The organism is Streptomyces sp. NPDC002671 (genome assembly GCF_053592475.1).
The window spans coordinates 1-56,252 of record NZ_JBSFVU010000039.1 but is presented as its reverse complement, the minus strand read 5'-3'; the positions used below and the strand labels follow the sequence as shown (position 1 = coordinate 56,252).

The 56,252-nt window shown below is 70.4% G+C and carries 45 protein-coding genes and 2 pseudogenes; 22 read left to right on the top strand and 25 right to left on the bottom strand.

Going from position 1 to position 56,252, the window contains the following annotated elements; translation table 11 throughout:
* Positions 1-325 precede the first annotated feature (325 nt).
* The 3 genes from ACWD35_RS37910 (at position 326) to ACWD35_RS37900 (ending at position 4,207) form a co-directional block, all read left to right on the top strand.
* The gene (locus tag ACWD35_RS37910; protein WP_451355925.1) at positions 326-742 is read left to right on the top strand and encodes a hypothetical protein; all 417 of its coding nucleotides are present in this window, start codon (positions 326-328) and stop codon (positions 740-742) included.
* A gap of 151 nt (positions 743-893) precedes the next feature.
* A complete protein-coding gene (locus tag ACWD35_RS37905; RefSeq protein WP_451355924.1) occupies positions 894-2,465 on the top strand; it encodes a vanadium-dependent haloperoxidase in 1,572 nt (523 codons plus the stop codon).
* Between the two features lie 173 nt (positions 2,466-2,638).
* On the top strand, positions 2,639-4,207 hold the full coding sequence (locus tag ACWD35_RS37900; RefSeq protein WP_451355923.1) for a DUF6851 domain-containing protein: 1,569 nt from the start codon (positions 2,639-2,641) through the stop codon (positions 4,205-4,207).
* 80 nt (positions 4,208-4,287) lie between these two features.
* Here ACWD35_RS37900 and ACWD35_RS37895 read toward each other — a convergent pair whose 3' ends face one another.
* The 18 genes and pseudogenes from ACWD35_RS37895 to ACWD35_RS37810 all read right to left on the bottom strand — a co-directional run bounded on the left by ACWD35_RS37895 (position 4,288) and on the right by ACWD35_RS37810 (position 31,875).
* Positions 4,288-4,959, bottom strand: coding sequence for a TetR/AcrR family transcriptional regulator (locus ACWD35_RS37895; protein ID WP_451355922.1), 672 nt, complete (start codon positions 4,957-4,959; stop codon positions 4,288-4,290).
* Positions 4,956-6,509: an MFS transporter gene (locus ACWD35_RS37890; RefSeq protein WP_451355921.1), complete on the bottom strand. Its 1,554-nt coding sequence runs from the start codon at positions 6,507-6,509 to the stop codon at positions 4,956-4,958. The genes ACWD35_RS37895 and ACWD35_RS37890 overlap by 4 nt, the downstream gene beginning before the upstream one ends.
* Positions 6,510-6,623: 114 nt before the next feature.
* Entirely contained in the window at positions 6,624-7,580 is a 957-nt protein-coding gene (locus tag ACWD35_RS37885; RefSeq protein WP_451355920.1) for a sigma-70 family RNA polymerase sigma factor, read from the bottom strand.
* A gap of 18 nt (positions 7,581-7,598) precedes the next feature.
* The gene (locus ACWD35_RS37880; protein ID WP_451355919.1) at positions 7,599-8,795 is read right to left on the bottom strand and encodes an NAD(P)/FAD-dependent oxidoreductase; all 1,197 of its coding nucleotides are present in this window, start codon (positions 8,793-8,795) and stop codon (positions 7,599-7,601) included.
* 81 nt (positions 8,796-8,876) lie between these two features.
* A complete protein-coding gene (locus ACWD35_RS37875; RefSeq protein ID WP_451355918.1) occupies positions 8,877-9,863 on the bottom strand; it encodes an acyltransferase domain-containing protein in 987 nt (328 codons plus the stop codon).
* Between the two features lie 33 nt (positions 9,864-9,896).
* The gene (locus tag ACWD35_RS37870) at positions 9,897-10,823 is read right to left on the bottom strand and encodes an AfsA-related hotdog domain-containing protein (protein WP_451355917.1); all 927 of its coding nucleotides are present in this window, start codon (positions 10,821-10,823) and stop codon (positions 9,897-9,899) included.
* Between the two features lie 41 nt (positions 10,824-10,864).
* Positions 10,865-12,805: pseudogene (locus ACWD35_RS37865) on the bottom strand (beta-ketoacyl synthase N-terminal-like domain-containing protein); the annotation flags it as partial.
* Positions 12,806-12,888: 83 nt separating this feature from the next.
* The gene (locus ACWD35_RS37860; protein WP_451355916.1) at positions 12,889-13,104 is read right to left on the bottom strand and encodes a hypothetical protein; all 216 of its coding nucleotides are present in this window, start codon (positions 13,102-13,104) and stop codon (positions 12,889-12,891) included.
* The gene (locus ACWD35_RS37855) at positions 13,101-25,151 is read right to left on the bottom strand and encodes an SDR family NAD(P)-dependent oxidoreductase (RefSeq protein WP_451355915.1); all 12,051 of its coding nucleotides are present in this window, start codon (positions 25,149-25,151) and stop codon (positions 13,101-13,103) included. The genes ACWD35_RS37860 and ACWD35_RS37855 overlap by 4 nt, the downstream gene beginning before the upstream one ends.
* Positions 25,152-25,197: 46 nt before the next feature.
* Positions 25,198-25,641, bottom strand: a complete 444-nt coding sequence (locus tag ACWD35_RS37850) for an ester cyclase (RefSeq protein ID WP_451355914.1) — start codon at positions 25,639-25,641, stop codon at positions 25,198-25,200.
* Complete coding sequence (locus ACWD35_RS37845; protein ID WP_451355913.1) at positions 25,634-26,512, bottom strand: MBL fold metallo-hydrolase; 879 nt, start codon at positions 26,510-26,512, stop codon at positions 25,634-25,636. The genes ACWD35_RS37850 and ACWD35_RS37845 overlap by 8 nt, the downstream gene beginning before the upstream one ends.
* The gene (locus ACWD35_RS37840; RefSeq protein WP_451355912.1) at positions 26,509-26,898 is read right to left on the bottom strand and encodes a nuclear transport factor 2 family protein; all 390 of its coding nucleotides are present in this window, start codon (positions 26,896-26,898) and stop codon (positions 26,509-26,511) included. Before ACWD35_RS37840 ends, ACWD35_RS37845 begins: the two co-directional genes overlap by 4 nt.
* A 2-nt stretch (positions 26,899-26,900) precedes the next feature.
* The gene (locus ACWD35_RS37835) at positions 26,901-27,233 is read right to left on the bottom strand and encodes an antibiotic biosynthesis monooxygenase family protein (RefSeq protein WP_451355911.1); all 333 of its coding nucleotides are present in this window, start codon (positions 27,231-27,233) and stop codon (positions 26,901-26,903) included.
* Entirely contained in the window at positions 27,230-27,994 is a 765-nt protein-coding gene (locus ACWD35_RS37830; protein ID WP_451355910.1) for a cupin domain-containing protein, read from the bottom strand. Before ACWD35_RS37830 ends, ACWD35_RS37835 begins: the two co-directional genes overlap by 4 nt.
* Positions 27,995-28,059: 65 nt before the next feature.
* Positions 28,060-28,686 (bottom strand): LuxR C-terminal-related transcriptional regulator, encoded by a 627-nt coding sequence (locus ACWD35_RS37825; protein WP_451355909.1) that lies wholly within the window; start codon positions 28,684-28,686, stop codon positions 28,060-28,062.
* Between the two features lie 482 nt (positions 28,687-29,168).
* Complete coding sequence (locus tag ACWD35_RS37820; RefSeq protein WP_451355908.1) at positions 29,169-30,392, bottom strand: beta-ketoacyl synthase N-terminal-like domain-containing protein; 1,224 nt, start codon at positions 30,390-30,392, stop codon at positions 29,169-29,171.
* Positions 30,392-31,657 carry a beta-ketoacyl-[acyl-carrier-protein] synthase family protein gene (locus ACWD35_RS37815; protein ID WP_451355907.1) on the bottom strand — a complete coding sequence of 422 codons (1,266 nt, stop codon included), beginning with the start codon at positions 31,655-31,657 and terminating at the stop codon, positions 30,392-30,394. The genes ACWD35_RS37820 and ACWD35_RS37815 overlap by 1 nt, the downstream gene beginning before the upstream one ends.
* The gene (locus tag ACWD35_RS37810) at positions 31,654-31,875 is read right to left on the bottom strand and encodes an acyl carrier protein (protein WP_451355906.1); all 222 of its coding nucleotides are present in this window, start codon (positions 31,873-31,875) and stop codon (positions 31,654-31,656) included. The genes ACWD35_RS37815 and ACWD35_RS37810 overlap by 4 nt, the downstream gene beginning before the upstream one ends.
* A gap of 246 nt (positions 31,876-32,121) precedes the next feature.
* Between ACWD35_RS37810 and ACWD35_RS37805 the strand changes: the two genes are divergently transcribed.
* The 8 genes and pseudogenes from ACWD35_RS37805 to ACWD35_RS37770 form a co-directional block, all read left to right on the top strand.
* Positions 32,122-32,967, top strand: coding sequence for an SAM-dependent methyltransferase (locus ACWD35_RS37805; protein WP_451355905.1), 846 nt, complete (start codon positions 32,122-32,124; stop codon positions 32,965-32,967).
* A 14-nt stretch (positions 32,968-32,981) separates the two neighbouring features.
* A complete protein-coding gene (locus ACWD35_RS37800) occupies positions 32,982-33,683 on the top strand; it encodes a class I SAM-dependent methyltransferase (RefSeq protein WP_451355904.1) in 702 nt (233 codons plus the stop codon).
* Positions 33,680-34,297: a sensor histidine kinase gene (locus ACWD35_RS37795; protein ID WP_451355903.1), complete on the top strand. Its 618-nt coding sequence runs from the start codon at positions 33,680-33,682 to the stop codon at positions 34,295-34,297. The genes ACWD35_RS37800 and ACWD35_RS37795 overlap by 4 nt, the downstream gene beginning before the upstream one ends.
* Complete coding sequence (locus ACWD35_RS37790; RefSeq protein ID WP_451355902.1) at positions 34,294-34,947, top strand: response regulator; 654 nt, start codon at positions 34,294-34,296, stop codon at positions 34,945-34,947. Before ACWD35_RS37795 ends, ACWD35_RS37790 begins: the two co-directional genes overlap by 4 nt.
* Positions 34,947-35,789 carry a class I SAM-dependent methyltransferase gene (locus tag ACWD35_RS37785; RefSeq protein ID WP_451355901.1) on the top strand — a complete coding sequence of 281 codons (843 nt, stop codon included), beginning with the start codon at positions 34,947-34,949 and terminating at the stop codon, positions 35,787-35,789. Before ACWD35_RS37790 ends, ACWD35_RS37785 begins: the two co-directional genes overlap by 1 nt.
* 6 nt (positions 35,790-35,795) lie before the next feature.
* Positions 35,796-36,863, top strand: coding sequence for an FAD-dependent oxidoreductase (locus tag ACWD35_RS37780; RefSeq protein ID WP_451355900.1), 1,068 nt, complete (start codon positions 35,796-35,798; stop codon positions 36,861-36,863).
* Between the two features lie 32 nt (positions 36,864-36,895).
* Positions 36,896-37,963 (top strand): tyrosine-protein phosphatase, encoded by a 1,068-nt coding sequence (locus ACWD35_RS37775; RefSeq protein ID WP_451355899.1) that lies wholly within the window; start codon positions 36,896-36,898, stop codon positions 37,961-37,963.
* Positions 37,964-38,376: 413 nt separating this feature from the next.
* Positions 38,377-38,484, top strand: a pseudogene (locus ACWD35_RS37770) (LLM class flavin-dependent oxidoreductase); the annotation flags it as partial.
* 107 nt (positions 38,485-38,591) lie between these two features.
* Here ACWD35_RS37770 and ACWD35_RS37765 read toward each other — a convergent pair.
* Positions 38,592-39,188: a TetR/AcrR family transcriptional regulator gene (locus ACWD35_RS37765; protein WP_451355898.1), complete on the bottom strand. Its 597-nt coding sequence runs from the start codon at positions 39,186-39,188 to the stop codon at positions 38,592-38,594.
* A gap of 107 nt (positions 39,189-39,295) precedes the next feature.
* Here ACWD35_RS37765 and ACWD35_RS37760 point away from each other — a divergent pair, with 107 nt between their 5' ends.
* The 3 genes from ACWD35_RS37760 to ACWD35_RS37750 all read left to right on the top strand — a co-directional run bounded on the left by ACWD35_RS37760 (position 39,296) and on the right by ACWD35_RS37750 (position 41,807).
* Entirely contained in the window at positions 39,296-40,288 is a 993-nt protein-coding gene (locus tag ACWD35_RS37760; protein ID WP_451355897.1) for an NADP-dependent oxidoreductase, read from the top strand.
* 79 nt (positions 40,289-40,367) lie between these two features.
* Positions 40,368-41,111, top strand: a complete 744-nt coding sequence (locus ACWD35_RS37755; RefSeq protein WP_451355896.1) for an LLM class flavin-dependent oxidoreductase — start codon at positions 40,368-40,370, stop codon at positions 41,109-41,111.
* A gap of 276 nt (positions 41,112-41,387) precedes the next feature.
* The gene (locus ACWD35_RS37750) at positions 41,388-41,807 is read left to right on the top strand and encodes a hypothetical protein (RefSeq protein ID WP_451355895.1); all 420 of its coding nucleotides are present in this window, start codon (positions 41,388-41,390) and stop codon (positions 41,805-41,807) included.
* Between the two features lie 108 nt (positions 41,808-41,915).
* Here the strand turns inward: ACWD35_RS37750 and ACWD35_RS37745 are convergent, their stop codons facing one another.
* The 5 genes from ACWD35_RS37745 to ACWD35_RS37725 form a co-directional block, all read right to left on the bottom strand.
* Positions 41,916-42,311, bottom strand: coding sequence for a DUF6009 family protein (locus ACWD35_RS37745; protein WP_451355894.1), 396 nt, complete (start codon positions 42,309-42,311; stop codon positions 41,916-41,918).
* Positions 42,312-42,556: 245 nt separating this feature from the next.
* Positions 42,557-42,847, bottom strand: coding sequence for a replication initiation protein, RepL2 (locus ACWD35_RS37740; RefSeq protein WP_451355927.1), 291 nt, complete (start codon positions 42,845-42,847; stop codon positions 42,557-42,559).
* A 14-nt stretch (positions 42,848-42,861) separates the two neighbouring features.
* Complete coding sequence (locus ACWD35_RS37735) at positions 42,862-43,314, bottom strand: MarR family transcriptional regulator (RefSeq protein ID WP_451355893.1); 453 nt, start codon at positions 43,312-43,314, stop codon at positions 42,862-42,864.
* Between the two features lie 644 nt (positions 43,315-43,958).
* The gene (locus tag ACWD35_RS37730; protein ID WP_451355892.1) at positions 43,959-45,020 is read right to left on the bottom strand and encodes a ParB/RepB/Spo0J family partition protein; all 1,062 of its coding nucleotides are present in this window, start codon (positions 45,018-45,020) and stop codon (positions 43,959-43,961) included.
* Positions 45,017-46,279: a ParA family protein gene (locus tag ACWD35_RS37725; protein WP_451355891.1), complete on the bottom strand. Its 1,263-nt coding sequence runs from the start codon at positions 46,277-46,279 to the stop codon at positions 45,017-45,019. Before ACWD35_RS37725 ends, ACWD35_RS37730 begins: the two co-directional genes overlap by 4 nt.
* A gap of 875 nt (positions 46,280-47,154) precedes the next feature.
* Between ACWD35_RS37725 and ACWD35_RS37720 the strand changes: the two genes are divergently transcribed.
* Genes ACWD35_RS37720 through ACWD35_RS37710 form a run of 3 tightly spaced genes read left to right on the top strand, consistent with a single transcriptional unit; the run spans position 47,155 to position 50,107 of the window.
* On the top strand, positions 47,155-48,153 hold the full coding sequence (locus tag ACWD35_RS37720) for a bifunctional DNA primase/polymerase (protein ID WP_451355890.1): 999 nt from the start codon (positions 47,155-47,157) through the stop codon (positions 48,151-48,153).
* Positions 48,150-49,715, top strand: coding sequence for a DNA primase family protein (locus ACWD35_RS37715; RefSeq protein WP_451355889.1), 1,566 nt, complete (start codon positions 48,150-48,152; stop codon positions 49,713-49,715). The genes ACWD35_RS37720 and ACWD35_RS37715 overlap by 4 nt, the downstream gene beginning before the upstream one ends.
* Complete coding sequence (locus ACWD35_RS37710) at positions 49,712-50,107, top strand: DUF6009 family protein (RefSeq protein WP_451355888.1); 396 nt, start codon at positions 49,712-49,714, stop codon at positions 50,105-50,107. The genes ACWD35_RS37715 and ACWD35_RS37710 overlap by 4 nt, the downstream gene beginning before the upstream one ends.
* Positions 50,108-50,190: 83 nt before the next feature.
* Here the strand turns inward: ACWD35_RS37710 and ACWD35_RS37705 are convergent, their stop codons facing one another.
* A complete protein-coding gene (locus ACWD35_RS37705; protein ID WP_451355887.1) occupies positions 50,191-52,140 on the bottom strand; it encodes an acyl-CoA dehydrogenase family protein in 1,950 nt (649 codons plus the stop codon).
* A 401-nt stretch (positions 52,141-52,541) separates the two neighbouring features.
* On the opposite strand from ACWD35_RS37705, the gene ACWD35_RS37700 reads away from it, so the two are divergent.
* The 5 genes from ACWD35_RS37700 to ACWD35_RS37680 form a co-directional block, all read left to right on the top strand.
* Positions 52,542-53,252, top strand: coding sequence for a ScbR family autoregulator-binding transcription factor (locus tag ACWD35_RS37700; RefSeq protein WP_451355886.1), 711 nt, complete (start codon positions 52,542-52,544; stop codon positions 53,250-53,252).
* Between the two features lie 153 nt (positions 53,253-53,405).
* The gene (locus ACWD35_RS37695; protein WP_451355885.1) at positions 53,406-54,644 is read left to right on the top strand and encodes a cytochrome P450 family protein; all 1,239 of its coding nucleotides are present in this window, start codon (positions 53,406-53,408) and stop codon (positions 54,642-54,644) included.
* 199 nt (positions 54,645-54,843) lie between these two features.
* Positions 54,844-55,479: a ScbR family autoregulator-binding transcription factor gene (locus tag ACWD35_RS37690; protein ID WP_451355884.1), complete on the top strand. Its 636-nt coding sequence runs from the start codon at positions 54,844-54,846 to the stop codon at positions 55,477-55,479.
* A 79-nt stretch (positions 55,480-55,558) separates the two neighbouring features.
* Positions 55,559-55,801 carry an acyl-CoA carboxylase subunit epsilon gene (locus ACWD35_RS37685; protein ID WP_451355883.1) on the top strand — a complete coding sequence of 81 codons (243 nt, stop codon included), beginning with the start codon at positions 55,559-55,561 and terminating at the stop codon, positions 55,799-55,801.
* A gap of 128 nt (positions 55,802-55,929) precedes the next feature.
* Positions 55,930-56,252 (top strand): carboxyl transferase domain-containing protein (locus ACWD35_RS37680; protein ID WP_451355926.1); only part of this gene is annotated, 323 nt, incomplete at its 3' end.

The following is a 56,252-nucleotide window of genomic DNA, read 5'->3' as shown; positions in this document are numbered from 1 at the left end:
GTCGTACGCGGACAGGATCGGCCGGACCTTGTCAGGCACCGGGGATATCTCCAGCAGTCCGGCTGCTTCCTCAATGGCCGAGTAAAGACCTTCCACGCCTGTGCTGGTCATGCGTCCTCCAGTATCCATCCGAGCTGAGCGTCTTGTGAATCGGCGGCCGACCGGATATTTGTTTAACGGCGTCCGAATTATCGAGGAACAGGGCCTACGGGCATGGCAGTTCCCATTTTCGCACCCTGTGAAGTGTCGGCGGCGAGCGCGGACGTGTCAAGGAGTTCCCTATTCTTAATGCACTTCGAGTGATCTTCTAGCGGTGCCTAGTAGGGTGACCGCCTCGGTGCAGGATTCCACGTGGAAAGAACTGTCGACGCCGACTGCTTGGAGATATTCGATGTCCGGTGGCATGGGGGCGGAAGAGATCTGTTCGGCCATCGAGGAATCCGCTCGAGTGGTCGAGGCACCCTTCTCACGTGACAAGGTGTGGCCGATCCTGTCCGCATTCGAGGGTGGATTCTCGGATGCCGGCGGGGTCATCTTCAGTCTCCAGGCCGGCGCGCAGGTCGCGGGCATCCCCGCGGACGAGTGGACCGGCTACCTGCCCGTGGGCAACCACCCCGAATGCCCCTCCGGTTTACCGGCCGGCTCGACACAGAAGGAGCCGGGGACCGTCCCGGCCACCGACCTCGGCGACCTGGCCCACGCGTTCGTACAGCGACACATCAGCGCCAACGTCATGGACTGACCGGCCTCTCCCACCACGGCGGCGGGCACCGGCACCGCAGCCCACCGCCGCGCTCAACCTCATGCCGCTCTTCCCCTGAGCCCGGAGAGCCCACGGCACGGCCATCGATCCCTCTTCCATCCTCTTTAAGAATGGGACAAGGAACATCATCATGACGACTTCCGGACGTTCTCCCGTCTCTGGCTTCTTGCCGGGCCGCAGGTCGCTGCTGGTCGGCGGTGCCTCGGCCGTGGCGCTGTCCACGCTGGCCTTCTCCCGCACGGCCGGTGCCGCCACCAGCGACGAGCCGCTCAAGCTCGACCTGGACAAGGACAACTACATCAAGTGGGCCCAGCCCGACGACACCCACGCCGGTCAGGAGGAAAGGCTGGCGTACATCGGCCCGATGGACGCGACCGTCTTTCTGTGGACGACCCGAGTGGCGATGCTGGCGGTGTTCGACGCGCTGGCGCCGTACCACGAGACCGCGGTCGGCATGTACTCCCGGATTCCGCGCCGCCCCGCCAGCGAGTCCGCCACCAACCGGAACATGAACATCGCCGTCATCTACGCCCAGCTCGCCATCTGGAAGCGCATGCTGCCGCATGATGACCTGGGGGCCTTGCGGCAGCTGATGGTCGCGCTCGGCCTGAACCCCGACGACGAGTCGGAGAACCTGACCAGCCCGATCGGCATCGGCAACGTAGCCGCCAAGAACGCCTGGGAGGTTCTGAAGAACGACGGCATGAACGCCCTCGGCTACGAGGGCGGCCGCAAGTACAACCCCAAGCCGTGGGCGGACTACACCGGCTACCAGCCCGTGAACACCGCCTTCGAGCTGAGCAACCCCTCGCGCTGGCAGCCGCAGTTGTTCCCCCACAACGGCCGTCGGGTCGGCGGCGGCCCGGGTGACATGGGCATCTACGTCGTCCAGCAGTTCGTGACCCCGCACATCCGGCTGGTCAAGCCGCACATCTTCCGGGACCCGGGCCAGTTCCACCTCGCCCCGCCCACGCACAGCGACCACACCCGGCCGCAGGAGTACAAGCGCTCGGTGGACGAGATCATCGAGGCGTCGGCCTCGCTCACCGACGAGCGCAAGGCGCTCGCCGAGATCATGGACAACAAGACCTGGGGGATCGGCTACTCGTCCATCGTCGTCGCCCGGAACAATGACCAGGACGACCACATGGGCGTGCACGGCTGGGCTCAGTGGTTGCTCCAGCACATCCTGGCGACGTTCGACACGCTGATCGCCGCCTGGTACCAGAAGGCCAAGTACGACGCGGTCCGGCCGATCAGCGCGGTCCGGCACGTGTACGGCAAGAGCAAGATCACCGCCTGGGGCGGTCCCGGCATGGGCACGGTCAACGACATCCGCGCCTCCGAGTGGGCCAGCTACCTGCCCGTGAGCGACCACCCGGAGTACCCGTCGGGCTCCACGACGATCATGGCCGCCGCGGCGCAGACGGCACGGCGCTACTTCGGCTCCGACGACCTGGACTGGACGATCAACATCCCGGCCGGCGGGTTGCGGGTGGAGCCGGGGATGACCCCCGCCAAGGACCTCAAGCTGCACTTCTCCACCTTCACCGACCTCGCCAAGACGTGTGCCATGAGCCGGGTGTGGGGCGGCGTCCACTTCAAGAAGACGACCGAGAGGTCCCTGGAGTTCGGTCAGCAGTTCGGCGACATGGCCCACGAGTTCGTACAGCGGCAAGTCAAGGGCGACGTCAAGCACTGACCCTCTTCCACCGCGGCGGTGGGCCCACCTGCCCGCCGCCGCGCTCGGCTTCCGCCGACAAAGCCAGAAGACCACGGCGCAGCCATCGATATCCCGTTGTCCCGTTCCTCATGAAGGGCCTCCGCAGGCTCGCCTGTGGAGGCCCTTCCCTGTCAAGAACAAGGAAGACGATCATGACGACGTCCGACACCTCTGTCCCAGGCTCCTCGTTGGGCCGCAGATCGCTGCTGCTCGGCGGCACCTCGGCCGCCCTGACCATGCTGGCCTTCTCCCGCACGGCCGGTGCCGTCACCAGCGATGAGCCGCTCCAGCTCGATTTCGACCTGGACAAGGACAACTACGTCAAGTGGGCCCAGCCCGACGACGCCCACGCCGGTAAGTCGCCCAGCCTGGCGTTCATCGGGCCGATGGACGCGACCGTCTTCCTGTGGACGAACCGCGCGGCGATGCTGTCGGCGTTCGACGCGCTGGCGCCGTACCACGAGACCGCGGTCGGCGTGTACTCCCAGATTCCGCGCCGTCCCTCCAGCGAGTCCGCCACCAACCGGAACCTGAACATCGCCGTCATCTACGCCCAGCTCGGCATCTGGAAGCGTCTGCTGCCGCTCAACGTGGGCGGCCTGCGGCAGGTGATGGTCGCGCTCGGCCTGAACCCCGACGACGAGTCGGAGAACCTGACCAGCCCGATCGGCATCGGCAACGTGGCCGCCAAGTCGGTCTGGGCGGCCCTGTCGCATGACGGTATGAACGTCCTCGGCTACGACGGCGGCCGCAAGTACAACCCCCGCCCCTGGGCGGACTACACCGGCTACCAGCCCGTGAACACGGCCTTCAATCTGGTCAACCCCTCGCGCTGGCAGCCGCAGTTGGGCCCCCACAACGGCCGTCGGGTCGGCGGCGGCCCGGGTGACATGGGCATCTACGTCGTCCAGCAGTTCGTGACCCCGCAGATCCGGCTGACCAAGCCCCACATCTTCCGGGACCCGGCCGCGTTCCAGCTCGCCCCGCCCACGCACAGCGACCACACCCGGCCGCAGGAGTACAAGCGCTCGGTGGACGAGATCATCGAGGCGTCGGCCTCGCTCACCGACGAGCGCAAGGCGCTCTGCGAGGTCTTCGACAACAAGCTGTGGGGCATCGGCTACTCGTCCATCATCATCGCCCGGAACCACGACCAGAACGACGAGCTGGGCGTGCACGGCTGGGCTCACTGGACGCTCCAGACCATCCTGGCGACCTTCGACACGCTGATCGCCGGCTGGTACCAGAAGTACAGGTACGACTCCGTCCGGCCGCTCAGCGCGATCCGGCACGTGTACGGCAAGCAGAAGCTGACCGCCTGGGGCGGCCCCGGCATGGGCACGGTCGACGACATCCCCGCCAACGAGTGGCGCAGCTTCCTGCCGACGGGCGACCACCCGGAGTACCCCTCGGGCTCCACGACGCTGTGTGCCGCCGGGTCGCAGGTGGCGCGGCGCTTCTTCGGCAACGACGACCTGGACTGGACGTTCACCTTCCCGGCCGGCAAGTCGCTGACGGAGCCGGGGGTCGTCCCCGCCAAGGACATCCAGGTGCACTTCTCCACTTGGACCGAGTACGACAAGATGTGTGCCAGGAGCCGGGTGGATGGCGGCGTCCACTTCAAGACGACGGTCGAGAGGTCCCTGGACTTCGGTCAGCAGTTCGGCGACATGGCCTACGAGTTCGTAGAGCGGCAGGTCAAGGGCGACGTCAAGAACTGACGGCCCTGCCGCAGTAGAAAGGGGTCCCGGCACTCGACACCGAGTGCCGGGACCCCTTTCTCACGCACGGCCGGGAAGCATCACACGTTGCTCGGCCCGGTGTCCGCCGGGCGCCCGACGGCGTCGGGATGCTCCAGCACCGCCAGGGCCCGTTCGATCATCTCCACCAGGTCGGTGTTCTCGCTGTGGTCTCCCCACAGCACCTGGTGGAAGGCGCCCGTCACGGCGCCCACCAGGACGCGGAGCTCGAGGTCGTCCGCGGGCAGGCCTGCCCGTTCGGCGAACACCTCGCTCACGGACTCGACCCACTTGTCCTGTTCCTCGCCCACCAGGGCCCGTATCGCGGGCACCTGGCGCACGAGCTCCCTCCGCCACCGGTACTCCTCGCTGAAGTCCTCGGCGAGCCTGCGCACCATCTCCCTCACCACCGCCCGCAGGGCGGCCAGCGGCGGCTCGTCCGCAGGGCGTTCGCGCAGGAAGGCCATGCTGAACTGGGCGTAGTCGTCCGTCAGGACGATGTGCTCCTTGCTGGGGAAGTAGCGGAAGACCGTGCTCGGCGAGACCTCGGCCACCGCGGCGATCTGCTCGATGGTGGTGTTGTCGTACCCTCGCTCGTCGATCAGCCGACGGGCCGCCTCACGGATCGCCTGGCCGGTGCGTAGCTTCTTGCGTTCGCGCAGGCCGAGGCCGGCTTCGGCGACTGCGATCGCCGACACCGGTGCGCTGGTCGTTGAAGAGGGCATACGACTCATTGTCGCGCACCATCTGCCATGTCGGACAGCGTCTCAGGCAGAGGCTGCTTTTCTGCCTCCTCCTCGGTCTTCTTGGTCTCCCGGCTGTCCGGCAGCTTGAAGGCGGCGAGGACGGCCGCGACGACGCCGGCGATGCCGCAGATCAGCAGCACCAGGCTCATGCCGTGGACGAAGGCGGACTGGGCGGACTCGGCCAGCTGGGGCATCTTGAGCTGTGCGGCGACCGCCTGTGCGGCCACCACGGACTCCTTGGCCGTATCGGCCGCCTGCGCCGGTACCCCGTGGGTGTCGATCCGGTCCTTGAACACGGCGTTGAGCAGGCTGCCCAGCAGGGCGATGCCGATGGCGCCGCCGACCTGTCGCAGGGTGGTGTTCAGCCCGCTGCCGGTGCCCTCCTTGCCCTTGGGCAGTACCGCGAGGGCGGTGTCCAGGGCCGGCACCATCACAAGGCTCACGCCCAGGCCGGTGAGGATCATCCACACTACGGTGAAGCCGTAGCCGGTGTCGGTGTCCGTGGTGCTGCCGAGGAACATCGCCAGGGACATGATGGCCAGGCCCGCGACCACCAGCGGCCGGGTGCCGAACTTGATGGTCAGCGGCGGCACGATCTTGGCGACGACGATCATGCCGGCCATGAGCGGCATCAGGCGCACGCCGGTGGCGAAGGCGTCGTGGCCCTGCACGACCTGCAGATACTGCGGCAGCACGAACATCAGGCCCATGAACACGAACATGCCCAGGATGAGGAAGAGCGTGTTCCACCGGAAGGAGTAGTTCCGCAGCAGCTCCAGGTCCACCATCGGGCGGTCCTGGCGCCGCTCGCGCAGCACCAGACCGACGAGCATCAGCACACCGCCGATCATCGAGGCGAGGATGACCGGGTTGCCCCATCCCTTGGCGGGCCCTTCGATGACGCCGTAGACGAAGGCGCCGAGACCGACCATGCCCAGCACCGTGCTGATGACGTCGACCCTGGGGGCCGACGGGTCGCGGGTCTCGGGGATCAGCAGGGCGCAGGCGACGATGCCGATGGCGATCAGCGGGATGTTGATGGCGAAGACCGAGCCCCACCAGAAGTGTTCGAGAAGCCAGCCACTGAGTAGAGGTCCGAGCGGCAGGCCGATCGAGATACCCGCGGTGATGATCGCGATCGCCTTGGTCTGCTCCTCGCCCTGGAAGAGGGTCGGGATGATGGACAGGGTGAGCGGCATGATCAGCGCGGCGCCGAGGCCCATGACCGTACGGGCCGCGATGAGCGGGCCCGGGCTGGACACGGTCATACCGACGATGGAGCCGCCGAGGAAGATCACGAGCCCGGCGATCAGCAGATTGCGTCGGCCGTAGCGGTCGCCGAGGAAGCCCGCGGGGAGCATGGCGGCGGCGTAGACGACGGCGTAGGAGTCGACGATCCACTGCAGCTGCCCCGCGGAGGCGCCGGTGTCGGCGGCGAGGGTGGGGAGGGCGACGTTCAGGATCGTCGTATCGAATCCGATGACGAGGACGCTGATCGTCAGACCAATCAGCGCCAACCAGCGATTTTTGACAGCCATAGGAAAATGGTAGCAACTATCACTTGAAGGTGGATGGAGATTGGAGGAGTCTCGCCACATGCAGAATGACGCGGACATGACACTCAGCTGCGCCTGGCCGCGGTCGGCGTCGGGTCACCACTGGGTGATGAGCGGCGCGTCCGGTTCGTGCTGCCGCCAGGCTTCGGTGAGGCGGGCGAGGCGGGTGGGGGCGGCGATGCCGCGCACGGTTGCGATCTTGCCGTTGGTGATGTCGAACGTCACGGCGCCGACGGCCTGGTCGCCGAGCACGAAAAGGATGGCGGGGGCGCCGTTGACGAGCGCGTAGTGGATGGCGGGCGTGCCGCCGGCAAGTCGCCGTTTCGCGGGTGTGGGTTTGAAGCCGGCCCGTGCGACGGCGGCGATGCGCTGCGGAGTGTCGTACTGCAGCAGCGTCTCGGTCAGGCCGGCGCCGTCGGAGATCGCGGTTGCGTCGTCGGTGAGCAGCGCCGCCAGCCGTTCGGTGCGGCCCGAGGTGGCAGCGGCGAGGAATTCCTCGACGATCCTGCGGGCGGATGCCGGGTCGACTTCGCCGCCGTCGCGGCGGCGCGCTGCGGTGATGCGGCGCCGGGCCCGGTGGAGGTGCTGCTGGCTTGCGGACTCGGTGATGTCGAGGATCTCGGCGATCTCGGCGTGGCTGTAGGAGAACGCTTCGCGCAGGAGGTAGACGGCCCGCTCGAGGGGTGACAGGCGCTCCATGAGAGTCAGCACGGCCAGGGAGACCGATTCGCGCTGCTCGAAAGTGTCGGCCGGGCCGAGCATCGGGTCGCCGTCGAGGAGCGGTTCGGGCAGCCAGGCGCCGACGGTGCGTTCACGGCGGGCTTGTGCCGAGCGGAGCCGGTCGAGGCACAGATTGGTGACGACCTTGGTCAGCCATGCTTCCGGCACCTTGATCCGCTGCCGGTCGGCGGCCTGCCAGTGCAGGAACGCATCCTGCACGGCGTCTTCGGCGTCGGCGGCGGAGCCCAGCAGCCGGTACGCCAGCGAGGCCAGCCGGTTCCGGCTGGCCTCGAACCGACTGGTGTCGAAGCGATCAGTGGCGGTGCTGTCCACGCGGCCCACACTAGGCGGCTACGCGACCGCCTTCTCGGAGGACGCAACCGGCGCGGCGGCCAGGCGGCGCTTGCGTTTGGGCAGGCCGAAGGTCGGGTGCGAGGTGGCCCACAGCGAGATCTTGACGATGCCCGCCTTGACCTGTGCGGCCTTCCGGCCGCCCACATACTTCGCCTTTGCCTGCGCTTCGTCGTCGACCAGCTGCAGGATCCCGTCCCGCCGCCCAAGACTGATGTGGTTGCCCAGGTAGAGCAGCTTGGTGTTCGCAATCCTGCGGCCGGTCAGGCGTCCCACAATCGCTTCCATGGCCTGCCGGCCGGTGTAGCCGGCCGAAGCGCAGGACATCGGCAGCGGCAGGCCGTTGTCGCCGATGGCGTAGGCGCTGTCGCCGGCGGCGTAGACGTTCGGGTGCGAGACCGACCGCATGGTGCGATCGACGACGATCTGACCGTTCTCGGTGACCTCCAGCCCGCTGGCAGCGGCGATGGGGTTGACCGCGAACCCGGCCGTCCACACGGTTGCGTCGGACGCCAGGGCGGTGCCGTCGGCGCACAGCACCCGCGTCGCTTCGACGGCTTCGACGCTGGTGTGCTCCAGGACGGTGATGCCCAGCCGGTCGCAGGCCCGGCGCAGGTGGCTGCGGGCTCCGGCGGAGAGCCGGGCGCCCAGCTCGCCGCGGGCGACCAGCGCCACCGACAGGCCGGGCCGGGATTCGGCGATCTCGGCGGCGGTCTCGATGCCGGTCAACCCGTCGCCGACGACCAGCACGCTCCCGCCTTCGCCCCGCCTGCCCAGGCTGTCCAGGTGCTCGCGCAGGCGCAGCGCCGAGGGCCGGCCGGTGACGTCGAAGGCGTGCTCGGCCACGCCGGGGACGCCGTGGTCGGCGACGTGGCTGCCGAGCGCGTAGAGAAGCGTGTCGTAGCCGAACTCGCCGCCGTCGGCGTCGGCCACGGCGACGACCTGGCGCTCGGGGTCGACGGCGGTGACACGTGCCAGGTGCAGCCGAATCCCCGTGCCTGCGAAGACGTCGGCGAGCTTCCGGGCCTCGATCTTCTGGCCGGCCGCGAGCTGGTGCAGCCGCAGCCGCTCGACGAAGTCCGGCTCAGCGTTGACCACGGTGATCTCGGTGTCTGTCAGGGACAGCCGGCGGGCCAGGTTCCCGGCCGCGTAGGCCCCGGCATAGCCGGCGCCGAGGACGACGATGCGGTGTTTCATGTGTTGCTCCTGTGGTTCGCCTGCCCCCTGTGAGTTGAACGGAACGGCACCCCGATTCCTGACAGTAACTTGTGGCCTGGGTCACAGAGCGGCGGTCATCGACAGTGCGGCGGTGACCGATTCGTCGAAGACCCGGTGGTCTTCTCCCCGTGCCGATGCCGGGAGCAGGGGAAGTACCGCATTCGCGTGGGACTGGACCGTGGGGTGCAGGTGCAGTGCGGCCGCACAGCTGCCCTTCGGGCCTGCTTCGAGGAATATGCGGTTGCCGGATTCGAGCAGGTCGTTCATCGCGGGCCAGAACAGCACCGGCTTGGCCAGTTGAGCCGACCAGAACTCGGGGGTGACCGACTCCGCGTCGGTCACGTCGCGGGCGGTGCAGGTGGACCGGATCGTGATGGCGGGCGGGCGGAGCTCGATGCGCCGGAGCAGTTCGGCGAAGCGGATCGCCGCGTCGGCGCACAGTGGGCTGTGGAACGCCTGCCGGGCCTTCACCGGGCGACACGCGACCACCCCGGCCTTCAGGGTCCGCTCGACGGCGCGCAGTGCCGCCGTCGCGCCGGACAGCACCGTCTGGCGTGGGCTGTTGATCGCCGCTATCGCGATGCCTCGCTCTGCGAGGTCGTCGCCGAGCACCTCGCGGATCCGGTCGACGCCCGCGGCCACCGCGAGCATCCCGCCCGGTTCCGTCGCCGCCATCGCGGTGGTCCGCGCCACCATCGCCCGGCTGCCGTCGGCGATGCCGAACACCCCTGCGACGGCGGCTGCGGCCAGTTCGCCGACGCTGTGCCCGACCAGGACCGTGGGCCGTAGACCGCGTGCGATCACCGCGAACGCCAGTGCCGCGCCGATGGCGAACAGCAGCGGCTGTGCCCGGGAGCAGTCGTCGAAATCCGGTCCCGGCCGGTCGGAGAGCCAGGCGTCACGCAGTCGCGGGCCGTCGGGGCCGTACTCGGCGAAGAACTCGTCCATCACCGCGGTCAACGTCGGTTCCACGCCGTACAGGTCGGCGCCCATTCTCGGTTGCTGGCCGCCCTGGCCGGGAAACACCAGAGCTACGTCACGTCGCATGTCCATGAGGGCCTCAAGTCTTTGCCGGTTTCGTCATGGGTTCAGTTCGGTGAGTTCCAGGGTTCCGCTCACTACTCGGACGCCGGCCTGGTCGATGCCTACCGACGCGGTCACCGCTCCCGGTTGCCCGGTCACCGACACCGCGCATTCGGCGGGCACGTCGGTCTCCACGAAGATGCCGAAGTCGAGTTCGGCTCGCGTCAGCGCCGACTCGCCCGTGCGCAGGCCCGCCTCCGCCGCACTGCGCAGCGCGGACTGCCGCATCGCTTCTATGAGCAGCGATGCGGGGAGGTGGTCGTAGTCCCGGTCGAAGAAGGAGGGGTGGGTCCGGTCCACCAGCACGGGATAGCGGTTGGGCCGTGTGGCGGGGCCGATCACCACGTTGTTCCGGTCGCGCCGGCCGACCAGTTCGGGGTCGATCGGTTTGATGTCCGGGGTGTCGTTCGCGTCCGCGGCCCGGCGGGAGCGCTGGTAGTCGCGGATCTCGTGGTAGGACTCGCGCGGGAACAGGATGCTGGTGAACGAGAGCGTCATGGCCCGTGCCGAGCCGACGAGGAAGTCGCCCGCGATGTCGTACGTGCCGTCGGTCTGTGTGACGCGGACCTTGATGACGCCCTGCAGCGGCTTGGCTGCGTCGGCACGGAACGCGTGCAGCTCCGGCACGGCCAGCGTCACCTGCTGCACGGCCGACGGGGTGCCCCGGGGAACGCCGAGGTACTCGTGCCGGGCCACGACGAACGCCTGCCGGAACGCCTCGATCACGGCTGCCGGGTCGTGCCGGGGGGTCCGCTGGTCGGACCACAGGGGGTGGTCGTGCGCCACCCGCAGGGCGATGGCGAACTCGTCCGGGCCGATCTGTGCATGGTCGGTGACGAACACTTCAAGGGGCGACCGCCGGTTCACCGTCATGGGCGGCACCAACTGGTCGAAGCTGAGGGCGGCAACGGGATCGTTGGTCATCAGAGCCTCCGGGACTGGCTGCGCTCGTCCAAGAACTTGGCCAGCGAGCGGATCGTCGGGTTGTCGAGGATGTCGGCCATGCTGATCCGCGTGTCCGTCAGCGCCTGCAGTCGGCCACGCAGTTCCACGGCGGACAGCGAGTTCAGTCCATGGGCGGCGATGTCGTCGTCGAGGCCGACCACCGTGCCGTACTCGCCGAGCACCTCGTCCACGGCGGTGCGCACGGCGGCGGTCATGTCGCTCGGGATGTCGCTCGCATGATCGGTGGCGGGTGTGGCCGTCGGCGTGGGCGGTGTCCGCCAGAAGCGTTGGCGGGCGAAGGGGTACGTGGGCAGGTCCACCCGCCGTGCGCCCGACTCGGCGAACACGGCCGGCCAGTCGGCCACGCCGCCCGCCACGAAACGGTCGGCCAGGTCGCGCAGCGCGGTCCGGCCGATCACGGTGCCCGGCTCCGGTGCCTCGGCGAGGGTGCGCAGCCCTGTCAGCAGTTCGTCCCGGTCCGCGCCGAGTACGACGGCCCGGTGGGCGAACCGCGCCCGGGACAGCAGGGTGAGCCCTACGTCCGCCGGGTCGATGTCCGATCGCTCCAGCAGCGTGATCAGCCGGTCCGCCTGTGCCGCCAGCGCTGCTGGAGTCTTCGCCGAGAGCACCCAGGGCACCGCGGGCATGGGGCGCCGGGGTGGGGCGGGCGTCGGCGGTGCCTGTTCGAGGATGACGTGTGCGTTGGTCCCGGAAATGCCGAAGGACGACACCGCGGCTCGGCGTGGGCGTCCGGTCTCCGGCCAGCCTTGCCGGCACGTCGACAGCTCCACCGCGCCGGACGACCAGTCGACATGCGGGCTCGGCTCGTCCACGTGCAAGGTCGCGGGCACCACGCCCCGCTGCATCGCCGCGACCATCTTGATCATCCCTGCCACGCCCGCAGCTGCCTGCGTGTGACCGATGTTCGACTTCAACGACCCCAGCAGCACCGGCCGATCCGAAGGCCGGTCCTGGCCGTACGTCGCCAGCACCGCCTGCGCCTCGATCGGATCACCCAGCACCGTGCCGGTTCCGTGCGCCTCCACCACATCCACGTCCACGGCGGACAGCCCGGCGTCGGCGAGCGCCGCCCGGATCACCCGCTGCTGCGACGGACCGTTCGGCGCCGTCAGCCCGTTGGAGGCGCCGTCCTGGTTCACCGCACTGCCGCGCACCAGCGCCAGCACCTCATGCCCGCGGCGCCGCGCGTCCGACAGACGTTCCAGTACGACCACGCCGACTCCCTCGGCCCACCCGGTGCCGTCCGCCGCCGCCGCGAAGGACTTGCAGCGCCCGTCCGGCGACAGGCCTCGCTGCCGGGCCATGTCCACGAAACCCCTTGGGGTCGCCATGACCGTCGTACCGCCGGCCAGGACCAGGTCCGACTCCCCCGACCGCAACGACTGGCACGCCAGATGCACCGCCACCAACGACGACGAACACGCCGTGTCGATGGTCACCGCCGGACCCTCCAGGCCCAGCGTGTACGCCACCCGGCCGGAGATCAGGCTGCCTGCCGTGCCGGTCAGGCGGTAGCCCTCCGTGCCGGCTTCGTCGATGCCGTGTCCGTACTCCTGTGCCATGTGGCCGACGAACACCCCGGTCGGGCTGCCGGCGAGGGAATGCGGGTCGATACCCGCGTTCTCCAATGCCTCCCAGGTGACTTCGAGCAGCAGCCGCTGCTGCGGGTCCATCGCCACGGCCTCGGCCGGGCTGATCCCGAAGAAGCCCGCGTCGAAGTCCGTGGCACCTGCCAGGAAGCCGCCGTCGCGGACGTACGTCGTGCCCGGGCGGTCCGGGTCGGGGTCGTAGAGGCCGTCCAGGTCCCAGCCGCGGTCGGACGGGAAGGCCGAGATGACGTCACGAGCCTCGGCGACCACGTCCCACAGGTCCGTCGGCGAAGCGATGCCGCCCGGGTACCGGCAGCCGATGCCCACGATCGCGATCGGGTCGTCGTCGGCGCCGTGGCCGTTCTGGCGCAGTCGCTCGATTTCCTTGAGCGACTCGCGCAGTGCCTGCACCAGCCTGGCTTCGGTGTCCTTGCTCATCGCATGTCACTCCACCCGGAGTCATGCGCGTAGTCGTCGGGCTCGACCGGTACGGCGATCCACGGCATCCACCAGCTGCCCAGGCCGGCGAGGGCCTGCCAGAACGCGGACAGGAGAAGCCAGTCCCAGCGGGACGGCTCGGGCCGCGGCCGGGAGCCCGTGCCCGCCGTGCGCGGGACGGGAATCCGTACCGTGGGGATCCGGTCGGTCATCGCGTGCCACCCTCACCCAACGCCGCCGCGATCAGTTCTTCGGTGTCCATCGTGTCGATCAATTCCTTCCGGCTCGGCCGGGCATCAGGCACCGGCGCGACGAGGGTTCGGTGCAGGTGGTCGGTGAGCGCCGCGGGAGTCGGGTGGTCGAACACGGCCGTGGCCGGCAGCGGCACATCGGTCAGCGGCGCGAGGGCGTTGCGCAGTTCGATCGCGGTGAGCGAGTCGACGCCCAGGTCGCGGAAGGTGCGGCCCTCGTCGAGCGGCTGCCCTTCGGCGTGGCCGAGCACCGCCAGCAGCTTGCGGCTCACCAGGTCCAGCACGCGTTGCCGCTGCTCGTCCTGGTCGAGGCCGGCCAGGTCGTGCCGTAGCCGGACCGCGTCGTCCTGGTGGCTCGGCCGGGCGGGCGTCGCGCGCAGTGTCACCGCGGTCACCTGTGCGCGTGGCGCGGTCAGGGCGGCGTCGAACATCGCCAGGCCGTCGGACTCGGAGATCGCCGCGAACCCTCGGTCGCGCAGCCGCGCCAGATCCGTCTGGCTCAGGTGCTCGGTCATGCCGCTCCGGCCCGCCCACAGCCCCCAGGCGATGGACACCGCGGGCAGACCGGCCGCCCGTCGGTGCGCGGCCAGGCCGTCCAGGAACGCGTTCGCCGCGGCATAGTTGGCCTGGCCCGCCGAACCGAGCGTGCCGGCCACCGAGGAGAACAGTACGAACGCGGTGAGGTCCAGCCCTCGCGTCGCCTCGTGCAGGTACCAGGCGGCGTCCGCCTTGGCCGCGAGCACCGCTGCCAGCCGCTCGGGCGTCAGCGACCCCAGCACTCCGTCGTCGAGTACGCCGGCCGCGTGCACCACCGCGGTCAAGTCGGGGGTCACCAGGCCGGTCACCGCGGCCCGGTCGGAGACGTCGCAGGCCACGATGTCGACCGTCGCGCCCAGCTCGGTCAGCTCAGCCCGCAGTGCGGGCGCTTCCGGTGCGGCCGGCCCGCGCCTGCCGGCCAGCACCAGCCGCCGGACCCCGTACGCCACCACGAGGTGCCGGGCGATCAGGGCGCCGAGACCGCCGGTGCCGCCGGTGATCAGCACCTTGCTGTCCGGGCCGAAGGGGGGCTCGCCCGTCGAGGGCTCCGACAGTGGGGCCAGTTGGGGCGTGTGCGGTACGCCCGAGCGGATCAGTAGTTGTGGCTGGTCCGTCGCCAAGGCCGCGGGCAGGTCCAGTTCGTCGTCGGTGTCCACCAGCACGAAGCGGCCGGGCTGTTCGGCCTGTGCGGACCGCACCAGGCCCCACACCGCCGCGCCGGCCAGGTCCGGCACGTCCTCGCCCGGCAGGCCGACCGCGCCTCGGGTCACGATCACCAGCCGCTTTGACGTCGGGGCGGTCAGCGCGTCCAGCACGGTTTGCGTCGCCGCGTGTACCGAGGAGATCAGGTCCCCAGCGGCCGGGAAGGCGTCCAGCACCGCGACGTCCGTATTCGGGGTGGAGGTGGGCTCGGAGGTCAGCGGGGTCCAGGCCAGTTCCCGTAGCCGGGCCGTCGACGCGGTCATCGGCCGCAGGCGCACCGATCCGGCGGTCAGCACCGGTCGGCCGGCCCGGTCGTACACCGCGACCGACACGGCGTCCGGACCCGTCGGAGACAGCCGGACCCGCAGGCCGTCCGCCCCGGCCCGGTGCAGCACCACGTACTCCCAGGCGAACGGGACGTCCGTGCCGCCGCGGCCGGTGGCCACCAGCCACGCCTGCAACGCTGCGTCCAGCAGGGCCGGGTGGAGGCCGTATCCGGTCGTGTCGACGTCGGCCGCGACCTCGGCGAGTACGTCGTCGCCGTCGCGCCACAGCGCGCGCAGCCCGCGGAAGGCCGGGCCGTAGTCGTATCCCCGGTCCGCCAGCCCGTCGTACGCCCCGTCCGGGTCGATCGGTACGGCGCCGGCGGGCGGCCAGGCCTTCAGCTCCGGAGGGTCTTCCAGGTCCGCTGTGGTCAGCGTTGCCCTGGCGTGCACCGTCCATTCCGCGCCCGGCTCGTCGGGGCGGGCGGAGAGCACCAGCTCGCCGGTCGGGTGGGCGACCGCCTGGACGGTCAGGCGGCCTTGCCCGGGCAGCACCAGCGGGGCCTGGATCACCAGCTCGCGCACCGTGTTCGCGCGGATGTCGGCGCCGGCGCGCAGGGCCAGTTCGGTGAAGAGGGTGCCGGGTGCCAGCACCTGGCCGGCCACCGCGTGGTCGGCCAGCCAGCCGGGCGCGTTCCGGGAGACCGAGCCGGAGAGGATCACCGTGCCGTTGTCCGGCAGTTCCATGCGGGCGGTCAGGACGGGGTGGTCCGCCGCGACGAAGCCCAGTCCCGTGGCGGCGACCGGCGGTTCCGGCCGCAGCCAGTAGCGCCGGCGGTCGAACGCGTAGGTGGGCAGCTCCGTGAAGGGGCCGGACGGCCCGCCGAACACCGCCCGCCAGTCCACGGGCAGGCCCCGCGCGGACAGCTCGCCGAGCGCGGGCAGCAGCGTGGCCAGTTCGGGCTGGTCGCGGCGGAGCAGCGGAAGCGCGACCACCTTGGTGGGGATGCTCTGCGCGGCCAGTGTGGCCAGCGCGCGCCCCGGCCCGAGCTCGACGAAGGTCCGCGCGCCCAGCTCCGCCAGGGCGTTCACGCAGGGCAGGAACCGTACGGTCCCCCGGGCGTGCCGCAGCCAGTAGTCGGCCGAGCGCAGATCGCCTTCGGCGGCCGGTCCGCCGGTGACGTTGGACATGATCGGGATCGTCGGCGGGTGATAGGTGACCTCGTGGGCCACCTTGGCGAACTCGCCGAGCAGGCCGTCGAGTTCGGCCGAGTGGAAGGCGTGCCGGTTGCGCAGCTTGATCGAGCGCCGTCCTCGCTCGCGCCAGCGTTCGACGACCCGGTCGACCGCCTCCGGTGTCCCGGAGATCACCGTGGCGTCCGGCGCGTTGACGGCTGCGATCGACACGCCTGGCTCCAGGGTGGGCTCGATCTCGTCGGCGCCCGCCAGGATCTGCACCATGCTGCCGGGCGGCAGGGCGCCCATGGCACGGCCGCGCGCGACGATCAGTCTGGCGGCGTCGGGCAGGGACAGGACCCCGGCCACGTGCGCGGCGGCCAGTTCGCCGAAGGAGTGGCCGAGCAGGTAGTCCGGTCGCAGCCCGAAGGATTCGACGAGGCGGAACAGCGCAACCTCGATGGCGAACAGCGCGGGCTGGGTGTACTCGGTCTGGTCCTGGAGGGTGGCCGCGGCCGGCGTGCCCTTCTCGGCGAACAGCAGGTCGGACAGCGGCCGGTCCAGGTGTGCGTCGAGTTCGGCGAGCACCTCGTCGAGCGCGGCGGCGTACGCCGGGAACTCGGCGTACAGGCTCGCGCCCATGGTCGCGTACTGGCTGCCGTGGCCGGGGAAGAGGAACACGACCGGTCCGGTCACCGCCTCCGCCGGTTCGGCCGATCGGGCCGATCGGGCTGGATCGGCTTGGGCGGCCTTGGCCAGCCCGTCGAGCAGCTCGGCGCGGTCCACGCCCGTGACGACAGCCCGGTGATCGAACCGCGAGCGGGTCGTCACCAGTGCGGAGGCTACGGCCGCCGGGTCGAGGTTCTCGTCCGCCCGCAGGTGGGCCAGTAGCCGGGCGGCCTGGCCGCGCAGTGCCGGCTCGGTGCGCGCGGACAGCACCCACGGCAGCACCGGCCAGTTCCGTTCCGTGGCGGCCGGTTCCGGCTGCGCGGGCGGCTGTTCGAGGATCACGTGGGCGTTGGTGCCGGAGATGCCGAACGCCGACACCCCCGCCCGGCGCGGTCGTCCGGTCCGCGGCCAGTCGGCCGGCTCGGTGGCCAGCGCGACGGCCCCGCCCGACCAGTCCACCGCGGACGTCGGCGGGTCGGCGTGCAGCGTCGGCGGCACCATGCCGTGGTGGATCGCGCCGATCATCTTGATGATGCCGGCCATGCCCGCCGCGGCCTGGGTGTGCCCGAGGTTCGACTTGACCGAGCCGAGCAGCAGCGGCCGGTCGGCGGGGCGGCCCTGGCCGTACGTCGCCAGGATCGCCTCTGCCTCGATGGGATCGCCCAGCCGCGTGCCGGTGCCGTGCGCCTCCAGCACGTCGACGTCCGCGGTGGACAGGCCGGCGGCTGCGAGGGCGGCGCGGATCACGCGTTGCTGGGACGGGCCGTTCGGCGCGGTCAGCCCGTTGGAGGCGCCGTCCTGGTTCACCGCGCTGCCACGGACCACCGCGAGCACCCGGTGCCCGCGCTCCCGGGCCCGTGACAGCCGCTCTAGCACCAGGACGCCCGCGCCCTCGCTCCAGCCGGTTCCGTCGGCCGCCGCGGAGAACGACTTGCACCGGCCGTCGCTGGCCAGTCCGCCCTGCTTGGCGAACTCCACGAACACCCTCGGCGTGGCGATCACCGTGGCGGCGCCGACCAGCGCCAGGTCGCACTCGTCGGACCGCAGCGAGCGCGCGGCCAGGTGCACCGCGACCAGCGACGAGGAGCAGGCCGTGTCCACGGTGACCGCGGGCCCCTCCAGGCCGAGCGCGTACGCGACCCGGCCGGAGGCGACGCTGCCCTGGCTGCCGATCAGCCGGTAGCCCTCCACTCCGGCCGCGGCGTCGTCGGCACCCGCGCCGTACTCCTGGGCCATGATTCCGGCGAACACACCGGTCCGGCTGCCGGCCAGCGCCTCCGGGTCGATGCCGGCGCGCTCCACCGCCTCCCAGGACACCTCCAGGAGCAGCCGCTGCTGCGGGTCCATCGCGGCGGCCTCGTGCGGGTTGATGCCGAAGAACGCGGCGTCGAACGCGCCCGCGTCGTCGAGGAATCCGCCCTGCCGCATGGACAGTCCGCTCACCTGCCAGCCGCGGTCGGCCGGGAAGTCGCCGATCGCGTCGCGGCGCTCGACCACGGCGTCCCACAGGTCCGCGGGCGAGTCGATACCGCCGGGGAACCGGCAGCTCATGCCCACCACGACGATCGGGTCGGTCTCGTCCACCACGGCCGCGGGCCGCTCGTCCGCGGGTTCGGTGCGTCCGGTGGTGCGGTCGCGCAGGTAGCCGGCCAGTGCGGCAGGCGTGGGGTAGTCGAAGACCACGGCCGCGGGCAGCGCCATGCCGGTGGCCGTCTTGAGCCGGTTGCGCAGCTCGACGGCCAGCAGCGAGTCGAAGCCGAGCTCCCGGAAGTTGCGGTCCGGATCGATCTGCTCGCCGCCGTCGCGTCCCAGCACGAGCGCGGTCTCGGTCCTGGTCAGCGCGAGCAGGTCCGTGGGCCCGGTTCCGGGCTCGGCGGCGGGCTGCGCCTGCGGCCGGGCCGGTATCAAGTCCCGTAGCACCGCAGGCAGTTCGCCGATGTCGGCGGACAGCTGAAGCGCCGCGCGGTCGACCGGCATCGCGATGACGTGCGGCCGGTGCTGCGCGAGGGCCGCGTCGAACAGGGCCAGTCCGGCGTCGACCGGCAGTTCGGTCAGGCCGCGCCGCTTGAGCCGGACAAGGTCTGCGTCGCGCAGCTGCCCGCCCATGCCGGTGACGCGGTCCCACAGCCCCCAGCCGATGGACAGCGTGGGCAGCCCGCGGCCGTGCCGGTACGCGGCCAGCGCGTCGAGGAAGGCGTTGGCGGCCCCGTAGTTGGCCTGTCCCGGACCGCCGCACACGCCGAGCACCGAGGAGAACAGCACGAGCGTGGCGCCGGTGTGTGCGGTGGCCTCGTGCAGGTACCAGGCGGCGTCGGCCTTGGGACGCAGTACGTTGTCCATCCGGTCCGGGGTCAGCGAGTCGAGTACGCCGTCGTCGAGCACCCCGGCCGCGTGGATCACCGTGGTCAGCTCCGGCGTCACCAGGCGGGCGAGCGCGGCACGGTCGGTGACGTCGCACCGCACCACCTGCGCCGTCGCCCCCGACTCGGCCAGCTCGGCGACCAGTTCCGCGGCGCCCGGCGCGTCCGGGCCCTGGCGCGAGGCGAGCACCAGCCGCCGTACGCCATGCTGCGTCACCAGATGGCGGGCCAGTGCCGAGCCGAGTCCACCGGTGCCGCCGGTGATCAGGGTCGGCCCGGCCGGGTCGAACCCGCGCGAGGGGGCCGAGGGGGTGGCCGGCACCGGCGCCAGCCGGGCCGCGTGCAGGACGCCGGACCGGATCATCACCTGCGGTTCGCCGCTCGCCATGACGGTGGCGACGTCGACGGTCGCGTCGGTGTCCGCGTCGGTGTCCACCAGCACGAACCGGCCGGGTGCTTCGACCTGTGCCGCGCGCACCAGGCCCCAGACCGCGGCGGCGGCCGGACCGGGCGCGCCTTCGTCGGCCGGGTGCACCGCGCCACGGGTGACGATCAGCAGAGTGCTGTCCGCCGTGCGTTCGTCGGCCAGCCAGTCCTGGAGGGCGCCGAGCACCCGGTGGGTGGCGGCGTGGGTCTCGGCGACCATGTCCGGTACGGCTTCGTCCGAGCCGGATCCGCCGTCGAGCACCACGACGTCCGGGATCGGGGCCGTCCGGTCCAGGTCGTCCCGGCCCACGACCGACACCGGGAGCGCACCCGGCCGGTCCAGCGGCTGCCAGGTCAGTTCCAGCAGGCGGTGGGCGGCGGACCGGCCCGCCCGGGACACCGCGGCCTGCTGCTCGCGCGACAGCTGCCGCAGCACGATCGACCCGACGGTGCACACAGGCCGGCCGGAATCGTCGTAGGCCGCGAGCGACAGCTCGTCCGGCCCGCTCGGCGTGATCACCACCCGCAGGGCGGTGGCGCCGGTCGCGAACAGCCGGACGTCGGCCCAGGAGAACGGCAGCGCCACGCCGCGGTCGGCGACGGTGACCAGTGCCGCGTGCAACGCCGCGTCGAGCAGCGCCGGGTGCAGGCCGAACCCGGCCGGATCCGCGCCGTCGGGCAGCGCGACCTCGGCGAACACCTCGTCGCCCCGGCGCCACACCGCGCGCAGACCACGGAACGCCGGTCCGTAGCCGTAACCGCGCTCGGCCAGCCGCTGGTAGGCGTCCTCCAGGCCGACCGTGGTCGCCTCGGCGGGCGGCCATTCGGCCAGGCGCGGGTCGGCCATCTCCCCGGCATCCAGCTCCTCGGCGGCCGACTCGCCCCGCGCGTGCGTGACCCACTCGCCGTCGGTGCGGGAATGGATCGCGATCTCGCCGTCGTGGTCCGCGACCACCTGGACGGCCACGCCGCCCTGCTCCGGCAGCACGAGCGGGGCCTGGATCACCAGTTCCCGCAGGAACGCGCGGCCGACCTCGGCGCCCGCGCGCAGGGCCAGTTCGACGAATGCCGTGGCCGGCAGCAGCGTCGCGCCCGCGGCCGTGTGGTCGGTCAGCCAGCCGTGCGTGGCGAGCGACAGCCGTCCGGTCAGCAGCGCAGCGTGCGTGTCCGGCAGCTCGGCCACGGCGCCGACCAGCGCATGGTCCGCGGAGGTCAGGCCCAGCCCGGTCACATCCGTGTGCGGCTTCGGTTCCAGCCAGTACCGCTTGCGGTCGAACGCGTACGTGGGCAGCAGCACCCGGCGGGCATCGCCGAACACCGGGTCCCACGCCACCTCGCCGCCGCGCACGTACCGCTGCGCGGCGGAGGTCAGCAGCCGCGCCGGGCCGCCCTCGTCGCGACGCAGCGAGCCGGTCACAACGACGGCGCGGCCCTCCCGCTCGGCGGTCTGTTCGATGTGGATGCCCAGCGCCGGATGCGGGGCGCACTCCACGAAGTGTGTGAACCCGTCGGCGAGCAAAGCCTCGACGGCCGGCTGGAAGGCCACCGGCTGCCGGCAGTTCTGGTACCAGTACGCGGGCGTCAGGTCCTCCCCCGCGATGGCCGCCCCGGTCACCGTCGAGTAGACCGGCACCGCGGCGCCGGAGGGGCGGACGAACGAGACCAGGTCGGCGAACTGGTCCTCCAGCGGATCGACGAGCGAGGAGTGCGAGGCGAACGGCGTGACGATCCGGGCCGGCACCCCGGTCGCGCGCAGCTCGGCGATGAACGCGTCCAGCGTGTCCGTCGGCCCGGCCACCGTCGTCCCGTTCGGGCCGTTGACGCCCGCGAGCTCCAGGCCGGGGAGCAGCCGCCCCGCCACCACGCTTTCCGGTGCGCCGACCGAGACGATCGCGCCGGGGAGCTGCTCGGCGATCAGCTTCGACCGGGCCACGATGAGCCGGCCTGCGTCGTCGAGCGACAGCGCACCGGCGACGCAGGCGGCTGCGATCTCCCCCTGCGAGGTGCCCACGACGGCGTCGGGCCGCACGCCGAGCGAACGCCACAGTTCGGCCAGCGACACCAGCACCGCGAACAGCGCGGGCTGCACGATGTCGACGCGCGACAGCCAGGAGCCGTCGGTGGCCTCCCGGACCGTGTCCAGCAGCGACCAGTCCACCAGCGGGTCGATGATCCGCGCGCAGTCGGTCATCTTCGCGGCGAACACCGGGGCGGAGTCGAGCAGTTCGGCGGCCATCCCCAGCCACTGGATGCCGTGCCCGGGAAAGACGAACGCGGTCTTCCCGGGGTTGTCCTCGGCCTGGCCGTAGGTCACGTTCGCGGCGGGCAGGCCGGCGGCCACCGCCGACAGCCCGGCGGCCAGCTCGGCGGAGTCCGTGCCGACGACCACCGCACGGTGCGGGAAGCGCGACCGCGTGGTGGCCAGCGATCGGCCGATGTCAGCAACGTCGTGCTCGGCGTCGTACTCGTCGGCGTGCTCTGTGGCGTGCTCTGTGACGTGCATGAGCAAGCGCCGTGCCTGGCCGCGCAGCGCTTCCTCGGTCTTCGCCGACAGCACCCACGGCACGGCGGGCCAGGGCGGTTCACCTTGTGGTGCGCTCGCATGGGCGGGCGCCTGTTCGAGGATGACGTGTGCGTTGGTCCCGGAAATACCGAAGGACGACACCGCGGCCCGGCGTGGGCGTCCGGTCTCCGGCCAGCCTTGCCGGCACGTCGACAGCTCCACCGCGCCGGACGACCAGTCGACATGCGGGCTCGGCTCGTCCACGTGCAAGGTCGCGGGCACCGTGCCGCGCTGCATCGCCGCGACCATCTTGATCATGCCCGCGACGCCCGCGGCTGCCTGCGTGTGACCGATGTTCGACTTCAACGACCCCAGCAGCACCGGCCGATCCGAAGGCCGGTCCTGGCCGTACGTCGCCAGCACCGCCTGCGCCTCGATCGGATCGCCCAGCACCGTGCCGGTTCCGTGCGCCTCCACCACATCCACATCCACCGCCGACAGCCCCGCATCCGCCAGCGCCGCCCGGATCACCCGCTGCTGCGACGGGCCGTTCGGCGCCGTCAGCCCGTTGGAGGCACCGTCCTGGTTCACCGCACTGCCGCGCACCAGCGCCAGCACCTCATGCCCGCGGCGCCGCGCGTCCGACAGACGTTCCAGTACGACCACGCCGACTCCCTCGGCCCAGGCCGTACCGTCCGCCGCGGCTGCGAAGGACTTGCACCGCGCGTCCGGCGACAGACCGCGCTGGCGGGCGAATTCGAGGAAGACACGCGGCGTCGCCATGACGGTCGCGCCGCCGGCCAGGACCAGGTCCGACTCCCCCGACCGCAACGACTGGCACGCCAGATGCACCGCCACCAACGACGACGAACACGCCGTGTCGATGGTCACCGCCGGACCCTCCAGGCCCAGCGTGTACGCCACCCGGCCGGAGGCGACGCTCGACAGGCCGCCGGTGATCCGGTAGCCCTCGACGGATTCGCTGGAGTCCCAGCCGTACATGCCCAGAAACGCGCCGGTCCGGCTGCCGGCCAGCGACTGCGGGTCGATACCCGCGTTCTCCAGCGCCTCCCAGGTGACTTCGAGCAGCAGCCGCTGCTGCGGGTCCATCGCGAGCGCCTCGCCGGGGCTGATGCCGAAGAACCCGGCATCGAACCCCGCGACGTCGGTGAGAAACCCGCCCTCGCGGACGTACGTCGTGCCGACGCGGTCCGGATCGGGGTCGTAGAGACCATCCAGGTCCCAGCCCCGGTCGGTGGGGAACGCGGAGATCACGTCACGTCCGCCGGCCGCGACGTCCCACAGGCCGGCCGCCGAGACGATGCCGCCGGGATAGCGGCAGCCGATGCCCACGATGGCGATCGGGTCGTCGTCGGTGGGTTCCGTGGTCCGGGCCGGCCGCAAGTGGTCGTCAGCCGGCAGATCGTCAGCCATCAGGTCTTGTGCCGGCAGATCGTCAGCCGGGTGGTCGTCGGCGGTGGCGTCGGCCAGGTGTGCGGCCAGCGCGGCCGGCGTCGGATAGTCGAAGACCGCGGTCGCGTCGACGCGCTTGCCGAGCGCCACCGACAGCCGCTCGGCCAGTTCGATCGCGCTGAGCGAGCCGAAGCCGAGCTCCTGGAAACTGCGCTCGTACGGTACGGCGTCGACGTCGTGGTGACCCAGCTGGGCGGCGATCTCGGCTCGGACGACGCCGATCAGGTCGCCGTCGGGCGCGGACGCGGGCACCGTACTCGCCTGCCGGCCGGCGTGGGCGGCCGGCCGGTCGAACGCGTAGGTGGGCAGGTCCACCAGGCGCGCCCCGGCGTCGGCGAACACGGCGGACCAGTCCACCTCCTCACCGGCCACGAACTCACGGGCCATCGCCGCCAGCGGTTCCGCGGCCGGTCCGGCCAACGCCAGTCCGACCACCGCCGGCCCGTCCCCGTCGGCCACCTCCCGCAACCCGGACGCCAGTTCGAGCCGGTCACGGCCGAACACGACCGCGCGGACCGGGAACGGCGTCCGGGTGGTCGCCAGCGAGAACCCGACGTCCACCGGGTCGGCTGCGGCGGCCTGGTCCAGCAGCCGCCGGGCCTGCCCGCGCAGGGCGTCCCGGGTCTGCGCCGACAGCACCCACGGCACCACCGGCAGGCCCGACGGCGCGGGCAGGCCCGGAACCGGTGGTGCCTCGGCGAGCACCACGTGGCAGTTCGTGCCGCCGAGGCCGAACGAGCTGACGCCGGCCACGGCCGGGCTGCCGGGCCACTGCCGGGCCTGCGTGTTCACCCGAAGGTTCAACTCGGCGAACGGAATGGCCGGGTTGGGCTCGGCGAAGTGCAGACTCGCGGGCACCTGCCGGTTCTGCAGGCTCAGTACGGTCTTGAGCAGGCCGGCGATCCCGGCCGCCGCGTCCAGATGGCCGATGTTGGTTTTGACGGACCCGACGAGCAACGGTGTCGTCCGGGTCGCGACCGTGCCCAGGGCGGCGCCGAGGCCGGCCGCCTCGATCGGGTCGCCCACGGCGGTACCGGTTCCGTGCAGTTCGACGTACTGGACCGCACCGGGGTCGACCCCGGCCTGGCCGTACGCCCGCTCGAACAGAGCCTGCTGCGCCGTGGCGCTGGGCAGCGTCAGCCCCTTCGTACGGCCGTCGTTGTTCACCGCGCTGCCGACGATGACCGCAGCGATGTGGTCACCGTCGGCGAGCGCGTCGGCCAGCCGCTTCAGTACGACGAGGCCGCCGCCTTCGCCGCGTACGAACCCGTTGGCGCGACTGTCGAACACGTGACACCGGCCGTCCGGGGACAGCACGCCCATCTCGGCCAGGCCGCTGTGGGCGTCCGTGGTCACCATCAGGCTGGCCCCGCCCGCGATGGCCAGGTCGCACTCACGCGTCCGCAGCGACTGCACCGCCAGGTGCACCGCGACCAGCGACGAGGACTGCCCGGTGTCCACGGTGAGGCTCGGGCCGTGCAGGCCCAGGGCGTGGGACAACCGGTTGGCCGCCATGGCTCGTTGTCGCCCGACGAAGGTGTAGTGGTCGAGCGTGGACGCCGGCTCGATCTCCCCCGGCGCGGCCACGAACACGCCGGTCTGCGTGCCGGCCAGCCGGGCCGCGGTCAGCCGGGCGTGTTCGAACGCCTCCCAGCCCAGCTCCAGCATCAGCCGCTGGTGCGGGTCCATGGCGGCGGCCTCCCGCGGCAGGATGCCGAAGAAGCCCGCGTCGAATCCGGAGATGTCGTCGAGGAACGCGCCGGGGCGCGCGATCATCCGGTCCGGGGGCGGATCGGTGACCGCGTCGGTGCCCGAGGCGAGCAGCCGCCAGAACTCGGCCGGTCCGTTCGCCCGGGGCAGCCGGGCGGCCATGCCGACGATCGCGAACCCGTCTGTCATGATGCAACTCCTCGACGAAATCCCGGATGACGACGCAGGCTGCCGGTCAGGAACCGGTGGCCTGGAGGAACGCGGACGTGTCGGGCGGCGTCATCTTGCCCAGCTGCATCAGCAGCACGTGCAGGTCGTTGCAGGCCCAGTGGTCGCTCACGCGGCCGTCACGGAGCTTGACGATGTGAATCTCGTTCCAGCTGATGGTGCGGCCGGTCGGCGCCGCGCCGAACACCGAGCCCTTGTGCGTGCCGCTCACCTTGACGTGCTGGATGACGAACTCGCCCTCCTCGAAGTCGCGGATGAGCTCGACCTTCATGTCCGGGAAGCCTTCGCGCTCGACCCGGATCACGGACTTCACGCCCTCCTTGCTGGTGTCCATGCCGGGAGGGGCGTTGTGGTTGACGAAGTCCTCGGTCATCAGCTCGTCGAGGACGTCGACCTTGCCCTGGGAGAAGGCCTCGTCCAGAATCCGACGGCACTTGATCTTGTTAGACACGATGTTCTCCTTGGAAGGTTGTTCCGGTCAGCTCGGACAGAGCGACCTGGATGTTCACGAGAGTTCGTTCCGGTTCGAGCCAGCTCGCCGCCGGGCCCGGATCGAACCGGGCCCACACCGCTTCCGCTGGCAGCTTTTCGGCGTGTGCGAGCCGGGCGGCGGCGAGTACTCGGTCGAAGTAGTCGGCCAGTTCACGCAGTGCCTCGATCCCGGCCGGCCTGCCGTGCCCGGGCAGGACCACCCTGGGATCGAGTGCGATCAGCTGGTCCAGTGCCGTACGCCAGCGGCCGACCCGCCCGTGCACGGCCAGCGGTGTCACCCCGGCGAAGCACAAGTCGCCGGTGATCAGCACCTGTTGGGCAGGCAGCCACACCACGAGGTCGGCCGCCGAGTGGGCGTCGGTGAACTCGAGCACCCGCGCCCCGTCGGGCAGCGCGCCTTCGATGCCGTCGGGCGGCACCGGTTCGGCGGCCACGCTGTCCCAGTCCGCCAGCCGCGTCGCGAACCTCGGCATCACCTTGGCGAGCAGCGCGGGCAGGCCGGGCTCGCCGATCATCCTGCGCATCCCGGCCACCGTGCGCGGGTGGGCGATGATCGGCACCTTGTCGAACAGCAGGTTGCCGCCGATGTGGTCGGTGTGGATGTGCGTGTTGACGACCAGTCCGGCGCCGCGGCCCCGGCGGTTCAGCGCGGTCACGATGTCGGCCGCCATCTCCGGCAGCAGCATCGTGTCGATCACCGTGGTCGGATCGCCGAGCAGCAGCACGCTGTTCGACAGGCCCGCGCTGCCGTCGCCGTTGACCACCGCGACCACGCCGTCGGCGACTTCGACCTCCTGGCGTACCGATATCCCGGCCGGCATGGCGGTCATCCCTGGAGCGCGCGGATCTGCTGGACCAGGCCGGTGCGGTCGAGCATGGCGTGCCAGGACACGATGCGGCCGGCGTCGGCCCGGATCGTCTCCACGACGTTCCAGGTCAGCCGCTGCCCGGTGCCCTTGGGCACGCCGGACAGCGTCAGCTCGACCGACAGCGCAGAGCCGTCCGCGGACTCGACGGTCCCCTCGATGGTGATCTCCAGCTCCGTGTACAGCCCGCGCTGCTGCGTGAACATCGCGGCGAGCGCCTTCGCGCCCCTCTTGTGCTGGCTGGCGGTGCGGATCTCGACGTCGGCGGCGCACATGGCGTCCACCCCGGCGGGGTTGCCGGCGTCGACCACCGCGTACACGGCCTCCCAGAGTTCCTTCGCGGTCTTCACGGTCACTCCCCCTCGCCGGACACGGTCCAGTCGACCTGGTACACGTGCACGTCCACGTCGTCGGCGTACTTGTGCAGTTCGAGAATCAGCGCGCGGCCCGCCTCGCTGCGGATGTGCTCCTGGAAGGCCGCGAGCTCGCTCCACTGGGCGTAGTTGGTCACCCGGCTGCCGTCGACGCTGCAGTGCACGTTGGCCGAGATGAAGCCGGGCATGTGCCGGACGACCTCGTCGGTCTCCTTGCGGATCGCGGCGGACAACGCCTGCTGGTTCTCCGGCTTGCAGTGGAAGACGTTGATGTACGTCATGAGAGGGCTGTCGGCGGAGATCGTGCTCATGACCGTGTCCCCATCGTCTCGGCGACCACGGTGAAGCTGCGGAACTCCGGATCGGAGTAGCAGGCCCGCATCGGCTTGACGAGTTCCTTGTGCTCGTCGGACTTCTCCCAGGTGAAGAAGTCCGCGATGGAGGTCCATTCGCTGACGATCAGCCACTTTTCCGGGTTGTCCGGCGCCTGGCAGATCTGGTCGCGAATGTGTCCGGGGGTCGCCGCAACGCTGAACCGGACCTTCTCGTAGGCGGCCAGGAACTCCTCCCGCTTCTCCTCGGCCACCGTCATCATGAACAGGATGCGGGCCGTGCCGGCCGCGGCATCGGTCGTTTCGGCCTGCGATTCGCCGAGGACCTCGGTGTCGACGTGCGCCAGCGACGGGTCCGGCGCGAGCGGACCGATGTGGTACACGGTCATCGACTCGGTCGTACCGACATTGCGCAGCCGGTGCCGCTTGCCGATGGGCACGTAGATGCCGTCACCGGCCTTCAGTGCCCAGTCCTCGCCCTCGACCTCGAGCACCAGGTCGCCGCTGACGACGAACAGGAACTCCTCGGAATACGGGTGGAAATGCTCCACCACGTGTTCGCCGGGCTGGAGAACAGCCGTGCCCATATAGCCGGATCGGCTGCCCACCGAACCGGGGTGGAGCACCATACGCAACTGGCCGCCGCGCGCCCGATAGGGCTCTATGTCTGAGGCGCGGATTCGGCCCACCTGTGAATTGCTCATGCGTGAATCATCTCCGGTGATCTTCTCGGGCCGCATCGGAAATATTCCGTGAAAACTCCGCGGAAAATCCGCAGTCGACTGCGGGAAACCCGCAACGGCAGTCAATTCAGGGGCAGTGCCGCGTAGGTCCGGAAACCGTGCGTGCAGGCGTACACCGCCAGCTGGGTCCGGTCGCGCAGGTCGAGCGCGCGCAGCAACGATGAGATGTGCGTCTTCACCGTGGGCCTGCCCAGCTGCAGCTGGTCGGCGATCTCCACGTTGGTCAGCCCATGGCCGATCAGGCTGAGGATCTGCCGCTGCCGCGGGGTGAGCTTGACCCCGCTGCCCGGCCCGGCCTGAACCTCCGAAGGGCCGCTGTAGCGCAGTGCGGAGACCAGTTCGCCGGCCACCTGCGGGTCCAGTGCCGCGCCGCCCTGGTCGACCGCCCGGATCGCGTCGACAAGCCCCCGCACCGGTGTGTCCTTGTGCAGGAAGCCCTCCGCGCCCCCGCGGAGCACCTTCATCGCCAGGTCCGGGTCCAGGCTGGCGGACAGGGCGAGCACCTTCACCGCCTGCTCCGCGGTCCGGCTGACCACCCGTCGGGCCAGCAGGTCCTGTATGTCGAAGCCGTCCAGGTCCATCAGCAGCACGCGCGGCCGTTGTTCCAGCAGCAGCCGAGGACTGTAACTCGCGGTGTCGAATTCGGCCACCACATCCATCCCCGGAATACCGCGCAGAACGGTCGTCATGCCCGCCCGGTACACACCGGAACCACTGCAAACTCCGACCGGCAAAAACTCCTTCAAGCCACGCACGACATCTGTCGAGCCCGCCCGGGGAGTGATAAGGCCATTTGCGGATTTGTCAGGCGAAGAGCATTCCCCGCCGCACTTGGTTGGCCTGCAGTACAGTGGCGTAACCGTCATCTTCACGCTCCCTCGTGGTTCGCAGCAACGAACGCCGCGTGTCGGCTCGACCCCTGTTACTGTCCGCCGGGTTGCTATATAGGCAGCACGGCCACCGCCGAAGGCTGCCGGAGCGTGCCGACAAAGTCCGGAATGCGGCTTGCAGATGACCGCCCTCACGCCGCAGAAGGCAGGACGAGACAGGCCGCGCGAGGTCACTTCCCGATCACACTCGAAGAACCCGCGCGGCCGTTGTCATGCCGGAACTCGTTGCCAGTCGGCTTCCGTCCTCCTTGCACGAGACGCTGAACGAGACGCTCTGTGCGTTACGCAGTACAGGTGCGCAGCACCAACGCACTGTTGAATCCGCCGTGTCCGCGCGCGGTGACCAGCACGGTGTCGAGCCTGCGTTCGCGCGGCTCGCGCACCAGGTCGAGGCCGTACGCCGGGTCGGGGTCGTCGAGATTGCCCACCGGCGGGATGAGGCCTTCCCGCATCGCGAGCAGCGCCGTGGCCACGTTGAGCGCCGAACCGCCGGCCAGCAGCCGGCCGACCAGACCCTGCGGCGCGGTGACCGGAACCCCGTGCGGGCCGAACACCGAGCACAGCGCCTTCGCTTCGGCGGCGTCGGCGTCCGGGCGGCCTGCGCCGTCGGCCAGCACCAGGTCCACCTCGTCCGGGCGCACGCCGGCCCGCTGCAGGGCCAGCCCGATCGCCCGGGCGTACTGCTGCCCGTCCGGTGCGGCCGTGCGGTAGTGGTGCGCGTCCTGGGTGGCCGCGTAGCCGGCGATCACGCCGTAGCCGGCCGGCCCGGACCGGGCCCGCGCGGCGGCTTCGTCCTCCACCAGCAGTACCGCGCCGCCCTCGCCGGGCAGGTGGCCGTTGGCCGCCCGGTCGAACGGCTTGTAGCCGGCCTTCGGGTCGGTCGCGGTGGACAGGTGGCCACCGGCCATCTGGGCGGTCAGCGCGTACGGCGCGATCGGCGCCTCGGTGCCGCCTGCCAGCACGGCGCCGGTGCCGCGGCGGATCGCGCGGACGGCCCAGCCCAGGCTGTCGATGCCGGATGCCGCGTCGGAGACCAGCACCCCGCACGGCCCCTTGGTGCCGTGCTGGATGGCCAGTTGCCCGGTGCTCGCGGCGTAGAACCAGGCGATGGACTGGTACGCGCCGACCGCCTTGCGGCCCCGGCTCCACAGCGCCTGGATCTCGCGCTGGCCGAACTCGTTGCCGCCCGAGCCGCTGCCCAGGATCACCGAGGTGGCGTACGGATCGTGGGCGGAGGGGTCGTAGCCGGCGTCGTCGAGGGCCATGCCGGCGGCGGCGACTGCCAGCCAGGTCCAGCGGTCGGTCTGGACGGCCAGCCGGTCGGGCACGTGCTCGGTGACGTCGAAACCGGGCACCTGGCCGGCCAGCGTGGTGGCGTAGCGGCTGGTGTCGAACGTCTCGATCGGCCGCACCGCCAGCTCGCCGGCCAGGGTCGCGCGCCAGTGGTCGTTCGCTCCGATGCCGGTCGGCGCGACCACGCCGAGACCGGTGATCACGGCCGCCATCAGCGCACCCCGGCCAGCACGATGGCCGACTGGAACCCGCCGAACCCGCTGCCCACCGACAGCGCGACGTCGACCCGGTGGTCGCGTGCGGTGTTGGGCACGTAGTCCAGGTCGCACAACGGGTCGCGGTGGGCGTAGTTGGCGGTGGGCGGCACGACGTTGTGCTCGATGGCCAGCGCGGTCGCGGCCACTTCGATGGAGCCGATCGCGCCGAGCGAGTGCCCGACCATGGACTTGATCGAGCTGACCGGCACCCGGTAGGCGTGGGCGCCGAGGCTCTGCTTGAACGCGGCGGTCTCGTGCCGGTCGTTCTGCTTGGTGCCCGAGCCGTGCGCGTTCACGTAGTCCACCGCGGTCGGGTCCAGCCGCGCCTGGGCCAGCGCACTGCGGATCGCGACGGCCATCTCGTTGCCGTCCGGGCGCAGTCCGGTCATGTGGAAGGCGTTGCACCGGTTGGCGTAGCCGAGGATCTCGGCGTAGATGTGCGCGTCCCGGCGCCGGGCGTGCTCGTACTCCTCAAGGATGAGTACGGCCGAGCCCTCGCCCATCACGAAACCGTCGCGGGTCGCGTCGAAGGGCCGGGAGGCGTGTTCGGGGTCGTCGTTACGGGCGCTGGTGGCGCCGATGGCGTCGAAGCAGGCGATCGAAATGGGTGTGATGGGCGCGTCGCTCGCGCCGGCGACCACGATGTCGGCCATGTCGTCCTGGATCAGCTGGTACGCCTGCCCGATCGCGTCGATGCCCGAGGTGCAGCCGGTGGAGACCACCGAGGCCGGGCCGTGCGCGCCGTACCGGCAGGCGACCTCGGCGGCCATGGTGCTGGGTATCCACGCCTGGTAGAGGAAGCCGGAGCCGAACTCCGGGTCGACCAGCCAGTCCCGGCCGCCGTCGCTGGCCACCACGTACTCGTCCTCGAGGCGGGTGCTCGCGCCGACCGCGCTGCCCAGGCACACGGCCATCCGGTCGTGGTCCAATCCGGCGTCCAGCGCCAGGCCCGCGTCGGCCATCGCCTCGTCGGCGGCGACCAACGCGAACTGGACGGACCGGTCGTTGCGGAACACCTCCTGTCGGGTCAGCCCCGCGGCGAGCGGATCGAAGTCGACTTCGGCGGCCAGTTGGGAGCGGAACTGCGTGGGGTCGAACAGCGAGATCCGGCGGGTCGCGGTGCGCCCGTCGGTGAGCAGCTGCCAGAACGCCTTCCGCGTGGCGCCACCGGGTGCGACCACACCGATCCCGGTGACCGCGATGCGTCGCTCCTCGCTCATCGCGCGTGCTCGCTCAGTCCCTTGTTGACGAGCTTCACCAGCTCACCGAAGGTCGCGTTCACGAACTCCTCGCCGAACTCGAACCCGTAGCGGTCCTCGATCTCCGCCCTGACCTGCAGCTGCGCCAGCGAGTCCAGGTCGACGTCGCTCAGCGTGGCCGTCGGATCGTCGGTGACCGCGGACCGGGGAAGCCCGGCCTTGACGACCAGGATCTCCATTAGTTCGTTAATTGTGAATGCCGACACGGTCATTCCCTTCGCAATAGGCAACGAACCCGCAGCTCAGACTACGCGGAAATCAGTCGGATCATCTTCAGCCAAGAGAACTAAATCGGCTCGTTCTCGAGAATGAGGCCGACCCATCCTCGCGAATGGCTTTTTACCTACCTGCGGAATCAATTGACGCCTTTTCAGGCGTGATGCTTCACTGAATTCAATTGATTTCCCCGGGCATGAGGAGTTGAAATGGACGCGGCAGCAGCTCAGACAAAGGCACCGGCCGGCGCAGGGGTCACCGCGGTCGCGGTGGCGATGGCCAGGGCCATGGAATCCGGCCGCGAAGACCGCATGTTCCACGATCCGTACGCCCAGTCGTTCGTCGACGCGGCCAAGGCCGTGATCACCGACGACGAGTGGCCGTCGCTGGTCGCCTGGGTCGACCTGTTCTACTCCCGGGGCGTGGTGCGCACCCGGTTCATCGACGACTTCCTGTGCGAGGCGGTGGCGGGCGGCTGCAGCCAGGTGGTGCTGCTCGGGGCCGGTCTGGACGCGCGCGCCTTCCGGCTGCCGGTGCCCGACGCGGACGTGTTCGAGGTGGACACGCCGTCGGTGTTCGCTTTCAAGGACAAGGTGCTCGCCGACGCCGGCGCGCGGCCGACCGCCCGCTCGCGCACCGCCGTCCACGCCGACCTGCGCGAGGACTTCGCCGCGCGCATCACGGGCAGCACGTTCGACCCGGGCAGGGCGACCGCGTGGGTCGCCGAGGGCGTGCTGCCCTACCTGACCGCCGACCAGGCGCAGCAGGTGATCACCGACGTCGGACGGCTGTCCGCGCCGGGCAGCCGGCTGGTGTTCGAGCACTCCGACAAGCCGGGTCCGGACCCGAAGGCCGCAGCCGCCGCGCTGACCACGCCCGGCGCAGACCGGATCAGCAAGATGGTCCGCGGTGGCCTCGGCCCGGGCGGGCGGGACTGGGTGGCCGGCCAGGGCTGGACCATCGAGATCACCGAGCGCGGCGAGCTGGGGCCGCGGTACGGACGGCCCGACGGCCGGCTGACCGGCGGCCAGTTCATCACCGCGACCCGCGCCTGAGCGGGACGAGGGACATGGAAGCGAACCAGGCGCGGACCGGGCCCGCGGAGCCGGCCGAGGCGCGCATCCAGGCCGCCGCCGAGCACTATCGGCGTCCGATGCTCGCCGCCTACGACATGTTCGTGCTCGGCATGATGAGCCGGTTCATGTGGCGCTGCCCGCGTGGCCGCATGCTGGCGCATTACAACCGGCAGGTCAGCGCGTCGCATCTGGATATCGGACCGGGCACCGGCTGGTTTTTGAACAAATGCCGGTTTCCGGGGAAATCCCCGTCGATCACCCTGGTCGACCTCAACGAGGTGGTGCTGGCCACCGCCGCGCACCGCATCCGGCGGTATCGCCCCGAGACCCTGGTGGGTGACGCGTTCAAGCCGTTCGCCCTCGGCAGCGCGCGGTTCGACTCGGTCGGCATGAACTTCCTGCTGCACTGCCTGCCGGGGTCGATGCGCCAGAAGGCGGTGGTGTTCGACCAGGTGGTGCCGTTCCTGGAGCCCGGCGCGCGGGTGTTCGGCAGCACCGTGCTGGGCACCGGCCCGCACCACACGAAGCGGTCCGCCAAGCTGCTGGCCAAGCTCAACCGCAGCGAGGTGTTCAGCAACCTCGACGACCGGATGGAAGATCTGGACGAGCAGCTGCGCGCCCGGTTCACCGACGTCGAAACGGTCCGGTCCGGTGCAGTCTGCCTGTTCGCCGCACGCTATCCGGGGGCACGATGAGCGGCGCCTCTCCCCCGCTGGCCCAGCAACTGCACGACGGCGTGCTGCAGGCCCTGGCCATCGCCCGGATCCGGCTGGACCGGGCGCTCGCCCAGGACGGCCCGCTGCCCCGCGAACTGGGCACGGACTTACGGCAGTTGCTGGACCACGAGATCGCGGGCCTGCGCCGCCTGATCGGCGGTTCGGCCCCGCCCGCCCCGCCGCAGCCGGACCTGCCCAGCGCGCTGGCCGCCACCGCCGAACACCTGCAGTCGGCCACGGGCATCCGCATGCACGTCGAGAACCGCACCGCGCCGCCGGGCCGGTGGGCGGGAAACGACCTGATCGCCTACGGGATCGTGCGCGAGGCACTGCACAACACCGCCAAGCACAGTGACGCGCAGCATGCCTGGGTGAGCGTGGCCACATGGCCGGACCGGCTGGTCTGCGCGGTGCACGACGACGGCCGCGGCTTCGCGGCGGCCACCACCCGCCCCCACTTCGGGCTGACCGCCATGGACGCGCAGGCACGGGACGCGGGCGGACACCTGGCCGTCCAGTCCGGTCGCGCCGGCACGTTCGTCACCCTCGTACTGCCCAGAAACCCGGTATCGGAGGGGGAAGTCCAGCGATGACGCCGCGAGACCCCACGTCCCGGCCGACCATTCTGATCAGCGACGACCATCCGGTGGTGCGCTGTGGCATCCGCACGCTGCTCGCCGACGACCGCTACCGGATCGTGGGCGAGGCGGCGGACCTGGCCGCCACCGTCGAACAGGTGAACCTGCATCGGCCCGCCGTGCTGCTGCTCGACCTGAGCTTCGAGGGCACCCTCAGCCTTGGCGTCCTGCCCACCGTGCGGGCCCTGTCGCCGACCACCCGGGTGCTCATCCTGACCATGCACAACGACCTGGACTCGGCACGGGAGTCGCTCGCCGCCGGCGCGCACGGGTTCCTGCCCAAGGACGCCGCCGCCGGGGAACTCGTCGCCGCGGTCGACACGCTCGCCGCGGGCGGCCGGTACCTCCATCCGGCGCTCGGCGCGGCGCTGTTCGACCGGCACGCCGATCCCGAGGGCGCGCTGAGCAGACGGGAACGCGAGGTGCTCGCGCTGATCGCCGACGGCCTGACCCATCAGCAGATCGCCGACGAGCTCGGCCTGTCGGTACGCACCATCGAGGCACAGCGGGCGTCGATCAAGGTCAAGCTCGGAGTCAGCCGCCGGGCGGAACTGATCAGCTGCGCCCGGCGGCTGCGGCTGACCACCACAGGAGGAGATCGGTGATGCAGACGGGCCGGCCCAGCCGTACCGCGTTGAGTTCGGCGCGTGCCCGCGCCGTGCACCAGGTGGCGGACTCACCACGCGTGTTCACCGACCCCTTGGCGGCGCGCATCGTCGGCGGCGTCGACGACGACCCGAGGCCGGCCGGCGCGCCCGGCATGCCTGCCGAGGTCCGGCTGTTCATGGCGCTGCGCCAGCGGGTGGCCGAGGACGCGCTCGCCGCCGCCGCGCACACCAGGCAGGTGGTCGTCCTCGGCGCCGGCCTGGACACCTTCGCCTACCGGAACCGGAATCCGGCGCTACGCGTGTTCGAGGTCGACCATCCGGCCACCCAGGCGTGGAAACGCGAACGGCTGGCCGAGGCCGGCATCGAGGTACCGGACACGGTCGTGTTCTGCCCTGTCGACTTCGCCGAGCAGACCGCGGAGGCGGGCCTTGCCACGGCCGGATTCGACCGGCACGCACCGGCGTTCTTCCTGCTGCTGGGCGTGGTCCCCTATCTGGACAGGGACGCGCTGCCGGCCACGGCGCGCTTCGTGGCGCGGTTGCCCGCACCCGCCGAACTGGTCTTCGACTACAACCAGCCACCCTCCGCGCTGCCGCCGCACCGCAGGCCCGCGCTCGCCGCACAGACCGAGGCGAAGGCCCGGATGGGCGAGCCATGGCGGTCGTTCTTCACCCCGGCCGAGATCGCCGCCGAACTGGCCGACGCCGGGTTCGACAGCGTCACCGACCTCGGCTGGCGGAACTGCCTGGAGCGCTACGCGCTCGACCCATCGCTGCCCGACCTGTTGTTCGGCGGGCGGATCGTGCATGCCCGCACGACCGGACGAGAGAGGAACTAGCCAGCAATGCACGCCCTGGTCATCGGTGGCGGGGTGGCCGGTCCGGCCACCGCCGTCGCCCTGCGTTCGATCGGTGCGGACGTCACCATCTGCGAGGCCCGTCCGCGCGAGGACAAGGACGCCGGGCTGTGGGTGATGCTCGCCCCCAACGGCCTTGCCGCGCTCGATGTGTTGGGACTCAAGCAGACCGCGCTGCGGGAGTCGCTCGCCGGCGCGGCCGGGCCGTCCGGCTTCGCGCCGATGCGCCGCGCCGACCTGTACCGGCTGCTGCGCGAAGCCGCGGTGGCGCGCGGCGCGCGGATCGAGCACGACCGGAAGCTGGTCGGCGCCGACACCACCGGCGACGGGGTGGTCGCGCGGTTCGCCGACGGTACGGCTCTCTCCGGAGACCTGCTCATCGGCTGCGACGGCATCCACTCCCGGACCAGGTCGGTCATCGACCCGGCCGCGCCGGCCGCGCGCTACGCCCCGCTGCTGAACATCCGCGGCTACGCCTCCGATGTGGACGCTCCCGGTGAACCGGCCCAGCTTCGGTTCATCCCCAGCCGCAAGGCTTTCTTCGGCTACACCACCTCGGGCAGGGGCGAGGTGTGGTGGTTCGCCAACCTGCTCTGGAGCGCGGAACCGAGCCGGGCCGAACTGGCGGCGATGACCCGCGACGTGCTCACCGAACGGCTGCTGGACACCTTCGCCGAGGCGCCCTCGTTCGTGGCGGACGTGATCCGCGCGACGTACTCCGACCTGTACGCGCTGCCCACCCACGACCTGCCCACCGTGCCGACCTGGTGGCGGGACAGGCTGGTCGTTCTCGGCGACGCGGCGCACGCCACCACGCCGACCTCCGGTCAGGGCTCGTCGATGGCGCTCGAGGACGCGGTGGTGCTGGCCAAGTGCCTGCGTGACCTGCCCAGGGCGCAGGCCTTCGCCCGCTACGAACAACTGCGCCGGGAGCGGGTCGAGGGCATCGTCGCGCTCGGCGCCCGCGCGTCGGCCGCCAAGCTGAACGACACCATGCCCGATGGTTCGCTCGACTGGGTCCTCGACTACCGGATCGACTGGGCGGCCCGCGTCTGACCGGGCTTCGCCTGACGACAAGGAGAAATCGCATGGGAACGGTCGTGTTGGCGGTCGACGTGGTGCGCGACGCTACCGGCGTCCTCGACGTGTCCTGGGAGCTGGCCGGCGCCGGCCCGGTGGAAGTGGCGGTCGGGCCGACGCCCGAGTCGATCGACCACGATCGTCCGGTCGCCCGCGTCGACGGCGCGACGCGGCTGCCGTTGCCCGTGCTGGCCCCCGGCCGGCACTACGTGTCCGTCGCGCCGGCCGACGGAGGTGCCGCGGTGCTCGCCGCCGAACGCGTGGTGCCGCTGGAGGGCGCGAGCAACTTCCGGGACCTGGGCGGATATCGCACGCAGGACGGCGGGCGTACCCGGTGGGGCCTGGTCTTCCGCGCGGACGCGCCCGACCGGCTCACCACCGCCGACGTCGCCGCGATCGACGGACTCGGCCTTCGGGTGGCGTACGACCTGCGCACCGACGACGAACGCACGAAGGCGCCCTCCGCGCTGCCCGCCGCGGTCCGGCGCGAGCCGTTCGCCATCGGCGGCGAGGCCTCGCGCGCGACCCCGCTCGGCGACCTGTTCCGCAGTGGCCGACTCGACGCCGTCCCGGACGACTTTCTGCACCGGGTCTACCTGGACATGGCCGAGCAGGAGGCGCCTGTCCTCGGCCGGGTCCTCACCGGGCTCGCCGCGCCGGACGCCGTACCCGCGGTGATCCACTGCACCGCGGGCAAGGACCGCACCGGTCTGGCGGCTGCGCTGTTGCTGTCGGTACTCGGCGTGGACGACGCGACGGTGCTGGACGACTACACGCTGAGCAGGCTCTACTACAGCGAACGCCGGATGGCCCGGCTGTTGCCCAGGCTTGCCAAGCATGGCCTGGATCTGGAGCGCTACCACGCGGTGTTCGGCGCACCCCGGCATGCGATGGCGGCCACGCTGGACGCGTTGCGCGAGCGGTACGGATCAGTGGGGGACTATGTGATCGAGTGCGCCGGCGTGACGCCCGAGACGATCGCGGCGCTGCGGGCGCGACTGGTGGCGCCGGACGCAAACGCGGTGGGGCGCGGCGTTCCCACAACAGGTCTGCCGCGGTCACCGCGTCGAAGTTGAGGATGCGCGTCAGCCCGGCGGCCGCCCATCGCGTCGCTTGCGACCCCCGTGGGCGCCGGTACTACGCACTCGTCCCCGCCAGCATGCCCCACACCTGGCGCCAAGCAGCAGACGAGTGGCGAGCCAGGCTAGGCGTCGAACTCCTCGGCCGCGGCACTTACCTCGGCGTACCCAGCCCGAGCGAAGTAGAGCTGAATCCGCGGACGTTCGCCTCCTACTGGGCCGTACCCATGCACTCCCCCGCCGCCCTGTGTGCGCCCCTGAGGATCGCCCGACTCCTCACCACCGCACACCACACACTCGCGGAAGTACCCTGGCGGAGATGACACGTCCCCTGACGGCGGACGCCTGCCGTGAAGCCGCCTGGATCAAATCTGATTGCCCCTTCGTGGCCGCCTGCGCATGGTGCTGGGTTGCGCTCCTCCATCAACATCCCCGACTTCGGTGACTTCGCCGCCTCCCGTAACGTCGCGACCGTGGCGGCTGCCGCCGAACAGGCCGGCTGGGACGGACTCTTCGTCCGGGTGTCGACGATCACGTAATTCCCCACCCTCTCGGTCACGTCTCCCCATGGGGATGGCGATCGCGAAGGGGCGGCTCGGGCGACACAGCGGCCACGGGTGGTGGATCAGCCCCGGTCGGACCGCGGCCTCAGCCCGTCCATTACCAAGTGGAAGAGGTGTTCCCGGCGCTCGGCAAGCGTCGGGGCCTGGTCGGCGATCCAGCTGAGGGCGTTGGCCAGTGCAAACAGGTCGATGGGGGCCACGTCCGGCCGGATCCCCCCTGACTCCTGGGCCGTCTCCAGCAGTCGGCCACCGGCCTGGCGCATCGTCAGACAGTCGGCGTGCAGAGGTGACTGTGGATCGTTCAGAGTAGCCATCAGGGTGGCCGGCAGGCCTTGGTAGGCGCCCGCGCCGAGAGTGAACTCGTATAGCCACTCGGCGAGCGCGCGCTCGGGCAGGGCGGTGGCGGCAAGTGCGTCTGCCCGTTCGGCGAGGTGGGTGAAGCGCTGGTGAAGCAGGGCCTCCAGCAGGGCGTCTCGGTTCGGGAAGTGCCGGTAGAGCGTGCCGAGGCCGACGCCGGCGCGTCGGGCGATGTCCCGCAGGGAAGCCGGGGTCCCCTGTTCCGCGACGGCCTCTGCGGCCACTTCCAGGATGCGGTCACGGTTGCGCTGCGCGTCGGAGCGTGCTGCGCGCGGTTTGCCGGGGTGCGACTCGGTGAACATTGCGGAACCTGCCTTTGACAACCGGAGCACCGCTCCGGTTTCCTGTTCCGGAACGGTGCTCCGGATTCTATCCGGGGTGATCCGCAGTGGAATTTGGGGAGGGGTCCATGGGTACGGCAACGATGCGAGCTGTCCGGCTGCACGCCTTCGGCGAGCCCGAGCAACTGGTCTACGAGGAGGTGGCCCGGCCAGAGCCCGGGCCGGGTGAGGTGCTGGTGCGGGTCCACGCGGCGGGTGTCAACCCGCCGGACTGGTACGCGCGGCGCGGCTTCGAGAACTTCCCGGTCGAGTTCCGGCCGAACTGGACGCCGCCGCTCATCCTGGGCAGTGACATTTCCGGCGTGGTCACGGACCTCGGCCCCGGTGTCACCGAGTGGCGGCCCGGCGACGAGGTATTCGGCCTGGTCAACTTCCCTGGCCGCGCATCCGGGTACGCCGAGTACGCGGTCTCACCCGCTGCCCACCTGGCTCCCAAGCCGGCAGCCCTCAGGCATACAGAGGCCGCGGCCGTGCCGATGGCCGGGCTCACGGCCTACCAGTACGTCTTCACTCACCTGCGCGGCCGCATCGGCTCCACCGTTCTGGTCAACGGAGCGGCGGGCGGGGTCGGCCACTTCGCTGCGCAGCTCGTCCGGGTGGCCGGCGCGAAGGAGGTGATCGGCATCGCCTCTGGGCGACACGAGGAGTTCCTGCTGGGCCTGGGTGTGGACCGGTTCGTCGACTACACCTGGGCGCCCGCCGAGGAGGTCGTCCGTGATGTGGACCTGCTGATCGACACGGTCGGCGGCTCCGAAGCGCACCGCTTGCTGCCGACTGTGCGGCGCGGCGGCCGGATCGCGCCCGTCTTCCTGGGCGACTACCACCGTGAGCGTGCGGCCGAACTCGGGATCATCCTCGAGACCATGTGGCAGGTGCGCTCAAGCGGTTCGGATCTCGCGGAGCTGGCCACCCTCATCGACGCCGGGCAGGTGCGCGTCGCCATCGACAGCGTCTTCCCCCTGCGTGAGGCGGCCGCCGCTCACACCCGCGCCGAGCGGGGACACCTCCAAGGCAAGATCGTCCTGAACGTCGAGGGCCAGGGTCTTTCAGGCCACCGCTGAGATGCCACGACCGAGGACCTGGGGAATTACGTGACCGCAGTCCTGGGGAATTACGTGACCGTTCACAGTCTGGGACCACGTGCTGGGCACCCTGCTGACGCCGGTCCCCCGTTACCGCCCGCAGCAACTCGCCCGCCAAGTGGCCACCCTGGACCACCTCAGCGACGGCAGGGTGATCTTCGACGCCGGCCTGGGCGGTCCGATCGAGGACGAATACCGCAGCTTCGGCGACGCCGCCGAGCCACGTCTCCTCGCCGAGCGACTGGACGAGGGACTGGAGGTGCTGAAGCGCTTCTGGTCCGGAGAACCGGTGAACCACCACGGCCGCCACTACGAGGTCCGGGAGGACGTAACACTGCTGCCCGCCACCGTGCAGCGGCCCGGTCCGCCGGTTTGGATCGGGGGGTTCTGGCCGCGTCGCCCGCCCATGCGGCGGGCAGCACGGTGGGACGGCGCAGTGCCGCTCTTCGAGACGGCCCGGCATGGACATGTGCCCGATGTGGCGGAGGTACGGGAACTGGTCGGCTACGTACGCAAGCACCGTGCGGCAGAGCCCGAGCGCCCCTTCGAGTACGTGCTCGGCGGTGCCACGCCCTTGGACGCGGCAAAGGGACGCGACGCTGGCCAGCAGGCCTCCCTGGGGCGCGCATTCCAGGAGTTCGACCTCGCGGCGGTCGTCGTGCAGCGGGGTGAACAGGCCTGTGGCCTCTCGAGCCCCATCCCGCTGTGTGCGGGGTGGAGCTCTTTGGTGTGTGGATCGTCTGCGGATCCGGTGGCCACCGTGGCGATGATCAGCGTGTATCCGAGGCACCGAATAGGCTGATCACCTACTGAGCTGCTGATGTGCTGGGAACGAGGAAACGTGAGCGGAGATCGATGGATACCTGCGCCCAAGCGGTGGGCGTGTGCAGTAGTCGTTGTCATCAGCGCACTGACGGGCTGCGGCAACCATGCCACGGCACGTTCCCAAGGAGCAGGACCGACGGAAACGGCTCAGGCCCCCTCGCCGGGCAAGAACCCGACCGACCAGCCGTCGCCGCTCAAGCTGCCCCCCGCGCGTCCGTCGGTGCTGCATGTGCACGGTGACTACACGTACAAGGTGCAGATCCTGAACGCCAAGACCATGGTGGATCTGCCGGACAACCCGCCACCGGCCGGAACGAAGGCGCTGGCTGTGCTGCTGCGGGTGGAGGCCGAGCCGCAAAACCGCAGCATCCACGCGCCCTACGCGGAACTGGGGATCGAGTACCCCAGCCTGAAGGCAGACAAGGACCAGAACATCGGGGACGTGATCGACAACGCGACGTCCTACTTGACCGAGGATCAGATGCTCTACGGCGGTGACGGCGTCGAAGGCATCGACCCGGTGTTCGGCACCCTGCAGGCGAACACCGTGTACTACCACTGGGTATGGCAGCTTGTCTCGGAGAAGGCCGACCTGACCGGCGCCTCCCTCTGCGAGGCGCAACTCTCAGGTCATAACTGCATCCCGATCGGAGCCGTCAAGGCCGACTCCTGACGCGTAGCCGGGCCACTCGTCATGCTTCGGGCGGCCGTGTGGGAACGCGCGTAATCCCTGTAGCAGAGCCGTCGTACAACTTCCGCGGTACGCGCGTCGGCCCGGCTATTACGTCGTAATAGCGGGTGCGCGTTTGACCGAGGACAGGGGGCCGCCTTCGGAGCGCTCGGTCTTGCGGCCCTTGCTGCCGGGGGCGAGGGTGCGCGGGTCGACCGCTTCCGCGGGGGCTCCGGTGGCGTAGAGGCCGTCGGGGTCGAGGGGGCGGTCGTGCGGCTGGAGCCAGAAGACGCGGCGGCGGAACGTCCCCGAGGCGCGCGAGGGCTTGGCCTCGGGCCCGAGGAGGGCGTACCCGACGATCCGGCCGGCGCGGTGGTACGGGGGCTTGCCGCGACGCGTGGGCAGGCGGTCCAGGCGCTGCCGTACGTAGTCGAACTCGCTGACCTCCTCCAGCCACACGAGTTCGGTTTCGTGACTGATCTCGTCGTCACTGATGAGAGAACTCATGCCGATTCCTCGTCGCCGTCACCCAGCAGCCCGATGCCCGGATAGTACGCCGAGCCGTTCGGCGAGGGCGGGCGACGCGGACGGCCGGCGACGCGGACGGCCGGCGGGGCGGCGTCGGGCGGTGTCTCCTCTATTACGCCGTAATAGGGGCGGGAGCCGGGGTGATGGATGTGAGGGCAAGCGAGGCGTCCTGGCGGTCGTGGCTGATTGACCTGAGGTTCATCAGCCACGACCGCCGGATCGGCTCAGGTGGCTCGGCGCAGGGGTACGACGACGTCCTCGCCAGTGGCCTTGGCGCTCAGCCGGTAGTAGCGGATGTGGCCCAGGCGCTCGGACTCCTCCAGCCAGCCGGCCTCGACGACCTGGCGGCGGGTGCGGGAGAACACCGTGGGCGACATGCCGAGGACCTCGGCAAGCTCGGCAGCCGTCTTGCTGACGGTGCCGGCGCGGTCAGTGGGGTGCGCGGCGTAGAGCATCAGGATCAGGCGCTGGTTCGCGGGCAGACCGGCCGTGTGCTCCAGCAGGCGGAGGGTCATGTCCTTGGTGTTGTTCACTTGGCCTCCCACCTGGCAGGGGTTGACTCGTCGAATCCGGGGATGTCCGGCGGGTTGCAGGTCTTGATGGCTTCCCGTTGCTCGATTCCCGTTCCGTGGAAGGCAATGTACGGGCTGATCCGGTAGAAGTTGTAGTTGCCGATCCTGCCCCGCACGATCAGGATGCGGTGCTTGGCCAGCTTCCGGTTGATCTTCCCTACGGCGTCGGTGGACATGCCGACTCGTTTGGCAATGTCCGCGCCGGTGGCCTTGAGCGGCTCCATGCCTTCCGGGGAGACGCCGATCCACCACAACACGAGGAACTTCTGACTGGGCGTGAAGGCCTTGCTCTCGGTGATCGCCTCCACGCGGGCCTTGTCGACCTGGGTGTGCCGTCCGGAGAAGGCGTACGGAGCATAGGGGACCAGCTCACCGGTGTCGGCGTCCAGCAGTCTGCGCGCTGTTCCCAAAAGGGGCCTCCGTGCCTGGTTGCTGGTGTGGTCATGAGGACGGCTGTCTGGCCGACCAGATGAACTTAACGTACATGAGCAGGAAGTCGATGAACCCTGCCCGGCAGGCTGTGTCGCTGAACATCTCCAGGGGTTCTCTAGCGATGCTCAAGTGACCCCGGAGAAGGGTGTTCCGGGGCCGCCTCAGCGCTGCCTTCATGAACGTGAGGTCAATTTACCCGGTTCCTGTGATCGTGGTGCCCAGTCCCCAGGAACCCCCTGCGCTGCTGGCGGAACTGCCTGGCAGTTCCGCAGATCTTGGTCGGAGGGGGCGTTTTCGCAGGTCAGATGGGGTTTAAGGGCGGGGTGCTCTCTTACTGTGGGAAACCCGCCGTTGCTGGGTGCGGGAAAGCCGCGAAGGGCTTGGGCAGTTCGGCACACCCGGTGTGCCGTTGATGGTGGAGTGACCCTGTTCCGGCCCCCTTTGACCCCGGCCACCGAAAGCCCGCCACAGCGGTGGGTGCGCCGGACGACCAGGCACGCGTGTGTTTCCAGCAACCAGGGACGGCATCAGCCACGTATCCCGGTAGTTCAGGGTGGGCGGGCACGGAGACCCATGCACTGGGGCCCCTGCCGGGAGTGGCAGGGGCCCCTTGCATCGGTGTTCAGTTGTCGGTGGCCGTGGGGGCCAGGCGTTGGTGCTGATGCTCGTTCAGGATGCGGAGCATCTTGTCGAACTCGGTGCCCGTCATCTTGCGGATGAGGTGCATCGCGAGGAAGGCACCGTCGTCGTAGGGGAGTTTCGGTGGGTTGCCGGTGGACAGTGACTCCGTACCGCGGGGTTCGGGGACCGAGGTCTCCTGTGGCGGAGGTGTCTCCTGGTGGGGGGAGACGGGCGGTGGGGGAGTTTCCTCTATTACGTCGTAATGGGGCTCGGGGTCGGCATGAGGTGGCTCGGGGTCGGGGTGGGGCGCGGGCTCGTCATGGGGCTCGGGTTGCCTGGCCTGCTTCTGGGCGTCCTTGCGGGCGCGTTCCGCCTTCAGGTCCTCCAGGGCCTGCTCCTGCCGCTCGGCCGGCTTGTTGCCCACCGCGCGCAGGAGGTCGATCGGCTCCTCGCCGATGCGGGACTGGAGTTCCGGGGTGAGATTGAGCAGGGCCAGGCGCTGGGAGACCCAGCCCTGGGAGCGGTGCAGGCGCCTGGCGAGGGCGGTCTGGCTGCCGTGGATGGCGAGGAGGCGATGGAGGGCCCTGGCCTCGTCGAGTTCGTCGAGGTCCTGGCGGTGGATGTTGGCGACCAGGGCTGATTCGAGGAGTTCCTCGGAGGTGCTGCCCTGGTCGTCGCTGACCATCACCTTGACCGTGGCGAGTCCGGCTTCCCGGGCGGCGGCCAGGCGGCTGCTGCCGTCGATTACGACGTAATAGGTGTCGGGTTCGAGGTCGGCCTCGTGGGCAGGGTTGGCCTGAAGATAGGCGTCGCGGTTCATGACCGTGATGGCCTGCTTCTGGCCGTGGGTGGCGAGGCTGCCCGCAAGGTTGGTGAGGTCGCCGAGGGACGAACGCGGGTTGTCGGGGTTCGGGCTGATGCGGTGGGGCGGGAGTTCGGTGGGCGGGGCGATCCCGTCCGTGGGGACTCCGGTGGCAGCCGCCACGGCAGCGCGGCGGGCGCTGACGGGACGGGCCGAGGCTCCGAAGCGGCCGGCGCCCAGCTGGTCGGCCTTCTTCGTCATGAGATCTCCCGGGCGAGGGCGCGCATGCTCACGGCCTGCTGGGACTTGGGGGCGTAGGACAGGAGGGGCTGCTTCATGCGGACGGCTTCTTTTTGTTCCTTGAGGTCGCCGACGAGACCCACGACGCGTGGATCCTTTATGTCCACCCAGCCCTGCAGGGAGGAGGTGGCGATGTATCCGCGGCGGCCGTCGTAGAGGTTGACGACGATGCCGAGGTAGTCGATCTCCAGGGACAGGTCGGCCCGCAGGTCCTCGATCTGGGTGGTGAGTAGTTCGTAGGCGTCGGCGGAGCTGTCCTCGGCCTGGACGACGATGAGGGCGCCGGACTGGCCCGGCTTCTCGCTGTCGCGGCGGCGGCCGTAGTAGGCGGCGGCGTCCATGCTCAGGCCGAGGCTGGGCGGGCAGTCGACGATGATTACGTCGTAATAGGGCTCCAGCGGAGCGAGGGCCCGCTCCAGGGCGGCCTCCCGGGCGCGGACGGCGGACAGGCGTACGTCGAGGAGGAAGGCGTCGTTGCAGCCGGGCAGGAGGTGCAGCCGGCCGTCGAAGGTGTCCTCGTCGACGGCCACGATCAGATCGCGCAGGTCGCCCTTGGGGTCGCCCGCCATGTGGTTGGTGAGGCTGTCACCGTTCATCGGCAGGGGAGCGGCGCCCAGTTGGTTGGTCAGGTGGCACTGCGGGTCGAAGTCGACCAGCAGGACGCGCATGCCGAGGCCGGGCAGGTTCTCGATGTCCAGCGGGTCGTCGGCCGCCTCCAGATTGTCCGCCTGTTCGACGGCACGCAGGGCGGCGACGAGCTGCTTGGCGACGCGGACCGGGTAGAGCTTGTTGGGGTCCTCGGCCATCGCCTCGCCGGTGCCCGCGGTGATGGCGGTCTTGCCGACACCGCCCTTCTGGTTGCAGACGATGATGCGCCGGGTGACGGCGGGGCGTACGACGTCCGGGGCGGGGTTGGTGTCCAGCCAGAGCTTCACGGACTGGGCCAGGCCCTGGATGAGGGAGACGCCCCGGTCGGCGGCGGTGCGCTTGAAGTCGTCCCACTGGCCCTGCGGGAGGAAGGTGGAGAAGGAGTCGGCGCCCGAGGTGTCCACGGGCTCGCGGGCGGAAGCGAGGCCGCACCAGGCGGTGATGCCCTGTTCGACGGCGCTCTGGATGTCGAGCCCGTGTTGGGCGGCTCTGACCTTGAGGTCCTGACGGAGCCGACCCGGCAACTTGGAGACGACCTTCTCACGGTCGCTGGAGGTGGCTGGAGAACTCATGCGGCTACCTTACTAACGCGCTTGCTCAAAATCTCCTGCGACACGTTAGCTAGGGAAAGTTGGCTGGTACGGTCCGGCGATCCTGCGTCAGCCGGGCCGTGGGGGAGGGCCATTACGCCGTAATAGCCCTCGTCGGGCAGCCGGCGGCGGCGGACGCAGCGACCGAAGCGACTCAAGCGACCCGCGCCCGGAGACGGGGAGCCCTGGCTCCAGTCCTCCAGAGGCGCCGAAGAGTTGCTTGAGTCGCTGGATCGCTGCCCCGTTTCGTTGAGTCGCTGCCCTGAGTCGCTGGAAGAGCCCCTCGGCGGGCCCGCTGAGGGGGTCGAGGGCCTCAGCGACTGAACAGCTACCGAAAAACAGCGACCGAAGGTTTTCTGAGTCGCTTTGAGTCGCTGAACAAAACCGCAGGTCAAGTTGGGTTTAAGGCCCGATTAGCGACTGAAGCGACTCAAGGAGGCTATATATAACGACATTGGCGCGTGCGTGTGCGTGTGCGCGCGCTGGCGTCATACATAGGGGCCTTGAGTCGCTTCAGTCGCTGTTTGGCTTGTGCGTACCCTTTGACCTGCGGATTCGTTGAGCTACCCAGACAGCGACTGAAACTTCCTCAGTCGCTGGGTCAGATGGCTTCAGTAGCTCGTGGATCGCTGGAGACACACGACTGTTTTGCTTCGGCTCGTGTCCCCTGCGGTTCCTCTGGTTCGCTAACCTGTCTCAAACGTTGAGTCGCTTCGGTCGCTGGTGGGGGGATGCGCATGGTGCCTGAGCTGCCGGTTTCCCGCAGCGACTCAAGGCAACCGCAGCCGCGTCCCGGTCCGCAGGGGCCCGGGCGGGCCCTGGCCACCGCACAGTGGTGCGCCGGGCAGGGATGGCCGGTGCACCCGCTGGCCCCCGGCCGCAAGACGCCCGCGGGCAACTGCGAGGACTGCCGGGAGCCGGGGCACAGCTACCGGGAGTGCGCGTGCCCGGCCGCCGGGCGTTGGTGTCACGGGTTCCGGGCCGCCACCCTCGACCCGGCCCGGATCGAGCAGTGGTGGGGCGCCAACCCGGGCTTCGGCGTGGGCGTCGCGTGCGGCCCGGCCGGGCTGGTCGTCATCGACATCGATGCCCATACGACCCGACTGCCGGGCCGGGACCGGCTGCTGCCCGGCATCACCATCTCCGCCGCCGTCGACCTGACCGGGCTCGCCGACGGCTTCCACACCATCGCCGTACTGGCCGCTCTGCGCGGTGCGGACAGCCCCGCGGACGACGAGACCACCTTGCGCGTGCGTACGCCCTCGGGCGGGCTGCACGTCTGGTACCGGGCCCCGCGCGGGCAGCGCTGGCAGTGCTCCACGGGCTCGGGCGGCGGCCGTTCGCTGGCCTGGCAGGTCGATGTACGGGCGCACGGCGGCTACATCGTCGCGCCCGGCACCGTCACCGAGGCGGGCGTGTACGAGCCTGTCGACGCCGGACGCGAACCCGCCCCGCTGCCTGCCTGGCTGGCCGGTGAGCTGGAGCGCACCGGGCATCTGCCCGCCGCAGGGCTGCCCGGGCCCCGGCCGGTGCCGCCCCGCGCCCGGCAGGCCGTCCTCGAGGCCAGGGGCGCCGGCTCCGCCGCCAGACGCGCCCTGAACGCCGTACTGGCCGAGGTGACCGCCTGTGCCGCCGTACCCGAAGGAGCCGCCTTCTCGGAGAAGCTCAACCGGGCCGCCTACACCGCCGGAGGGCTCGTCGCCGCCGGGCAGTTGAGCGAGGCCGACGCCGAGCAGGTGCTCACCGAGGCCGCCGAGTACGCCCGGCCGGGGCAGGAGCGGCGCTGTGGCGCCATCATCCGCAGCGGGCTCAGTGCCGGGCGGACACGCCCCTTCACACCGGGAGGGGCCGCATGACGCCCGACGACGAGGTACCCGAGGAAGTCAGCGACGGGGACACGCTCTTCGACCCCCGGGCGATCGCCGCCCGGATCATCGCCGAACAGCAGGCCCAGCTGCCCCGGCAGGCCTCCGCGCCACGGACGGACGACGTCGTGCACGTGCCGGATCCGCACGGCGGGGACGGCAGGGCCACGGCCGACGGTCTGGTGCCCGACAGCCTCAGCGACCGCGGCAACGCGAAGCTGTTCGTGAAGCTGTACGCCAACGACTACCGGCATGTGCCGGGACTCGGCTGGTACCGCTGGGACGGCACCCGCTGGCAGATGGACGAGGACGACACCGTGCTGTGGGCCGCGGGCGACATGGCGGAGTCGTTCGCGGCCCAGGACCCGAACGGGGTGCACACGTCCGAGGTGCTGGTGCAGCACCGGCGCCGCACGCTGAGCACCAGCGGCCTCACCGCCCTGCTCGTCCAGGCCAAGTCCGCCCCCGGCATGGTCCTCAACGCGGCCCGGCTGGATGCCGACCCGTACGCGCTGTGCACGCCCGCGGGCATCGTGGACCTGCGCACCGGGCTGCTGCGCACCCCCGACCCGGAGAAGGACTTCCACTCGCGTTCCACCACCGCCGCCCCCGAGCCGGTGCCCACGCCGCTGTGGGACCGGTTCCTGACCGACACCTTCGGCGAGGAGCCCGAGGGCGCCGAGATGGTCGGCTTCCTGCAGCTGCTGCTGGGCTACTCCATCACCGGCGACGTCGGCGGTCAGGTGATGCCGTTCCTGTTCGGCTCCGGCAAGAACGGCAAGTCGGTGCTGCTGGACGTGCTGATGAAGCTCGTCGGTGACTACGCCGACGCGGCCCCGCCCGGCTTTCTGATGGCGCGCTCGTACGAGGGGCACCCGACCGACCTGGCCGAACTGCACGGGCGGCGGGTCATCGTGTGCAGCGAGGTCAAGCCGGGGGACCGGTTCGACGAGGCCCGGGTGAAGCTGCTGACCGGCGGCGACCGGATCAAGGCGCGCCGGATGCGGCAGGACTTCTTCAGCTTCCAGCCCACGCACAAGCTGTGGCTGCTGGGCAACCACCGGCCCGAAGTGGGTACCGGAGGCTTCGCGTTCTGGCGCCGGATGCGGCTCATCCCGTTCGAGCGGGTGGTCTCCGACGACCGCAAGATCGACAACCTGGCGGACATCCTCGTCACCGAGGAGGGCCCCGGCATCCTCAACTGGCTGATCCAGGGCGCCCGCCGCTATCTGAGCGGGGACAAGGACCTCACCGGGCCGGAGAGGGTGAGGATCGCCACCACGGCGTACGCGGAGACCGAGGACCACACCGGGAGATTCCTCTTCGAGTCGTGCCGAATCGGCCCCGATTTCCGTGCGGAACAGACGCAGCTCTACGCGGCTTACAAGACGTGGTGCCAGAATGAGGAAGGGGCTCCGGCGGTTTCGTCCCGCGCATTCGCGGCGCGCGTCCGCGAAGTGGTGGGGCTGGCGTCTCCGAAGGACATGATCCTGTCCAACCAGCGTAAGTACTACCCGGGCATCGGACTGGTTGCCGACGAGGAGACACCATGAGCGCCCTCATAGAAGAGGCCGAGATCGCTCACGAGGCCGAGATCGTCTGGCTTGAGGACGTCGGCAAGCTGGACTACGTACGCCAGAGTCTGGACCGGCTGCCCACGCGCCGGGGAAGACCCGCCTATCACCGCGACGGCCGGATGGTCGGCTACGCCCAGCTCAGCCCCGACGCCAAGGCGTCCCGGTCCTCCGGAACGTTCCGCCGCCGGGTGTTCTGGCTGCTGCCGCACGACCGCGACACCGTCCCCGGCGGGCTGTACGCGACCGGGGCGCCCGCCGAGGCCATCGACCCGCGCACGCTTGCCCCGGGCAGCAAGGGGCGCAAGACGGAACGTTCCGAGGGCGGGACGTGTTCCTCGCCGGACCAGGGACTGCCGCTGCCGCTGTAGGGCGAGCTATTACGGCGTAATAGCTCGCGTAATGGTGGCCCGTCGGCTGCTCCCGGAGCTATTACGCCGTAATAGAGGGTGGTTCAGGACGCGGAGCCCGCGTACTCGGTGTCGCCCGCGTAGTCGGCCAGGCTGACGCTGCCGCTGTTGGCTATGGGTATGGCCGACAGGTACTCCTCGGGCAGGTCGAAGGCGTCGACCAGGGTCGTCATGTGCGGGGCCAGGTCGTCCATGACCTCGTCCACGACGAACGGCAGTTCGCGGACCTGATCGGCGCTCAGGTGCTCCTCGGCGAGCAGATCACCGGTGTGGCCGGCGAGCTGGTCCAGCAGGAACAGCGTGCACAGCTTCTCCAGCAGGTTCCGTGCCTCGGGGTCCGTCGCCCGCTCGGCCGCCTCGAGGAAGGCGTCGGCCGCCCGCAGCGGGGCGTGCACGGCGACCATCTCCAGGGCTGCCGAGGACGACTTGTTCCAGCGGGCCACCGGGTCCTTGGAGGGGCCACGGCGCAGGGCGACCCGGGCCCGTGCCTGCCAGACGGCCTCGGCGTGTGCGAGCAGCGCGCGTAGATACCGGGGGTCGGCCAGCTCCTCCGGTGTGCCCGGCTCGGCCGCACCGGAGGCGGCCTCGTGGCCGAACAGCAGCTCCGCCGCCGCCTTGGACCAGATCAGCAGGTTGTCGCCCTCGGCGGTGATGGTCCCCTCGACGTACTCCGGGAAGCCGATCAGCGCGTTGACCGCGAACAGGCCCTGGGCGCCGCACCGTTCGCGGCACTCGACGGTGATGGAACGGGCCTGCCAGGTGATCCACCCCTTGGCGACGGCCACCAGGCGCTCCACCTCGGCGCGGTTCTCCTCGGTGTGCCGGGCCCAGGCGGAGACCGCCGAGCGGTGCAGGAAGGTCGTAGCGTACGCCGTGGCCAGCGACTTGAGCAGCCGACTGTGGTGGGTGCGGTGGCTGTTGACCGGGATCCGCTCGCCCGCCTTCGGCCCGCTCACCTCGCGGTGCTCGCCGTAGCGGACGGCGATGGCGAGGGCGGCCCGGGAGGCGCCGACGGCCGCGCCGCTCATGCACAGCTTGCCCATGGTGACCCTGCCGATGGACTGCAGGAACCGCTTGCGGCGGTTGCCCAGATTGCTGGTCAGGGTGCCGTCGTCGCCGAGCCGGCCGTGTTCGGCCTCCAGCAGGGCCTCACGGGGCAGCCGTACCCGGTCGAAGGAGGTGAGGCAGTGGTCGACGGGCGCGCCGGGCCGCAGCGGCAGCCTGCGCACCTTGATGCCGGGCCGCAGGCCCCGCTCGTCGCTCAGCGGGGTCAGGAACAGGAACACGCCCTGGTCCTCGCCGTCCACGAGGAGGCGGGCGGCGACCACGGCGGTCTTGGGGCCGCCGGTGGTACTGGTGTTGGGCATGAACTTCTGCGCGCCCGGGTGCGGTGTGTGGAGGATGAACTCCCCGGTCTCCCGGTCGAGTTCGACGGTGGTCTCCAGCGCCGTACTGTCGTTGCCGTGGTCCACCTCGGTGCACAGGAACGTGCCGATGCGGCGCAGTGAGGTGAACTCGGACAGGTCCCGGCGGGCGTCGGGCTCGTGGTCGAGCAGGCTGCCGAGGAACAGGTTGTAGTGGATGCTCGCCACCGTGCAGAGGCCCCCGCCGCCGTCCACGATCGCCGTCCACTCGTGCAGGCTCGCCAGCAGCTCCGGGTCTGCCGCGAGGCTTATGGGGTCCGCAACGTTGTCGTTCACCAGCCGCAACCAGTCGTAGGCCTGGACGGCCTGCTGGGCGGGGGAGCGGTCCGGGGTATGTCGGAACGTTTCGGTGGAGATCAGCCGGCGCCATCTGCCGTGGATCTTCTCTCGTTCGCCGCCCTGACCGAAGAGGAGCCGGGCCAGTTCCCGGGCGGGTGCCGCCTCGATGCCTCCAGGGCCGGCGCGTGTCCCCTCTTCGCTTGCGTGCGAAGTCTCCGGCCGAGGCTCCGACCCGTCGTCCCCGTGGTCGGACGCGGGACGTGTGCCGGGCTGGACTGTCAGAAGGGCCATGACCCTCTCTCTCCCCGTTGTCGCAGATCCGAAGATGTGCAGCAAGCCAGAAGATACGGACCTACCGGTTTTCTTATCAAGTAAAATCCAAGCAAAGTGCGAGCGTCAAACGATTCATCCTCAAAGGCGTTCCGAGCCGATCATGAACGGAATTCCCGATTCCAGGCGACTGACCAAAAGCCTCCAGCGAGATATTATCGTCGGTCAGGTAGGAAAATACCGGGCGTCAGGTTTGCTTCGAGTTGAATTCACGCCTCCGTCGTTAACTCATAACCACCAAAACGGGCATGTATGGACAATTGTTACGATGATAGTTGATGACGCGACGGAGGGGTGGCAGGATACAAACCTGCCGGTTTATTTTTTTCCGGACACAGGGATCAGCGCGGAGGTGTGTGGCCGTGGCACTGCAGGAACGGGCCATCAGGACGAGGCGGGCCATCCTCGTCGCAGCCGCCGCGGTCTTCGCCGAGGTGGGATACGAGGCGGCAACGATCTCCGAAATCCTCCACCGGGCCGACGTCACCAAGGGTGCCCTGTACTTCCACTTCGCCTCGAAGGAGGAGCTGGCCCAGGCGGTCCTGGCCGGCCAGCTCGCAGCGGTTCCCGCCGTGCCCCAGCAGGAGCTGATGCTCCAGCAGGGCATGGACGAGGCGTTCATGCTCGCCCACCTCCTGGCTATGGGCGACCCGGTGGTGCAGGGCAGTATCCGCCTGACGGTGGATCAGGGCGCCCCGAACGACGGCCTGGACCGGCAGGTGCCGATGAGCGGCTGGCTCCAGCATGACGTCGAACTCCTGCGCAAGGCCAAGGAGAACGGGGAGCTGCTGCCGCACATCGAGGTGACGGCCGTTGCCCGGATGATGGTCGGGGCGTTCACCGGCGTACAGGTATTGTCCAAGATCATGACGAATCATGCCGACCTGCCGGAACGGGTGTCGGACCTGTACCGGCACATGATGGCCAGCATCGCCGTCCCGGGGGTGCTCATGCAGCTCGACACGGCCCCCGACCGGGGTGCTCGGGTGTACGAGGCCGCCCTGAAGCTGCGTGCGCAGAGTGAGCACGACGAGATCGTCCCGGCCACCGAACAGGTCGGCGCCGGCGGCTGAGCCCACGCAGGACGCCAGGGGCAGAGCACGACAAATGAACAGTCGTTGGGGGGCGTGGATTCCGTACGCCCCCGGAGGGGAGGGCGGGGGACCCCTCCCCTGGGCACAGCGCAACGCAAAGTGTGCATTACCAAGACCCGGGGAGAAACGACAGTGAACACGACTTCATGCCCTTATGCCCTGAACGCGATGGGGCGTGATCTGCCGGGCGAATCCGCGATGCTGCGGGCCCAGGGTCCGGCCGTCCAGGTGGAGTTGCCGGGGGGTGTCACCGCCTGGGCCGTGGTCCGCCAGCGCTACATCGAGCAGCTGCTGACCGACTCACGGGTCTCCAGAGACGCCCGCCGGCACTGGCCCGCGTTCATCGAGGGGAAGATCACCGAGGACTGGCCGCTGTATCCGTGGGTGGCCAACGAGAACATGCTCTTCACCTATGGCGAGAGCCACGCCCGGCTGCGCCGGCTGGTCAATGGGGCGTTCACCGCGCGGCGGGCCGCGGGGATGCGCCCCCGGGTCGCCGAGATCACGGCCGAACTCGTGGACGAGCTCGCCGCCACCCCGGCAGGCACGCCGGTCGATCTGCGGGCCGCCTTCGCCGATGTGCTGCCCATGCGGGTCATCTGCGAACTGTTCGGGATCCCGCAGGGGGAGAAGACGGACGTCCTGTGCGAAGCGCTGAAGAAGGTTTTCAGCACCAGCCTCTCCGGCCAGGAGGTGGAGGCCGCGCGGATGCAGGCGTTCATGCTGCTGGCCGAGCATGTGACGGTCAGACGGGCCGAGCCCGGTGACGACCTGACCTCCTCGCTGATCGAGGCGCGCGACCAGGGCGACCGGCTGAGCGAGGAGGAGCTGTTCGGCACCCTCTTCCTCTTCGTCGCAGGCGGGCAGGACACCAGCGCGGCCCTGATCACCAACGCGGTGGGCGAGCTGCTGAGCCACCCCGAGCAGCTGGAGCACGTCCGCGCGGGCCGGGCGAGCTGGCTGGATGTGTGTGCCGAGACCATGCGGGCGCACACGCCCGTCGCCTACGCGCCGATGCGGTTCGCCGTGGAGGACATCGACCTGGACGGCGTGGCGATCCGCAAGGGTGACCCGATCATCGTCAACTTCGCCGCCAGCGGCCTGGACTCCGAGCGCTACGGCGAACACGCCGACCGCTTCGACCTCCTGCGCGAGGACCGTGAGAAGACCAGCATCGGCTTCGGGTACGGCACGCACCGCTGCATGGGCGCCCCGCTCGCCGACGTGGAGGCGACCGAAGCCTTCACCGCGCTGTTCGAGCGCTTTCCCCGGATGCGGCTGGCCTGCTCCCCGGAGGAACTGGAGCCCATGCCGACCTTCTTGATGAACACCTACCGCGAGCTGCCGGTGATCCTGACCCCGGCGGACTGACGCCGTCGGACCGACGGGACTCTGCCGCCCCGGCCCAGGGCGGCAGAGTCCCGTTGTGTTCCGGCAGGTTGAGGCGTTGTCCGGTGTGTGCGGAGGCTTGGTGGAGGAAGGCGCCCGCACGGTCGACGGGCGATCTCGATCTGATAAACATACCAAGCGTGCGGTTTGCTAATATCCCAGGTCACGTAAAGGAGGCGTGATGGCCAAGCAAGAGCGGGCGGTGCGGACGCGTCAGGCTCTGATCCGCGCTGCCGCCGAAGTGTTCGCCGACGACGGCTATGCCATGGCCTCCCTTTCCGTGATCAGCCAACGCGCCGGGGTGAGCGCCGGGGCCCTGCACTTCCACTTCGCCGGCAAGGACGACCTGGCCAAGGAGGTGGAGTCCGAGGCGGCGGACTCCATGCAGCAGCTCGCCGAGGGCTGCCGCAGCGCGGCCGGCTCCGCGCTGCAGTCGCTGGTCCGAACGGTGTTCGGCCTGCTGACCGCCGCCGCCGACGACCCGGTGGTCCGCGCCGGATTCAGGCTGAGCGGCGACCCGTCCCGTAAGAGCGACGCGGAACTGCTCCGCTGGTGGCGCGAGTTCGTGCACAAGCTGATCCTTCAGGCCCAGGACGCGGGGGAATTGGCGCAGGATGTCTCGGCCGACGACGCGACGACGACGATCGTCGCGGCCACAGTCGGGTTCGAGGTGATCGCCATGGTGGACACGGAGTGGCCCTCGGCCGAGCGCGTGGCACGGTTCTGGTCCCTCATCTTGCCGTGGCTGGCGGCGGCCCCCGACCGCGTCCTGGCCTCCGTGACGTACGGGGAGCAGCCGCACGACCGCGTGCACTGAGCCGGGCCAGTGCTCTTCCAGCGGGCCGAAAGCTCCTCTTGAGCGCCATGCCGCACGGTTGCCGAATAGAGGAGGTGGCATGGGCGATACGGACAGAAGGTTCGACGACGGGGGAGCCGGCCCGACGAGCAGCGCGCACGCTGCGATCCGGGTGGATCGGGGCCGGGCCACGCACGAGGAACTGGCCGCTGTCACCGTTGTGTTGCTCTCACTGTTGGCCGCCCAGGGCGAAGATGCGGGCACGGAGCGCACCCCCGCCGTCCCGCGGTGGCGCCCGGAGCGGGCGCGTGCCGCCTACCGCTCCCCGTACAACTGGCGGTAGAGCCGCCAGCGTCCATGGCTGATTTGTGTACGGCCCGCACCCCCATGCATGCCCCGCGCAGGCGGTTGCTCGCGCTGGGGGCGTATCGATTCTTCGGGCCGCACCACGAGGAGGGACACGCCGTGACCATGGTGAATGACATTTCCATACCCCAGGCCTCGGGGGAGGTGGGAGCTGCCCGCGTACGCGTTGCGGAACTGCACATGGTGCGCGCAGAGGCGCTGGCGGGTCCCAGCGAGAAGGCGACCGAGGCGCAGCATGCCAAGGGCAAGCTGACGGCGCGGGAGCGTATCGAGCTGCTCCTGGACCCGGGGTCTTTCCAGGAGGTCGAGCAGCTGCGCCGGCACCGGGCGTCGGGTTTCGGTCTGGAGGCGAAGAAGCCGTACACGGACGGTGTGATCACCGGCTGGGGCACGGTGGAGGGCCGTACGGTCTTCGTGTACGCGCATGA

Coding starts and splice junctions, on each gene's coding strand:
- ACWD35_RS37740 (WP_451355927.1), bottom strand. CDS start 42,847: ATGACCCTCCGCCTGCTGGAGCACACGGCCGGTCTGCCCGCGAACCAG.
- ACWD35_RS37855 (WP_451355915.1), bottom strand. CDS start 25,151: ATGACAGACGGGTTCGCGATCGTCGGCATGGCCGCCCGGCTGCCCCGG.
- ACWD35_RS37775 (WP_451355899.1), top strand. CDS start 36,896: ATGGGAACGGTCGTGTTGGCGGTCGACGTGGTGCGCGACGCTACCGGC.
- ACWD35_RS37895 (WP_451355922.1), bottom strand. CDS start 4,959: ATGAGTCGTATGCCCTCTTCAACGACCAGCGCACCGGTGTCGGCGATC.
- ACWD35_RS37845 (WP_451355913.1), bottom strand. CDS start 26,512: ATGACCGCCATGCCGGCCGGGATATCGGTACGCCAGGAGGTCGAAGTC.
- ACWD35_RS37820 (WP_451355908.1), bottom strand. CDS start 30,392: ATGGCGGCCGTGATCACCGGTCTCGGCGTGGTCGCGCCGACCGGCATC.
- ACWD35_RS37880 (WP_451355919.1), bottom strand. CDS start 8,795: ATGAAACACCGCATCGTCGTCCTCGGCGCCGGCTATGCCGGGGCCTAC.
- ACWD35_RS37760 (WP_451355897.1), top strand. CDS start 39,296: ATGGGTACGGCAACGATGCGAGCTGTCCGGCTGCACGCCTTCGGCGAG.
- ACWD35_RS37805 (WP_451355905.1), top strand. CDS start 32,122: ATGGACGCGGCAGCAGCTCAGACAAAGGCACCGGCCGGCGCAGGGGTC.
- ACWD35_RS37815 (WP_451355907.1), bottom strand. CDS start 31,657: ATGAGCGAGGAGCGACGCATCGCGGTCACCGGGATCGGTGTGGTCGCA.
- ACWD35_RS37765 (WP_451355898.1), bottom strand. CDS start 39,188: ATGTTCACCGAGTCGCACCCCGGCAAACCGCGCGCAGCACGCTCCGAC.
- ACWD35_RS37800 (WP_451355904.1), top strand. CDS start 32,982: ATGGAAGCGAACCAGGCGCGGACCGGGCCCGCGGAGCCGGCCGAGGCG.
- ACWD35_RS37900 (WP_451355923.1), top strand. CDS start 2,639: ATGACGACGTCCGACACCTCTGTCCCAGGCTCCTCGTTGGGCCGCAGA.
- ACWD35_RS37835 (WP_451355911.1), bottom strand. CDS start 27,233: ATGAGCACGATCTCCGCCGACAGCCCTCTCATGACGTACATCAACGTC.
- ACWD35_RS37785 (WP_451355901.1), top strand. CDS start 34,947: ATGCAGACGGGCCGGCCCAGCCGTACCGCGTTGAGTTCGGCGCGTGCC.
- ACWD35_RS37890 (WP_451355921.1), bottom strand. CDS start 6,509: ATGGCTGTCAAAAATCGCTGGTTGGCGCTGATTGGTCTGACGATCAGC.
- ACWD35_RS37690 (WP_451355884.1), top strand. CDS start 54,844: ATGGCCAAGCAAGAGCGGGCGGTGCGGACGCGTCAGGCTCTGATCCGC.
- ACWD35_RS37730 (WP_451355892.1), bottom strand. CDS start 45,020: ATGACGAAGAAGGCCGACCAGCTGGGCGCCGGCCGCTTCGGAGCCTCG.
- ACWD35_RS37790 (WP_451355902.1), top strand. CDS start 34,294: ATGACGCCGCGAGACCCCACGTCCCGGCCGACCATTCTGATCAGCGAC.
- ACWD35_RS37725 (WP_451355891.1), bottom strand. CDS start 46,279: ATGAGTTCTCCAGCCACCTCCAGCGACCGTGAGAAGGTCGTCTCCAAG.
- ACWD35_RS37710 (WP_451355888.1), top strand. CDS start 49,712: ATGAGCGCCCTCATAGAAGAGGCCGAGATCGCTCACGAGGCCGAGATC.
- ACWD35_RS37870 (WP_451355917.1), bottom strand. CDS start 10,823: ATGACCAACGATCCCGTTGCCGCCCTCAGCTTCGACCAGTTGGTGCCG.
- ACWD35_RS37810 (WP_451355906.1), bottom strand. CDS start 31,875: ATGGAGATCCTGGTCGTCAAGGCCGGGCTTCCCCGGTCCGCGGTCACC.
- ACWD35_RS37685 (WP_451355883.1), top strand. CDS start 55,559: ATGGGCGATACGGACAGAAGGTTCGACGACGGGGGAGCCGGCCCGACG.
- ACWD35_RS37825 (WP_451355909.1), bottom strand. CDS start 28,686: ATGACGACCGTTCTGCGCGGTATTCCGGGGATGGATGTGGTGGCCGAA.
- ACWD35_RS37715 (WP_451355889.1), top strand. CDS start 48,150: ATGACGCCCGACGACGAGGTACCCGAGGAAGTCAGCGACGGGGACACG.
- ACWD35_RS37745 (WP_451355894.1), bottom strand. CDS start 42,311: ATGAGTTCTCTCATCAGTGACGACGAGATCAGTCACGAAACCGAACTC.
- ACWD35_RS37795 (WP_451355903.1), top strand. CDS start 33,680: ATGAGCGGCGCCTCTCCCCCGCTGGCCCAGCAACTGCACGACGGCGTG.
- ACWD35_RS37905 (WP_451355924.1), top strand. CDS start 894: ATGACGACTTCCGGACGTTCTCCCGTCTCTGGCTTCTTGCCGGGCCGC.
- ACWD35_RS37780 (WP_451355900.1), top strand. CDS start 35,796: ATGCACGCCCTGGTCATCGGTGGCGGGGTGGCCGGTCCGGCCACCGCC.
- ACWD35_RS37705 (WP_451355887.1), bottom strand. CDS start 52,140: ATGGCCCTTCTGACAGTCCAGCCCGGCACACGTCCCGCGTCCGACCAC.
- ACWD35_RS37830 (WP_451355910.1), bottom strand. CDS start 27,994: ATGCGGCCCGAGAAGATCACCGGAGATGATTCACGCATGAGCAATTCA.
- ACWD35_RS37860 (WP_451355916.1), bottom strand. CDS start 13,104: ATGACCGACCGGATCCCCACGGTACGGATTCCCGTCCCGCGCACGGCG.
- ACWD35_RS37875 (WP_451355918.1), bottom strand. CDS start 9,863: ATGCGACGTGACGTAGCTCTGGTGTTTCCCGGCCAGGGCGGCCAGCAA.